This window comes from Agromyces sp. Y558, from assembly GCF_059445415.1.
Genome location: NZ_JCAIUH010000001.1, coordinates 1996507 through 2053201, shown reverse-complemented (window position 1 = coordinate 2053201; position 56695 = coordinate 1996507). Strand labels below are relative to the sequence as shown.

Below are 56695 nucleotides of genomic sequence, written 5' to 3'. Positions count from 1 at the left end.
ACGGGACCGGGCGTGCGAACACGGTCGGGGGTGCCGCATGAGCCTCTCCACGATTCCCGAGGTACTCGACGCGCTTCGCGCCGGCAAGCCCGTGATCGTCGCCGATGACGAAGCGCGTGAGAACGAGGGTGACGCGATCATGGCGGCCGAGTTCGCGACGCAGGAGTGGATCGCCTGGATGGTGCGCCACACGAGCGGCTACCTCTGCGCGCCGATGCCCAACGAACTCGCCGACCGGCTCGCGTTGCCGCTCATGACCGAGCGAAGCGAAGACGCGCGTGCGACCGCGTACACGATCACCGTCGACGCCGCCGACCGCTCCTCGACCGGTATCTCCGCCTCCGACCGGGCGCACACGCTGCGCGTGCTCGCCGACCCCGCAGCCACGCCCGACCGGCTGATCCGACCGGGGCACGTCATCCCGCTGCGTGCGGTCGACGGCGGTGTGCGCGAGCGCGCCGGTCACACCGAGGCGGCCGTCGACCTCATGCGTCTCGCCGGCCTCTCCCCCGTCGGGGTCATCGGCGAGGTCGTCGCCGATGACGGCGAGATGATGCGCCTCCCGGGGCTCATCGACCTCGGCGAGCGTGAAGGATTGCCGGTGACCACCGTCGCGGCGCTCGTCGGCTGGCTCGAGCAGCACCACCCCGGCTACGACCTCGCGGCGACGCCGCCCCCGGTATCCGTGCCCGAATCCTCCTCGGTCGACTTCGAGGTCGAGACCGCCCTGCCGACGGAGCATGGGGAGTTCCGCGTTCGTGCCTATCGCGACCGCGCCACCGGCGCAGACCACGTGGCGATCATCGCAGGCGACCCGGCAACCGTGCCGGGCGGTGCCATCGTTCGGGTGCACTCGGAGTGCCTCACGGGCGAGGCGTTCGGTTCGCTCAAATGCGAGTGCGGGCCGCAACTCGACGCGGCGCTCGAGACGATCCAACAGGACGGCGGCGTGGTCATCTACCTGCGCGGTCACGAAGGACGGGGTATCGGCCTCATCAACAAGCTGCGCGCCTATCGGCTGCAGGAGGACGGACTCGACACGCTCGACGCCAACCTCGCCCTCGGCCTGCCGATCGACTCGCGCGACTACAGTGCCGCGACCGCGATCCTCACCGACCTCGGACTCAGCCGGGTGCGCCTGCTCACCAACAACCCCGAGAAGGTGCGACAGCTCGAGGCGCACGGCATCACCGTGACCGAGCGACTCCCGCTCGTCGTCGGCGTCGGCGTCGGCAACACCGGATACCTCGACACGAAGCGCCACCGCATGGGGCACACGATCGATGACCAACAGCTGGCGGACAGCGCAGCTGAGACCCTCCTGGAAGGACACCCGTCATGAGCGGAGCAGGATCCCCCACTGGCACCGATGCATTGGCGAATGTCGATGGCCGTGGCCTCACCCTCGTCATCGTCGCCGGCAGCTGGCACGACGAGATCACGAACGGCCTGATCGCCGGGGCGACCCGCACTCTCGAGGCATCCGGAGCGAAATTCTCGCTCGTTCGCGTGCCCGGCAGCTTCGAGCTGCCCGTCGTCGCGAAGGCGGCGCTCGAAGCAGGCGCCGACGCGGTCGTCGCCCTCGGAGTGATCATCCGCGGCGGCACGCCGCACTTCGAGTACGTCTCGGCTGCGGCGACCGACGGGCTGACCCGGGTCGCCCTCGACACCGGCAAGCCCGTCGGGTTCGGCCTGCTGACCCTCGACGACGAGCGGCAGGGGCTCGACCGAGCAGGCCTGCCGCACTCGAAGGAGGACAAGGGGCGCGAGGCGGCCGAGGCCGCCATCGCGACGGTGCGCGCGCTGCGCTCCCTCGGCGACTCTGCCGGTTGATCAGGTCGGCATCTGCAGGTTGAGCCTGTCGAAACCACGCCATACAGGGGTTTCGACAGGCTCAACCTGCAGAAGTGCGCGCTACGGCTTCCAGACCATGAGCACGACGACCGCGAGGAGCAGCAGCGACGCGATGCCGCTGCCCGCGGCGATCGCGGGGTAGCCGGCCTTCGGCGCGGCACCTTCGCCGGCCGCGCTCGCTCCGAGCGCCTCGGCGGCCTTCTTCATCGACGGCACGACGACGAAGAGCGTCAGGGCGAACGCGATGACGTAGAGAATGATCGACCAGAGGATCCAGGGCGTCGTGATCGAGAGGCCGAACTCCTCGGGTGCCATGCTCATCGCACCGAACCCGAACACGAAGACGAGGAGCGAGAGCCACGAGAAGATCGTCGTGGACTTCGCGAGCACCGCGACCTGCGCCCCGTTGCCGGCGCGGACCGCCCGCATCGCGGTCATGGGAAGGATCGCCATCGGGCCGACGATGAAGACGGCGCCGGCGACGTGCAGAATGTTGATCAGGGTATCCATGCGGCCAGCCTAACGAGCAGCGGATGCCGCGGCATCCGTCGTTCGATCCAATCGCTTCAGCATGTCAGCGCCGCTCGCCGCTCGCCGCTCGCCGCTCGCCGCTCGCCGTTCGCCGTTCGCCCCTCGGCGCACCGGGGGCATGCTGGGGGATCCTCAACGAACGAGGCGTAGGCTAGTGCGGTTGCCACAAGCGACGGTTCCACTCACCGACTCCGCCCGATGCCAGACCGACACGCCCGGAGACCGGCGCTACGCCCACCTCCTTGGAGTCCTCGCCAGCGATGCCTACATCCGCCGCGGCCACTGCCGCACCCGCAACACCTGAAACCACTGCAACCCCCGCGAATCCGCGCAGTCGAGTCGTGCTCGCGAGCCTCATCGGCACGACGATCGAGTTCTACGACTTCTACGTCTACGCGACAGCCGCGGTGCTCGTCTTTCCGCACCTCTTCTTCCCGACCGGCGATGCCACGACGGCGCTACTCGCGTCGTTCGCCGTCTTCGGCGCCGCGATGGTCGCCCGCCCGCTCGGTGCGGTCATCTTCGGCCACCTCGGCGACAAGCACGGCCGTAAGGCGACCCTCGTCGGCGCGCTCCTCACCATGGGCGTCGCGACCTTCCTCATCGGCCTGCTGCCGACGTACGCGATGGTGGGCTGGCTCGCGCCGCTCCTGCTCGTGATCCTCCGAATCGCCCAGGGCTTCGCGCTCGGCGGCGAATGGTCGGGCGCCGCGCTCGTGGCGACCGAGAACGCACCGAAGGGCAAGCGCGCCTGGTACGGCACCTTCCCGCAGCTCGGCGCGCCGATCGGCTTCATCATCGCGAACGGCCTGTTCCTCGTCATCGCGGCGGTGCTGCCGTCGGATGACCCGACGATGCCCTCGCAGGCCTTCCTCGACTGGGGTTGGCGCATCCCGTTCCTGTTCTCGGTCGTGATGGTCATCGTCGGCCTCTGGGTGCGGCTGCGGCTCGTCGAGTCCACGGCGTTCTCGAAGGCCTCGAAGGCCGGCAAGCTCAAGAAGCTCCCCCTTGCGACCGTCTTCAAGGACCACTGGCGCCAGCTCATTCTCGGAACGTTCTTCATGTTGGCGACGTACGTGCTCTTCTATCTGATGACCACGTTCTCACTGAGCTACGGCCGCGCAGCGGTCGAACCGGACGATGGCGCACTGCCCGGCCTCGGCTACTCGTACAACACCTTCGTACTGATGCTCATCGGCGGTGTGCTGTTCTTCGGTGTCTTCACGCTGCTCTCAGGGCCGTGGGCCGACAAGTGGGGCCGTCGCAAGACGCTCATCTGGGTCACGCTCGGCATCATCGTGTTCGGCCTCCTGTGGGTTCCGCTCCTCGGCGCGGGGTTCTGGGGCGTCATGGCCTGGCTCGTCGTGGGCTTCTCGCTCATGGGCATGACCTTCGGACCGATGGGGGCGCTCCTGCCCGAACTGTTCCCGACGAACGTGCGCTACACCGGTTCCGGTATCTCGTACAACGTGTCGTCCATCCTCGGCGCGGCGGTCGCCCCGTTCATCGCGGTCGCCCTGTGGCAGGCCGGCGGCGGCAGCCCGTTCTGGGTCGGCATCTACCTCTCGGTGATGGCCGTGCTCACGCTCATCGCCCTCATTGTCTCGAAAGAGACGAAAGACGTCGACATCGACGCCTGAGCACACGCGATTCGAAGGGCGGATGCTGCGGCATCCGCCCCTCGCTCGTTCGCGCCCTCGTTCCGCGCCTTTCCCTGGCTCCCGCCGCTCGACTCCTCGCCCGTCGGGCCGGCTCATCGAGAGGGCGCTTCGTGTCGTCCTCGGGCGTCGAGAGCGACACGAAGCGCCCTCTCGATGGGCGACGCATCCGTTCACGAGATCGTCACACGCGACCCTTCTCGACCCACGACGCCCGGCGTAGCATGGCGTGCAACAGGGGCGCCGAGTCATCCGCCGGCACCGTCGACGCTCGACCGCCCAGGACGGCGGGTCGTGCAGATGAACATGACGATGGACATGATGAAAGGCGCCATGTCGTCGTCGGAGATGCCGATGGACGGCATGGATCCGGCGGTGATGCAGGAGTGTATCGAGGCCCTCTCCGCGTGCATGCAGGCGTGCGTGATGTGCGCCGACGCCGACGCGAGCGAGGGCATGGGCCGCTGCGCGAGCCTTTGCGCGAACTGCGCCGACATGTGCGACACGATGATGCGAATGTTGCTGCGCATGCACGGCTGGGAGATGCCGGTCATGATGTCGATGATGCAATCGACGATGATGATGGCCCGAGCCTGCTCGGCCGAGTGCATGATGCACGCCGAGATGAGCGAGCACTGCCGCATGTGCGCGGTGGCGTGCGATCAGGCCGTCATGGCGATGGACAAGATGATGGACTCGATGAGCGAGGCGATGCCGATGGCGTGAGGTTGTGCCGCACGAATCCCGTCGGTCGAGTCGCGAGCCGAGTCCGTCGGTCGAGTCGCGAGCGGAGCGAACGTATCGAGACGCGCCCGCCGACACCCCGGCCGTCGCTACCCGTCAGGCGAACGCGACGCTGTACCGCTGCCCGCCGCTGGCCAGCACACCGTAGATGCTGTGCACGGCGACCGGGTCGCCGGTCACGAGCGCGCCCTCGAACGCTTCGTGGTGCCAGACACGGCGCAGCGATTCGTCAGCCACGTCGGCGACCGTCACGACCCCGTCGGCGCCGACCCCGACCACGATCGCGTCGAGCCACTTGCTCGCCGTCGTCGTCGCGAGGCGCGCCTGCATCGCGTGCAGTCGGTGGCCCGGCCGGTCGCTCCGGCACCCCGCCGCGCTCTCGCACCCGCGCATGCCCATGACCGTGCCGACGTGCGGCTCGGTGGCGGTGTGCGGTTCGCGGTGCGACATGAAGGCTCCTCGGTGTTCGATGCCGCCACGATACGCGCGAGGTGAGCGGATGTCGCGGGCCGGTGTAACCCGCCGCAACACTCACCGCCGGCCACCAACCCTCACTGTCGACCCCAGGCGCGCACACCGTCAGTCGAGGAAGAGCACCCGCAGCCGCTTCGTGGTGAACACGAGGCCGATCGCGATCATCACGGCGTAGTAGAGCACGTGCCAGAGCAGGCCCCAGCTCACGTCGCCCGTCGTGAGCCCGCGCACGAGCTCGACGCCATGCCACAGCGGGAGCGCCTGGACGACGCCCTGCAGCCACTCGGGGTAGACGGTGAGCGGGTAGAACGTCGCGGAGAACAGGAACATCGGGAGCATGACGAAGTTGATCCAGTCCATCTGCTGGAAGGTCTTCATGTAGCTCGTGATGGCCATGCCGAGGCTCGCGAATCCGAAGGCGATGAGCAGCACGGCCGGCAGGGCGAGAAGCGCCCACCACGACAGGTTGAGGCCGAGCACCTGCATGACGAACTGGAACCCGACGGCATAGAGGGCACCTCGCAGGAGCGCGAGAAGAATCTCGCCGAGCGCGACGTCGAGCGGCCCGAGCGAGGTCGACAGCATGCCCTCGTAGAGCTTTGCGAACTGCATCTTGAAGAAGACGTTCCAGGTGGAATCGTAGATGGCGCCGTTCATCGCCGCGACCGCGAGGAGCGCCGGCGCGATGAACGCGGGATACGCGACCTCTTGGCCGCTCGCGGTCGTGACGGTGCCGACCAGGGCGCCCAGGCCGATGCCCATCGCAAGCAGGTAGAAGATCGGCTCGAAGAAGCCGCTCACGACGACGAGCCAGTTGGTGCTGCGGGTCGCGCGCCAGCCGCGGAGCATGACCGCACGTGCGTTGCCGGCGTAGAGCGCGCGCAGCGGTCGCAACCGGATGCTCGCAGGGGCGAGGTCGCGCTCGGTCGTGTCGGTCATCGCCCGAGCCTCCGTACTGCGATTCGGCGGGCCCAGATCCAGCCGATGACGATAAGCACGACGAGGTAGACGACATGCACGACGGTGAGCCAGATCGGCTCGGCATACCCGTACGAGAACACGCGAGCGAGCTCGGCGCTGTGCCAGAGCGGGGAGATCCAGCCGATCCACTGCAGCCAGATCGGGAAGGTCGACAGGGGGAAGAACGTGCCGGAGAAGAGCGTCATCGGCAGTACGACGAAGCGCATGACCATGGCGAGCTGACCGGTGTCCTCCTCGAGCGTCGAGGTGTAGCCCATGAGCAATGCGCCGAACGCGAGCCCGCCGAGCAGACCCGCGAAGACCATGAGGAAGGCGATCGGTGCAGGCGCCGCCCCGAACACGAGGATGAGCGCGAAGAACAGCACGAGATTCACGAGCATCCGGATCGCGACGGAGATGACGACGCCGTCGACGATCTGAGTGGGTCGGAGCGGTGAAGCGCTCATGCCGGTGAACGTGGGATTCCACTTGTAGCCGAGCATGACCGGGTACGTGAACTCCTCGCTCGCGACCGTGATGGCCGCACTCGCGAGCAGGGCCGGCGCGACGAAGACCAGGTAGCTCACGCCCTCGACCGCCTGGGCGCCGAGGTTGGCGTCGACGATCGTCGCGAGCCCGACGCCGAGCGCGTAGAGGTAGACGAGAGGGCTGCCGATGCCGGCGACGACGACGGTGCCGGTGTAGCTCTTCATCACGCGGAACCGATGCAGGGCGACATACCACGCGCCCCAGCGGCGCGGCCTTCGCCCGGCGGCGATCGCACGGCGTGCGAGCTCGGTCGTGGCATCCGTCACTCGGGTCTCGAGCCGGCTTTCGGGGCCCTCTCGACCCGCTGACGCGAGATCGGTCATTCGATGAGGCTCCGTCCGGTGAGTCGGAGGAAGACGTCTTCGAGACTCGATCGCCGCACGAGGCTCGTGATCGGGTGGAGCCCGGCATCGGTGATCTTCACGAGTTCGGCCTCGCCGTCGTTGCTGTACACGAGTATGCGGTCGGGCAGCACCTCGAGGCGGTCGCCGATGCCGGCGAGGCGATCGGCGACCTCGCTGTTGCGGTCGCTACCGAAGCGCACCTCGAGCACTTCGCGCGAGGAGTACTGGCGGATGAGCGCGGCCGGGGTGCCCTCGGCCATGATCGCACCCTCGTCGACGACCACGAGCCGGTCGCAGAGCTGCTCGGCCTCGTCCATGTAGTGGGTCGTCAGGAGCAGGGTCGTTCCCTGCTCTTTGAGGCGGAACAGGCGGTCCCACAGGATATGCCGGGCCTGCGGGTCGAGGCCCGTCGTGGGTTCGTCGAGGAGCAGAAGTCGCGGGTCGTTGATGAGGGCTCGGGCGATCGTGAGCCGCCGCTTCATTCCGCCCGAGAGCGAGTCGACCTTCGCCTTGCCCTTCTCTTCGAGCTGCGCGAACGCCAGCAGCTCGTCTGCGCGTTTCGCGACGATCTTGGCGGGCAGCCCGAAATACCGGCCGTAAACGAGGAGGTTCTCGCGCACGCGGAGCTCGGTGTCGAGATTGTCGGACTGCGGCACGACGCCGAGTTGGGAACGGATCTCGGGCCCGAAGTCGTCTGGGTCGAGGCCGAGGATGGAGAGCTCGCCCTCGGTGCGCGTCGAGACTGCTCCGACCATGCGCATCGTCGTGGACTTTCCTGCGCCGTTGGGGCCGAGCAGCCCGAACGACTCACCGGCCGCGACCTCGAAGGAGATTCCGTCGACGGCGGCGAATTCCCCGTATCGCTTGACGAGGTCGGTAGCAACGATCACTGGTGCTGGCACAAGGCTTCACGATAGTGGTCGGCGCTGACATCGCGTCACCCCTGTAGATGCGTGTCGATGCACGAGATGCGTGTCGTCGATGCGCGCACTGACGCTGAACCCCCCGCTGGCGAGTCAACCCACGTTGACAGGTGCTGTGACGTCAACTAGCGTTGACATCATGGACGATCACACCCTCCGCACCGCGATCGCGGCCGCCGACGGCGACGACCCGTACCGCGCACTCCGCGACCTCCACCACGCGCGAGTCGAACTGACCCGCGAGCTCGACCACGCAGAGGCCATCGCCGTGCGGCGGGCGCGAGCCACCGGGTCGAGCTGGCAGCTCATCGCCCTCGCGCTCGAGGTCTCCAAGCAAGCGGTGCACAAGAAGTACGGGCGCAGCTAGGCCACGTAAGCTGCAATGCGGCGACGACGCGGAACCCGAGCGGATGCGGCATCCACTCGCCGCGCCGGCCAGGAAGCGAACATGAGCGACACTGAAACCCGACGTTCCCCCTTCGGCCGACGCGAAACCCCCACGGGGCCGCGGGCGACCTTCCGGCAGCTGCTGCCGTTCATCTTCGAACACCGGCCGGTGCTCGTCGTCGTCGCGATCCTCAGCGTCATCGGGGCGCTCACGAGCCTCGCACAGCCGCTTCTCGTGAGCCAGGTCATCTCGATCGTGCAGGCCGACGAACCGCTCGGCTGGCTCGTCTGGGCGCTCGTCGTGCTCGTGATCGTGAGCGGTGTCATCTCGGGCTACCAGCACTACCTGCTGCAGCGCACTGGCGAGGGCGTCGTGCTCTCCGCCCGCAAGCGACTCGTCGCCAAGATTCTGCGCCTGCCGATCGCCGAGTTCGACACCCGCCGCACGGGAGACCTCGTTTCGCGCGTCGGCAGCGACACGACGATGCTCCGCGCGGTGCTCACTCAGGGACTCGTCGAGGCGATCGGCGGCACCGTCACCTTCGTCGGTGCGCTCATCGCGATGCTCATCATCGACCCCGTGCTGCTCGGCCTCACCGTGCTCGTCGTCGCGATCGCGATCACGACGGTGACCCTCCTCTCCCGGCGGGTGCGCGAAGCATCCCACCAGGCTCAGGAGAAGGTCGGCGACGTCGCAGCATCCGTCGAGCGCGCGATCAGCGCCGTGCGCACCATCCGCGCCGCGGGCGCCACCGACCGCGAGATCCGGGCCGTCGACGGCGATGCCGAGGGGGCATGGGAGATGGGCGTCAAGGTCGCGAAGATCTCCGCCCTCATCGTGCCGATCGCGGGCATCGCGATGCAGGTGTCGTTCCTCGTCGTTCTCGGCGTCGGCGGGTTCCGCGTCGCGACCGGCGCACTGACCGTCGCGAACCTCGTCGCATTCATCCTCTTCCTGTTCATGATGATCCTGCCGCTCGGCCAGGCGTTCGGCGCGATCACCTCGGTGAACCAGGCGCTCGGCGCCCTCGGCCGCATCCAGGAGATCCTCGACCTGCCCGATGAAGACACGCACGACCGCGAACTCGCACCCCTCGCGCTCATGGTCGGCGACGCCAACGAGGCCGTGCTCCCGGATGCCGCCGCGATCGAGTTCGACGGCGTGCACTTCGCCTACGCCGCCACTCGCTCGGACCCCGCCGATCCGGCGAACGAAAGTGCCGACGAACACTTGCCCGAGCCCGATGTCACCGATCGTCAGCCCGTGCTCCGCGGCGTCTCGTTCCAGGTGCCGCGCGGCCGGCGCATCGCGCTCGTCGGCCCATCGGGTGCCGGCAAGTCGACCATCCTCGCCCTGATCGAGCGGTTCTACGACCCCTCGATCGGCGTCGTCCGCATGGGCGGCCTCGACCTGCGCTCGCTCGATCGCGCCGAGCTGCGCGCCCAGATCGGCTACGTCGAGCAGGACGCGCCGGTGCTGGCCGGCAGCCTTCGCGACAACCTGAAGCTCGGCAGCCCCGATGCGACCGATGAGGAGTGCGAGCACGTGCTCCGCGCCGTGAACCTCGGCGGTGTGCTCGACCGCAACCCCGACGGGCTCGGCGCCGCCGTCGGCGAAGACGGCATCATGCTCTCGGGCGGCGAACGCCAGCGCCTCGCGATCGCGCGCGCGCTGCTCGCTGCTCCCCCGATCCTGTTGCTCGACGAGTCGACGTCGTCGCTCGACGGCGTGAACGAACGCATGATGCGCGAGGCGATCGACGCCGTGTCGGCCGGTCGCACGCTCATCGTCATCGCGCATCGGCTGTCGACGGTCATCGACTCCGATCGCATCGTCGTGCTCGACGAGGGCCGCGTCATCGGCGAGGGCACGCACTCCGAACTCGTGGCCGCCGTGCCCCTCTACCGGCAGCTCGCGGAGCACCAGCTGCTCGTCTGAGGCGCGGCGAACTCCATGACGGCCTCAGGGCCCACCCGAGTGCAGCTCAGTGCCCGCTCGGATGGCGCGGCAGCGGGCACTTCGTAGCGTGGACTCCCGCATACGATCTTCGGATGCCTCGAGCCCCTGCCCCACGGAGGACCACGATGACCATCGCACCCGCGTCGAGCGCGCGCGACCTCAGCCGGCTTCGGTCGACACGATCGCGGGTTCCCCATCGACGGGCGTCCCGCGCTTCTGCCACGGCCAACGCCCCGAGATCTCGAGCTCGAGCGACCAGCTGAGGAACGTGCGGATGAGCACGATGACCGCGAGCACCGCGACCGAGTCGAGCGTCGGTGTGACAGCGACGGTCTTGATGATGTCGGCCGCGACGAGCAACTCGAGGCCGAGCAGGATGGCCCGGCCGAGCACGCGACGGAAGCGCGTGTAGACCGGGCTCATGCGCCGCAGGCCTCGGAGGGCGGCATCGACGATCGCGTAGAGCACGCCGATGACGATCGCCGCGACGCCGAGCACGTCGATGACCTCGCCGACCGCTTCGATGACGCTGCCGAATTCCATTTGCCCCCCTCGCGGCACACGCTAGCGCCGCACGGCCCGTGCGGGCACGCGACGTGCCGGGAATCCTGCGACGGAATCCGGCGAAGGAGGCGGACGACGGATGCCGCGGGCGACGACGCCCCTCCCGAGCGCGAGCGTCCGCGGCATCCGTGACCCGCATGGCGATGCGCCCCGCGGATCGCGAGGCGCACTGCCGACCGGGCTACGCGCCTTGGTGCTGCAAGTGGTATCGCAGGCTTGCGAGTTCTGCCTTGAGCGCCGCGGGCACGCGGTCGCCGAACTGCGCGAAGTACTCGTCGGTAAGGTCGCACTCGGCGAGCCACGAGTCGCGGTCGACGTCGAAGAGCTGTTCGAGCGCGGCATCCGTGATATCGAGTCCGTCGAGGTCGAGCGAACCGGAAGCCGGGAGCATGCCGATCGGCGTCTCGATCGCGTCGGCCGCACCCTCGATGCGCCCGACGATCCACTCGAGCACACGCGAGTTCTCGCCGAAGCCCGGCCAGAGGAACGAGCCGTCGCCGCCCTTCCTGAACCAGTTGACCTGGAAGATCTTCGGCGCGTTCGTGCCGAGCACACGGCCCATCTTGACCCAGTGGCCCCAATAGTCGGCCATGTTGTAGCCGCAGAACGGGAGCATGGCGAAGGGATCGCGGCGAAGCTCGCCGACCGTGCCCTCTGCGGCGGCCGTCTGCTCGGACGAGATCGTCGCGCCCATGAACACGCCGTGCTTCCAGCCGCGGGCCTCGGCGACGAGCGGCACGTTCGTGGCACGGCGCCCTCCGAAGAGGATCGCGTCGATCGGCACGCCGTCGTGCGCGTCCCAGTCGTCTGAGATCTGCGGGCACTGCGCGGCCGCGACCGTGAAGCGGGAGTTGGGGTGCGCTGCGGGGCGACCGGATGCCGGCGTCCACGGCTTGCCCTCCCAATCGGTGAGCTCCGCGGGCGGCGTGTCGGTGAGGCCCTCCCACCAGACGTCACCGTCGGGCCGGAGCGCGACGTTCGTGAAGATGGTGTTGCCCCAGAGCGTCTGCACGGCGGTGGGGTTCGTGGTCTCCCCTGTGCCGGGTGCGACACCGAAGAAGCCGGCCTCGGGATTGATCGCGTAGAGGCGCCCGTCGTCGCCGGGTCGCATCCACGCGATGTCGTCGCCGATCGTCTCGACCTTCCAGCCGGGGATCGTGGGGCGCAGCATCGCGAGGTTCGTCTTGCCGCACGCCGACGGGAACGCGGCCGCCACGTGGTACGACCTGCCTTCGGGCGAAGTGATCTTGATGAGCAGCATGTGCTCGGCGAGCCAGCCCTCGTCGCGCGCCATGACGCTCGCGATGCGCAGGGCGAAGCACTTCTTCGCGAGCAGGGCGTTGCCCCCGTAGCCCGAGCCGTACGACCACACCTCGCGCGAATCGGGGAACTGAACGATGTACTTCGTCTCGTTGCACGGCCAGTCGGCCTCGGCGCGGCGGTGCCCGATGCCGTCGACAAGCGGGTAGCCGACCGAGTGCACGGTGCGCACCCACGGCTCGCCCGCCTCGATCAAGCGGTAGACCGCGTCGCCCATGCGGGTCATGATTCCCATCGAGAGCACGACGTAGGGCGAGTCGGTGATCTCGACGCCGAGCTGCGAGATCGGCCCGCCGAGGGGGCCCATCGAGAACGGCACGACGTACATCGTGCGCCCCTTCATGGAGCCGTCGAAGACGTCGGCGAGTTCTTCGCGCATCTCGCGGGGGTCGCGCCAGTTGTTCGTGGGGCCCGCGTCTTCTTCGTAGGTCGAGCAGATGAACGTGCGGTCTTCAACCCTGGCGACGTCGCCAGGATCGGTACGCGCGAGGTAGCTGTTGGGGCGCCATTCGGGGTTCAGCTTGATGAGCTTGCCCTCGGCGACGAGCTGCTTCGTCAGCAGGTCGGCTTCGTGCTGGGAACCGTCGCACCAGACGATCTCGTCGGGCTTGGTGAGACCGGCGATCTCGTCGACCCAGGCGCGCAGCGCGGGGTCGGTGGTGCCGCGTCGGGCGCCGGCGACGGCGTCGGGGGCGGTTGCGGGGGCGGAGGCTGCGGACGCCTCGGATGCCTCGGTGCCGATCGAGGCCGTGCCCGATACGAACTCGGAGATGGTCATCGTCGTCCCTTCCAGAGTGTGTGCCGACCAGTGGCCGGAAACGGTTCGTACTTCAAGAATGCGCGCGGATGCGGCATCCGTTCGGCCAAATGACCCGTTAAGAACTGCGCTTCTTTCGCTATTCTTAAGGCATGAAGGCAGGCTCCCCCGACCTCGCGACCCTCGGCCAGCGCATCCGCCACTTCCGAGGCGAGCGCGGCCTCACCCTCGACCAACTCGGTGATGCGGTGGGGCTCGCGGGCAGCCAGCTCTCGCTCATCGAGAACGGAAAGCGGGAGCCGAAGCTGTCCACCCTCGACGCCCTCGCCGCAAGCCTCCGAGTCGAGCTCGCCGACCTCCTCGCCCGCGAGGCACCGAGCAGAAGGGCCGCACTCGAGCTCGAACTCGGCCGGGCGCAAGCGAGCTCGCTCTACGCGAGCCTCGGGCTGCCGGCCATCAGGCCGGGGCGCGGCATCACCGACGAATCGCTCGAAGCGATCGTGGGCCTCCACCATGAGCTGCAGCGCCGGGCGAGCGAAGCCATCGCCACCCCTGAAGAGGCGCGACGGGCGAACACCGAGCTGCGCGAACTCATGCGCGAACGCGACAACCATCTCGCCGAGATCGAGCAGCTCGCCGAAGACCAGGTGCGGGCATCCGGCCACCGCTCGGGCGCCGTCACCCACCGCGAAGTGGGCGTCATGGCCGAGCGCCTCGGCTTCCAGCTCATCTACGTCGACGACCTGCCCGACTCGACCCGGTCGATCACCGACATCGCGAACGGCCGCATCTACCTGCCGCCGGCATCGATCCCCGGCGGACACGGACTGCGGTCGATGGCGCTCCAGGCGATGGCGCACCGGCTGCTCGGCCATGAACGGCCGGCGAGCTACGCGGAGTTCCTGTGGCAGCGGCTCGAGATCAACTACTTCGCGGCTGCGTGCCTCATGCCGCGCGAGGCATCCGTCACCTTCTTGCAGGCCGCCAAGAAAGAGAAGCGGCTCGCCATCGAAGACTTCCGCGACGCATTCGGCGTGACGCACGAGGCGGCGGCGCTGCGGTTCACGAACCTCGCGACGACGCACCTCGACATGACCCTGCACTTCCTCCGCGTCGCCGGCGACGGGGCGCTCCTGAAGGGCTACGAGAACGACGGCCTGCCGCTGCCGACCGACGTCACCGGGTCGATCGAGGGGCAGTGGGTGTGTAAGAAGTGGAGTGCGCGCAGCGCGTTCGGGCACACGAACCGCACGACGGAGAACTACCAGTACACCGACACCCCCGCCGGCACGTTCTGGTGCGCGACGCAGACGGGGCGCACGGATGCCGCGGAGTTCTCGATCTCGGTCGGGGTGCCGTTCAACCAGGCCAAGTGGTTCCGCGGGCGCGAGACCACGCAGCGCGCGGTCTCGACCTGCCCCGACGACGCCTGCTGCCGTCGGGCGCCGTCGGAGCTCGCCGAGCGCTGGGCCGGGCGGGCGTGGCCGAGCGCCCGGTTGCACGCGCACGTGCTGTCGCCGCTGCCGTCGGGCACGTTCCCGGGCGTCGACGACTCCTCGGTGTACGAGTTCCTCGAGGCGCACGCCGAGCAGTAGCCGGCAGCTGCACCTCACCTTCGCCCTCACCCCTCACCCCTCACCCCTCACCCCTCACCCCTCACCCCTCACCCCTCACCCCTCACCCCTCACCCCTGCAGCAATTCAGGAAGGGAGTGGGCGTGTCCGGACGACACGCCGTCCAGACAGCCGCGACAGGCCTCCCTTCCTGAATTGGTGCGCGGGCGACGAGGCATCCGTCGCGCTATGAAGTGTGGGTTGCAATAGTGTGTGTCACACAGTAACGTGTGAGGCATGAGCACAGATGAGACCACCGCGGGGCACCTGCAGGAACTGAGACGCGGCACCGTCGTGCTCGCCTGTCTCATCCGCCTGCGCACACCCGACTATGGCTACGCACTGCTCGAGTCGCTGAACGGGCTCGGCATCCTCGTCGATGCGAACACTCTCTACCCGCTGCTGCGGCGGCTCGAGAAGCAGGCCCTCCTCACGAGCGAGTGGAACACCGACGAGGCGCGGCCCCGAAAGTTCTACCGCACAAGCCCGACCGGCGAGGTGCTCGCCGGCGCCCTCATGACCGAATGGCAGCGCATCGACGACGCGCTCGCCGGACTCACGACTGGAGACGAACGATGACCACCCTGACCGACCGCTACGTGTGGGCCGCCGCCCGCACCCTGCCCGAAACGCAGCGCCCCGAGTTCGATCGCGAACTGCGCGAGCGTATCGGCGACGCGAGCGACGCACTGGTCGAAGCCGGCCAGCGCCCCGACGACGCCGAGCGCGCCGCCCTCACCGAGCTCGGCGACCCGGCAGTACTCGCCGCGCACTACGTCGACCGGCCGCTGCAGCTCATCGGGCCGCGCTACTTCCTGACCTGGTGGCGCATGTTGAAGCTGCTGTTCGCCGTGGTTCTGCCGTTCGCCGTCCTCGGCGTAGCGATCGCGCAGGCCGTCGCCGGGACGTCCGTCGGCGGCATCATCGGTGCCGTCATCGGCGTCACGATCTCGGCAGCGGTGCACATCGGATTCTGGACGACGCTCGTGTTCGCGATCCTGGAACGCTTACCGGCCCCGGCCGGCCGGCGCGGAATCGACCTGCCATGGACGCTCGACATGCTGCCAGCCCTGCCCGAGCCGGGCAGGGCGTCGCGCCTTGCCGAGCTCATCGCGTCGGTGGTGTTCCTCGTCGTCTTCGCTGCCGTACTCGTCGCGCAGCAGTTCGGAATCCCCTGGGTTCCCGAGCTCGCATCGGTGCCGATCCTCGACCCAGCGCTGTGGTCGTTCTGGCTGCCATACTTCATCACGCTCATCGCGCTCGAGGTGTTGTTCGCCGTCGCCGTCTACGCGTGGGGCTGGAACTGGTGGCTCGCCGGGACCAACCTCGTGTTGAATGTCGCCTTCACGGTGCCGGCGTTGTGGTTGTTCCTCACCGGCCAGCTGATCAACGAGCCGGCACTCGACGCGATGCGGTGGCCGTGGGGCGAGTCTGGGCCGATCATCGTGGCGATCATCGTCGTGGTGACGATCGGCGCCTCCATGTGGGACGTCATCGACGGTGTCATCAAGGCTGTCCGTGCCCGCTCGGCGGTGCGCACCGCTCGAGCAGCCTGAGCCGCACGGATGCCGCGGGGCGGGCGCTCGAGCTGAGCGCCCGCCCCGCGGCATCCCACCTGCATCGAGTGCCGAGTTGCACAACGATGCGCGTGACACGCCGCGAACGCACGGCGCGCCGTGCGAATCGTCGTGCAACTCGGCAACGGTCGCTCGGCGTGCTCGGCGTGCTCGGTGCTCGGTGCTCGGGCAGCTCGGCACTCGGGCTGCTCGGCCCACGCCCTACTTCGGCTGCATGCGAATGGCGCCGTCGAGGCGAATCGTCTCACCGTTCAGCATCGGGTTCGCGATGATCGAGCGCACGAGCGCTGCATACTCGGTGGGATGCCCGAGGCGTGACGGATGCGGCACCTGAGCCTCGAGCGACGCGCGCACCTCGTCGTCCATACCGGCCATCATCGGCGTCTCGAAGATGCCCGGGGCGATCGTGACGACGCGGATGAGCAGCTTCGACAGGTCGCGGGCGATCGGCAGGGTCATGCCCGCGACGGCGGCCTTCGACGCTGCGTAGGCGGCTTGGCCGATCTGCCCGTCGAAGGCGGCGACCGATGCGGTGTTGATGATGACGCCGCGCTCGGCGGTGCTCGGGCCGCCCGGCACGCTGCCGGAAACCGGCTCGTTGGCGGCCATCGCCGCCGCCGCGAGGCGGGTCACATTGAACGTGCCGATGAGGTTCACCCGGATCGTGCGTTCGAACGCATCGAGCGGCGCCGGGCCGTCACGGCCGACGGTGCGGTTCGCGGTCACGATGCCGGCGCAGTTGACCGCGATGCGCAGCGGCGCCAGGGCGGATGCCGCGTCGACGGCGGCCTGCACCTCGGCCTCGTGCGCGACATCCGCCGCGACGAAGCGCGCCCGCTCCCCGAGTTCGGCCGCGGCCTCTTCACCGCGGGGGCCCGGCAGGTCGACGAGCACGACGGATGCCCCACCGTCGACGAGTGCGCGAGCCGTCGCGCGTCCGAGGCCCGAGGCCCCGCCAGTGACGATTGCCGATGCGCCGTCGAGTTCCATCTGGTGTCCTTTCACATGGTCGTTCGCCGGGCCGGTCGAACCGGGTGTTGCTGGTCGAGGCGAGCGTTGCCGGTCGAACCGGGTGTTGCCGGTCGAGGCGAGCGTTGCGGGTCGGCTCGCTTCGACAGGCTCAGCGAGCTGTGGTGGGTCAGATGCGTTCGATGATGGTGGCGTTGGCCATGCCGCCGCCCTCGCACATCGTCTGCAGGCCGTAGCGGCCACCGGTCGCCTCGAGTTGATTGACGAGCGTCGTGAGCAAGCGCGTGCCCGAGGAGCCGAGAGCGTGCCCGAGGGCGATGGCGCCGCCCCGGGGGTTCAGCTTCGCGGCATCCGCCCCCGTGTCATGCAGCCACGCGAGCGGCACCGACGCGAACGCCTCGTTGACCTCGTAGGCGTCGATGTCGTCATGGCCGAGTCCGGCGCGCTCGAGCACCTTGGCTGTCGCCGGGACAACACCCGTGAGCATGTAGAGCGGGTCGCTGCCCACAACCGAGAACGAGCGGAACCGCGCACGCGGCGTGAGGCCGAGTTGCTCGGCCCGCTCGGCGCTCATGATGAGGGCGGCGGATGCGCCGTCGGTGAGTGGCGAGGAGTTGCCCGGAGTGATCCGCCAGTCGAGCTCGGGGAACCGCTCGGCGAGTTCGTCGGTGCGGAACGCGGCGTTCAGCCCTGAGAGCGATTCGACGGATGTCGCGGGGCGCACGGTCTCGTCGGTCAGCGAGTCGACACCGGGCACCGGCACGACCTCGCTCGCGAACGCGCCAGACTCCTGTGCGGCCGCGGCGAGCTCGTGGGATCGCGCGGCGAAGGCGTCGAGCTCGTCACGTGCGAAACCCCACTTCGCGGCGATCAGCTCAGCCGAGACGCCCTGGTTCACGAGCCCATCGGGGTACCGCGTTCTGATGCGCGATCCGTAGGGATCGGCGCCCGCCGTGCTCGAGCCGAGCCGCACGCGGCTCATCGACTCGACGCCGCACGCGATGACGATGTCGGCCTGCCCGGCGAGCACGGCCTGGGCCGCGAACGTCGCCGCCTGCTGACTCGAGCCGCACTGCCGGTCGATTGTCGTGCCCGGCACACTCTCGGGGAAGCCTGCCGCGAGCACCGCGTTGCGGGTGATGTTGTAGCTCTGCTCGCCGATCTGGCTGACGCACCCGCCGATGACGTCGTCGATCAGACCGGGGTCGAGGTCGTTGCGGTTCACGATGGTGTCGAGCACGCCCGCGAGGAGGTCGACGGGGTGGATGCCCGACAGGATGCCTCCGGGCTTGCCGCGCCCGACGGGCGTGCGCACAACGTCGACGATGACGGCTTCTCTGCTCATGCAGACAGCCTAGATCGGCTGGGGTCCCGAAGCGAAGCCCTTCAGCAGCCGAGCCGGTCGAGCACCGCGGACGCCACCGCGACGGGAGGCGAGTTCGACCCATCGTCGCTGCCGGTCGCGCTGCGCCATACCTCTTCGATTCCGACGATGCGAGCGCGGAGCACCGCGACATCGGGTTCAGCTCCGTTCTCGGCGGCCTCGGCGGCCTCGGCGAGCCACTCGGTCCACGCCTCCCAGCGAGGCAGGTAGAGATCGCGGATCAACCCGGACCAGTGCCGCCCCGAATAGTCGTGCAGGCCGCTCGACTGATGCCCCCAGACCGACACCAGGCTGCGCGCGTCCCGTTCCATCACCGCTGCCTCAGCCGGAGTGTCGGCCCAGCCGCGGGCGGCGTCGATCCAGGTCGATACCCGTGATTCGGGTCGGGTGGCCGCTAATGCGTCGAGGTCACGCAGGTCGTTGGCCAGTTTTGCAGCGCGGTCCCGGATGCCGGTGGCGTTGCGGTGCTCGAAGGCGGCGAGGATGCCGCGGATGTGCTCGCGCGTGCGCTGGGCGAGCACGTGGCCGGTCAGTTCGACGAGATCGTGCTCGAGGGCATCGGGCGACGGCGAGACATCCGCCAGCTCGATGAGGAGCCGAGCCGCGCGAGCGATGCGCGGCAGGTCGCCGAGCACGGCCGGGTCGTTCTCGGCGTCGATGTTGGCCGACATGCGTGAGGGCCCCGTCGACAGCGCCTCTCCCGCCAGCCGCTGCGTGGCGAACGGTGCGGTCGCATTCCAGGGGCGCGCGAACACCGGCGACGGAATCGAACGCGTACGCCCCGGCGCGTACAGGGTCTCGGCCAGCAGGTGCCAGGCCTGCCGGGCGCGCTCGTCGTCGACGCCGTACCGCTGCACCGCAAAGACATCGAGCCAGTGCTCGACGACGCCCCCGCCCCAGACGAGGTCGCCGGCCAGCTCGTAGAAGACGGTGTTGTTCTCGATCGCCTCGGGGGCGAGTCCGATGCCCTCGAGTCGCTCCGGCCGTTCCCGTTCGAGCTCCGTGATGTCCCGCGCAAGTCCGGCGAGGTCGCCGAACAGTGCGAACCTCCCGCCGAAGTTGTGTATCGCGGTCCAGATCCACCGCCGTCCGTGCATGCCGTCGCGCCACATCGGCGCGTGCTCACCCCAGAGGTCGATGAGCAGGAGGCTCTCGTGCGGCACCCCAGAGAGGTAGGCGGCGACCCGCTCGGGCGTCCAGAAATCTCGGTGGTAGTGGAACGGCCAGCCCTGCAGGAGCCAGGTCGCATCGGGGTAGACACCGGAGACGGCCCGATGGATGCCTCGGCCCGCTGCCGCGAGCGCGGCCTCGTCGCCCGACGGCGGCAGGGATTCGATGTACGGGTCCACCGCGATGACGGGCCGCGGGCCGGGATCTCCGAGGAGTTCGCGTTGCACCTCGAGGAAGGTGCGCACGAGATCCGCATACTCGGCTGACGACGGCTCGAGCATCGGCGTGCTCCAGCCCTGCCACTCGATCTCCGCCGCGCCGGCACCGGCGAGGAAACGTGGCACATGCCCGCCCGTCACCGGCAGTACGGGTGTCATGCCGAGTTCGCGAGCACGACCGAGGATCCGGCGCGCGAGCTCGACACGACGCTCCGACCAGCGTTCGGGCAGCGGCCCGCCGAAGTCGTGCATCCCGCCCACCGACATCCACGGCGTGTGCGCGGCGCTGCCCACCCACGACCGCGCTTCTGCGCGCGGGACTCCGGACCTCGTCAGGGTCTCCTCGAGCACGACCTCGTACGCGGTGAGCACGAACGGATGCGTAACCCCGTGCAGCGCCACCCAGTCGAGTTCGCGCTCCCATCGGTCCCAGTCCCAGAAGGGCGTCGAGTAGGCGTGCGTGACCATGTTCAAGTGGTAGCGAATGGCGAACGGTGTGCGGATCGACGTCGGCGGGGAATCCGGCCAAGCCTCGAACGCCGGGTCGAGTCGCGGCGACTCCCAGGTGATGCGGCGGCCGTTGCGCTGGAGGTACCGAGACAGCGCGCTCAACGCCGCCACCGGATCGGTACCCCGCAGGGTGAGGACGCCGCCCTCCGCGGCATACTCGCCGACGGCGGCGTGCTCGCCGACCGCCGCGTCGTCCGATGTGTCGACGATCCGCTCGATCCGCACGCGATCCGCGTCGCCCCCGATCCGGGCGACGACGCCGCGCACGGCCTCGGAGAACCCGTCGGAACCGGTCATCGCACCCACCTCACGCTGCCTCGTCGGGCGCGATGCCGAGCTCGCTCACCCAGTCCGCGAACTCGATGCGCGACCCGCTCAGCCGCGACTCCTCCGCCGCGAACGCCATCAGATGGCTGTCGAGCGCCGTGCTGAACGAGAGCTCACCGGAACCCACCGTCCCCCGCCCGAGAGCGGCGACGAACTCGGCCATCAGCCCGGCATCGCCGCCGGCGTGGCCGGCGTGGTCGCCGAGATCGGCGTTCGGCATCGTGACGGTCACCGTGTGTCGCGAGTGCCCCATCGGCTTCATCGGGGTCACCTCGTGCCGGGCGATCGGGAGCCCGTCGGGCAGCGCGGCGCCAGGTGAGAACAGGTCGACGACGAGTTCGCCGCGTTCCATGTGACCCGTCAACTGGCCGCCCGACCCGGTGATCGCGACGACTCGCGTGTTCTCGGCCGTGAATGCCGACGCCGTCAACGTCGCAGTCAACCCGTCGGGGAACTGCATGGTCGTCTGCTGGTGATCGGCCACGTCGTTGTCGCTGTGGAACACGCATCGGCCGTAGTCACCGGAGCGCAACGCCTCGAGCCGCCCGGCGATCGACGTGTCGTCGCCGAGGAGATGGACCGGATGGCCGTCCACATCGGCGAGCGCCTCGACGTAGTACCTCGGCGCGAAGAACGGGCACGTCTCGGCGACGGGGCATCCGTCGACGCAGAACGCGGGCGCACCCGCCGGTGCGTTCTCCGGGCGGAACCACGAGAGCCCCCCGATGCTGTACAGCGTCTCTGGGGCATCGCCCGCGATCCATCGGATGAGGTCGAGATCGTGGGAGGTCTTGGCGAGCACCATCGCGCTCGACGTGGCGGTGTTGCGCCAGTTGCCGCGCACGTACGAATGCGCGAAGTGCCAGAACCCGATGTTCTCGCGGACCTCGATCGTCATGAGCCTGCCGATGGTGCCCGAGTCGACGATCTGCTTGATCGTGCGCCAGAACGGAGTGAACCGCAGCACGTGCCCGATCGCCAGTCGCGCCGAGACCCTGCCCGCGTGGATCGCGAGACGTTCCAGTTCGGCGAGGGTGGGAGCCGCCGGCTTCTCGAGCAGGAACGGCACCCCGGCATCCGCCACTGCGATCGCGACGTCGACGTGCATCGCGTCGGGAACCGCGATGATGACACCGTCGGCGGCGAGCGCGCCGAGATCGGCGACGACCTCCCGCCAGTCGCCGTACTCCGCCGCTCCGCCCGCGTCAGTCGCCAGTGTCGTGCGCCGAGCCTCGTCGATGTCGGCGACCGCGACGATGCGCGCCAGGTCGGGGTGTTCGATCGCCCAGCGGCCGTACGCATCGCGACCACGACCGCCCGCACCGATGATGACGATCTGCTGAGGTGTCGAACTCATTTCTCCGCTCCAGAGGTCAAGCCGTCGACGAGGTAGCGCTGCGCGACGAAGAACAGGATCACGACGGGCACGGTGACGGCGATGGACCCCGCCAGCAGTACCGGAACGGGCACGTTGAAGTCGGCGAGCTGCGAGATGCCGAGCGGTGCCGTCCACAGCGATTGGTCCTGCACGAGGAACAGCAGCGCGTAGAAGTACTCATTCCAGGCGATCATGAAGACGTAGATCGCCGTGGCCACGACGCCGGGGAGCGCGATCGGCAGCACGACGCTCCGCAGCATCTGGGGCAGTGAAGCTCCGTCGATGGTCGCAGCTTCCTCGATGCTCTCGGGCAAGGCGAGGAAGTAGTTGCGCATCATGTAGATCGAGACGGGGACCGTCGTGGCGACGTAGACGAAGAACAGGCCGACGAGTGATCCCGTCAGCCCTGCCTTGGCCAGCAGTACGAACAGCGGCACGGACAGCACGATGCCCGGGAACAGGTAGATGCCGAGGATGATCGCGTTGACCGTCTTGCGTCCGCGGTAGCGCAGGCGGGCGGCAGCGTACGCCCCGAGGATCGACACGATGATCGAGAGCACAACGGTGAAGCACGCGACGATGAGCGAGTTCAGCACGAACCGGCCGAGGCCGAATCCGCCCTGCGACTGATCGAGCATCGCCGTCGAGTAGGCGGAGAAGTCGAGTTCGCTGAACGCGGGGATGAGGTCGAGCGGCGCCTGGACGATCGCCGAGTACGGCCGGAGCGAGAGTAGGAACCCGTAGACGACGGGCCCGATCGAGATCACGAGCGCGATGACGATGATGATGACCCGGCCCGCGTTGGCCGCCGGACTCGGCGCGATCGGGGAGCGTTTGCGGCTCATTCGAGGTCCACTTTCCTGCGTGAGAACACGACATACACCGCCAGCAGGGCGATCAGCACCACAGACATGAGCAGGCCGTACGCGGCCGCGCTTCCGATGTCGGCACGCGTGACGAGTTCGGTGTAGACCTTGAGGGCCATGACCTGGGTGCCGCCGGCCCCCTCGGTGAGCAGGTAGATCTCGCTGAAGCTCTGGAACGTCCAGATGAAGCGCAGCAGGCACAGCAGCAGGATCACGCCCTTCAGTTGCGGCATGACGATGCGGGTGATGATCTGGAAGCCGTTCGCACCGTCGAGCGCTGCGGCCTCCTCGATGCCGGGGGCGACGCCCTGCAGGCGGGCGGTGATGAAGAGGAACGAGAGCGGCGCCGACGTCCAGATCTCGAAGAGGACGACCACGAGCAGCGCCAGCGGGACCTCGACGCCGAGGACCTCGTACCGAGAGGTGTTGAGGAACCCGATCGCGGTCTCCCACCCGAGGAACTCGCGGCCGAAGGAGTTGACGAGCCCGTACTGCGGATTGAGCATGGTCTGCCAGATCGTCGCGGCCGCGATGAGCGGCAGCACGTAGGGCACGAGCAGCAGTGCCCGGACGATGCCGCGTCCGCGGAACGGCCGGCGCAGCGCGAGGGCGAGCGCGAGTCCGACGCCGACTGATCCGATCATGGTGAGCGTCGAGTAGAGCAGTGTCGTGCCGAGCGCGTTCCAGAACGACGGGTTGCGCAGGGCTCGGGTGAAGTTGTCGAGCGTCCAGTCGATCGGCTGGGTGCCGAGGAGGGGGATGTCGACGAGGCGGATCTCGCTGAAGGCGAAGACCACGACGAGGATCATGGGAAGGATCGACGCCAACAGTACGACGACGAGCGTCGGCGCCGTGAGGATCAGTCCGTTGCGGTTCTCCCGCCGGGGGCGACTGAGCTGCCGCCCCCGGTCGGTCCGAGCTGGTGCAGTGCGGGTCACAGGCCTGCCTGGACCTCCTCGACGGCCGTCCGCATCGCGGCCGTCACGTCGGCGGCGGAGGTGCCGGTGTAGAGCTGGTCGATCTGCCCGGCGAGCACGCCTTGGCTCGCGACGAGGCCGGCCAGGGTCGCGTCGTCCGTGCCCATCCCCCACTGGTAGACGGCATTGATGCCGCTCTGGATGCCGGCGACGAACTCCTCGCCGTAGAGGTCGACGGAGGTCTTCTCCTGTCCGGGGCCGATGCCGAGTTCACCCCACGCCGAGATGAACTCGGTCGGGTCCTCGGCGGTGCCGTTCCGCAGCGGGATGCGACCCTCGGTCGCGACTGCGAGCGTGTCGACGTATCCGGTGCTCATCACGTACTCGATGTACTGTTGCGCAGCCTCGACGTTCGCGCCGGTCGGAATGCCGTAGCTGAGGATCGCGCCGTACTGTGCAGGGTGCTCCTCGTCGACCACCGTGATGAACTGCGTGTTGTCCGCGAGGAACGTCGGCGTCTTGGCACACTCCGCGCACGTGGCCGGGGTGGCCTCGTCGAGTCCCGCGAGCTCATCGAGGATGTGCGTCGAGAAGAGCAGCATCGCGGCGTCGCCGTTCATGTACGCAGCGCGTGCGCTCGTCACGTCGAAGTCGCCCGCAACTGAGGAGTTGCGGAGCGTGAGGAACTGTTCGGCGGCCTCTGTGCACTCCTTCGAGTCGATCGCGACCTCACCGTCGACGACGAGGTCGCAGCCTGCGCTCTGGAAGATCGACTGGATTCCCTCGGTCGCCGACGCCGTGCCGGCCTGGGTGCCGAAGGCGAGGCCCGTGATGCCGAGCTCGTCCTTGACCGTCGTCGCTGCGTCCGCGAGCTCCGCGACACTCGTGGGCACGTCGACCCCGGCCTGCTCGAGCAGGTCGGTGCGGTAGGCGATCACATGCGTCCAGCCGTCGCTCGGCACGGCCGAGATCTGGTCGTCGAGCGTGATCGCCTCGATGGCGTGCTCATTGAACGTCTCCTGCCCGAGCGTGTCGACAACCGCTGTTGCTGCTTCGGTGTCGAGGAGGCCCTGCGACGTCCACGCGCCGGTCTGCGTCGAAGCGTGGAGGATCACGTCCGGCACGTCTCCCGATGCGGCGCCGGTGACGAGCGCCTGATCCTGATCGGCACCGGCCATGGGCACGACTTCGACCTCGATGCCGGTCTCCTCGGTGAATGCGGCAGCGATCGCCTCCTGCGCGGCGAGACGCTCGGGTGTGGTCTGCGGCGTCCAGAACGTCACGGACTGGTCGGCGACCGGTTCGTTGTCGCCGGAACAGCCCGCGAGCAGGGCGAGTGCGGCCACGGCCGCGATGGATGCCGCGATGCGCGGCTTGAACTTGGGGGTCATGTGCGTCACTCCTCGTGTCGTGGCGCGAAGCGCCGTTGCTGTCGTGCGGGGCGGGCCTGCCGCCACCGCGCGGGTACGCCGATCCTCTCTGCGATTGAGGGTCATCGACGACATTTGCGAGTAGGTTGCAAGAAAGCAACCTCATCGACCCTACTCATGAATCGAAGGTGCATCCGTTGGATGATCTCGACCGTCGCATCGTCGGCGCCTTGATGGCCAATCCGCGCGCGAGCAATGCGCAGATCAGCGAAGTGGTGTTCACCTCCGAGGCGACCGTCTCCCGTCGCGCATCGCGTCTGCTCCACGACGGCACCGTGCGGGTCGTCGGAGTGCTCGACGGGGAGGCGACGAGGCGCACGCGCTCGTTGTTCGTCCGGCTGCGGTGCCGTCCGGGCGAGGCCCTTCGTTCGGCCGAACGACTGGCCGCCTGGCCGGAGTCAGGGTCGGTCAAGCTGCTGACCGGCAGCGTCGACTGCATCGCCGAGATCAGCTACACGACGAACGAGCACCTCCTGGCAATCACGCTCGAGCAGCTCCCCGCCCTCGATGGGGTACTCGCCGTTTGGAGCAACCAGGTGATCCGCCGCTTCGCGACGCCGCACAGCTGGCTTCCCGACCTGCTCGCCGGCGATTTGGTCGAGCAGCTGCGCAGCCAGCGACTGGATCCGTGGCACGAGCCACTGCCGGGTCAGCCTGCCGCGACCGACGCGCTCGATGAGCGGATCGCAGCATCGCTCGCACTCGACGGCCGGCTCGGCTGGCAGCGGCTCGCCGAGCTCTGCGGCGCCAACCCGGTCACGGTTCGTCGCCGCACCGAGGCGATGATGGCGTCGGGCGCACTGCGCATGCGCACGGTCGTCGAGCCCGAGCGCATCGGGCTGCCGGTGAACGCCTTCGTATCGCTCAACGTGAATCCGACCCAGCTCGGGCGCGCCGGGGAGTTGCTCGCCGAACACCCGTCGGTACTGATGATCGCGGCGACGACGGGCGACCGGAACCTGTGCGGTGAGATCGCACTCGCCTCCGACGCTGCGCTCTACGGCTTCATCTCCGACACGATCGGCGGCCTTCCCGGACTGCAGCACGCCGACGTCGCGGTCGCGCTGCAGTCGCTCAAGCGCGCCGGCCTCACCGGTCCACCCGTTCCGGCCGAGCTCGCGATCAGACGGTGAGGCCTCTGAGCACGCCGTCCTGCGCGCCGACGATCAGCTGCCGTCCGACGACGACCGGGGTGGAGAAGGTGTTGGCCGTGAAGAGCTGACGATCCACCGTCACCGCACCGCTCGCCGTGTCGATCGCGACCAGTAGTCCGCCCGTGCCGACGAGCCAGACCGTGCCGCTCCGCTCATCGCGCACCGGGCCGGCGTTGACGACGCGCGGCACGGCCTGCGTGCTCCACCGTCTCACCCCCGTGGCAGGGTCGATCGCGTCGGCGATGCCCCACTCCGTCGTCAGCAGCAGGCTCCCATCGTCGAGCATCACGCCGGGCGCGAAGATGTAGCTTCCGTCGATCCGCCACAGCTCCGCGCCCGTGCGCGGGTCCACTGCGATGGCGTTGGCGACGGTGCTGAAGAGCACGGCGCCCGTCGGGAGGATCTCGACCCAGTCGTCCCATGGCCCGTAGATCAATTGCCGGTACGTGTCGGGTCTGGTGTTCGTCAGCACCGACCACAGGCGCGCGCCGGTCGCCACGTCGTACGCGTATCCGCGCCCATCGCCCGCGCCGACGTAGACGCGCTGGCCGTCGAAGCCCGCTCGCCCAGCCGAGAGCCGCGGCACCTCCGATTCCCACACGATCGCTCCCGAGCTGTCGAGGCAGAAGAGCCGGTCGCCCGCCGCAACGATGACCCGGTCGACTCCTCCGACGTCGAACACCGCCGGTGTCGACATCACGGGGCGCCCGAGATCCGCGGCCCAACGGGTTCGACCGCTCGCAGCGTCGAGCGCCGTGAGTGTGTGATCGGCTCCGGGCACCATGACGATCGAGCCGTCGCTCGAGAAGGCCACGCCACGGTGCACCGGGCCGAGGTCGCGCTCCCACAGGCGGTGGTGCGCGGCACCCGTGATGCGCAGCGCCGCGACTCGGCCTGTTGTCGATGCAGCGACGACCGTCGACCCGGATGCCGCGAGCGCACCCTGGATCTGTCCGCCGAGCTGCTGCTCCCACTTCGGCTTCGACAGCGATTCGCCGCGACGCTCGACCGTGACCGTCTCGTGCCAGAGCGCACCGGCCCCGTCGACCGCTTGGAGACGGACTCGGTGCACGCCGGGTGGGAGCGCGGCCGCGTCGAGAGATCCGCTCCATGTGCCACCGGCAGGGTCGAGCGGCACCCAGACGCCGTCGGCCGCAGTGCCGAACAGCTCTTGCGGGTACAGCTGGGCCGACACGCCCACGGCGGCCGATCCGGCGGTGGCGCTGACTTCGATGCGTTCATCGTCGATGCGTGCGCCGCCCCGAACCGGACCGGCCGCTTGACCCGGCCCCGCATCGAGCGGCATCTCCGTGAGGAGGTCGATCGTCGGCGGGTCGGTGTCGGCCGCGCCGAGGGTGACCTGTTCGACCACGAGCACCCGCCCTGCCTCGTCATCGCGTTCGGTGACACGGAGGTAGAAGGGCCCGCTGCGCGTGGCGACGGCCGCGACCTGCGTGAGTCCGTTGAACCGATCGACCTCGTTGCGGTGGATGTGCCCCGCGAAGATCCCCCGCACGGGGAACGGCTCGATGGTGCGCAGCAGCGCATCGGCGTCGTTGACGTAGTGATTGCGTCCCGCGAGGGGGAAGTGCAGGAACATCACGCTCGGCGTCGTGCCCGCGGCATCCAGATCGCGGTGGATCGTGTCGAGGTCGTCGCCGAACAGTCCGGGTTCCTGCAGCGCCTGGGTCGGATCGAGCGCGATGAAGTGCACGCCGCCGGCGTCGAAGCTGTAGCTCGTGGGCCCGAACCAGTTCTGGAACCGCTCTCGCGCCGTGACATCCCACCTGATCTCATGATTGCCGGGCACGTGGCGGATCCGCTCCCACAGCGCCGCGGGAATGGTCGAACGGTAGGCCTCGAATCCCGAGTCGTCGCCGTAGTCGCTGATGTCACCGCAGTGCAGCACGAACTCCGGGTCCTCGGCTTCGACGGCGGCGAAGACCCTCGACAGGTTCTCGAGACGAGCGGTCTCCTCGTCGTTGCCGTGGGTATCGGTGAGCACGACGAAGCGCATCGGGGCCACGGATCCGGCGGCGCGCGCCGCGCCCACCGCGGCTCCGGGCCACGGCCCCCAGTCCGTCGCGGCCATGCCCAACCCGACTCCGACCGCCGACAGGCCGAGGAATCCCCGTCGGCTCACCCTCGGTCGGTTGCCTGTCTCGATCGCCCGGTCCACCATCGTCGCGCTCCACTTCGTCGTCGGTCTGCTCTTCCCTGCACCCAACCGACCGCCGCATGCCGACGGCCAGCGCGCCGCGATGGTTTGCGAGGGATCGACATGTGTCCGAGCATCGGCGCAAGAAACCGGCATCCGAGCGGGCGGATGTCGCTGAGGTGACGGATTCCCGTCAACCTCCCCCGCACGGTTCCCGGTTCCTTGCACGCACCGTGTCCGTGGTTGACCGACCCTCGACGCGCGCGCCAGCGTCGAAGCATCCGGGAACCCCGGTTTCCATTCGTCAGAACACTCAGGAGTCACATCGATGCGTACCCGATCCCGTTCCCTCGTCGCGTTCGCCGTGACGGCCCTCACCGCCGCCGCCATCGCGGGTGCCTCCGCGACGGCTGCGAGCGCGGTGCCGCCGCCCCCGGCAGAGCATGTCGTACTCATCGCCCTCGACGGGTTCGACGCCCGGTACCTCGACGACGCCCCGATGCCGAACCTCCGCCATCTCGCCAAGCGGGGCAGTCTCACGACCTCGACCGGGGTGATGACCTCGATCACGAACCCGTCGTGGTCGTCGATCGCGACCGGCGCCTGGCCCGAGACGCATCTGAACACGGCGTACTGGTTCGACGCCGAGACCGGCAACGCCCGCAGCCAGCAGCGGGACCTCGCAGTGCCGACCGTCGCAGAGGCGATCCGCGATCAGGGCGGCACGGTGATGTCATCGCAGTGGTTCATCCTGCAGAACCACGGCGTCGCCTACGGCGATCCCGACGGGCTCTACACACAACCCGGCGGCACCTGCGACCGCCGGGCCGACGACGCCATCGCCGTACTGAACGGCGAACCCGTCGACAGCGGCGGGCAGCTGACCACCGCAAACGGCATCCCCGACCTGATCGCGGTGTACTGCGACACGCTCGACGTGCTCGGCCATGCCGACGGCTCCGCCGCGGCTGGCATGCCCGCAGCGCTCGCCGAGGTCGACGAGCAGATCGGGCGTCTCGTCCAGGCGACGAAGGACGCCGGCATCTATGGACGCACGGCCTTCGTCGTGACCGGCGACCACGGCATGAGCACCTTCACGCAGGGCATGCAGTCGCCGTTGCTCGCAGCGATCGACGCCCTCGGCTACGACGCCGAGATTCTCGCCGCGGGGCACGCCCCGCAGCCCGCGACCGAGGTCGTGATCGTCGTCGGCGGGGTCGGGTCGCTGCACCTGATCGGCGATGCCGCCGGTGACTCCACGGCCGCTGCCCGTATCGAGGAGGCGGTCGCGGCGCTTCCGCACGTCTCCGCGGTGTACGACAAGACCGATCAGCAGGCCATGCACATGTCGCCGAAGTACGGCGAGCTCGTCCTCGAGCCCGCAGAGGGCTGGTCGCTCGGCGCGACCCCGGCCGATGCCGCCGGGGTGCACGGCACGAGCCGGAACCTCGAGGTGCCGCTCGTGCTCTCGGGCGCCGGCGTACGTCCGAACGGTGCGCCGGCCGACCCGCGGCACATCGACGTGGCTCCGACGATCGCCGCGCTCCTCGGGTACGACGCACCTGCCGGCGCCGATGGCCGCGTGCTCACCGAGGCCATCCGCACTCGATGACAGCGACGAGGCGGGTCCGTCGAGCACGCGCCGTCGATCAGACCGCCGCGACGACCTCGTCCCCCAGCGCGACCGGCTGACGCTCGGGCAGCACCACGGGGTGGGTGCCGGCCATCGCCTCGATGACCCGCACGACCTGGCACGAGTATCCGTACTCGTTGTCGTACCAGACGTAGACGATCGCGTCGGTGCCGTCGGCGATCGTCGCGAGCCCGTCGACGATGCCCGCCCGGTTCGAGCCGACGAAGTCGGTGGAGACCACCTCGGGCGACTCGATGTAGTCGATCTGCTGGCGCAGCGGTGAGGTGAGCGAGACCTGGCGGAGATAGCGGTTCAGCTGCATCTTCGACGCCGGCCGCTCGAGCTGCAGGTTCAGGATCGCGAGCGAGACGTCGGGCGTCGGCACGCGGATCGCACTGCCGGTGAGCTTGCCGGCGAACGAGGGCAGCGCCTTCGCGACTGCCTTCGCGGCTCCGGTCTCGGTGATGACCATGTTGAGCGCCGCCGATCGACCTCGCCGGTCGCCCGAGTGGAAGTTGTCGATCAGGTTCTGGTCGTTCGTGAACGAGTGCACGGTCTCGACGTGCCCGCGCACGACCCCGTACGCATCGTCCACCGCCTTCAGCACGGGCGTGATCGCGTTGGTCGTGCACGACGCGGCCGAGAGGATCGTGTCGGCCTCGGTGATGTCGTCGTGGTTGATGCCGTGCACGATGTTCTTGATCGCGCCTTTGCCGGGCGCGGTGAGCAGCACCCGGGCTGCCCCGGTCGACTGCAGGTGCTGCGAGAGCCCAGCCTCGTCGCGCCAACGGCCGGTGTTGTCGACCACGATCGCGTCGTGGATGCCGTAGGCGGTGTAGTCGATCGACGCGGGGTCGTTCGAGTAGATCACCTGGATCAGCGTGCCGTTCGCGAGGATCGTGTTCGCCTCTTCGTCGACCTCGATCGTGCCGGCGAAGGGGCCGTGCACCGAGTCTCGGCGCAAGAGGCTCGCGCGCTTGACGAGGTCGTTGTCGGAGCCCTTGCGCACGACGATCGCGCGCAGGCGCAGCCCCTTGCCGTTGCCGGCGTGCGCGATGAGGATGCGCGCGAGCAGGCGCCCGATGCGGCCGAAGCCGTAGAGCACGACATCGGTGCCGGTGCGCCCTGAGCCCGCCGAAGGGGCCTCCGGCTCTCCCTCGGCCGCGATCACGGACGTCAGCTCGTCGCGCACGAAGTCGGCGAGCTCGCGAGCATCGCCTTCGCCGACGGCGTCGGCGTAGCGATCGACGAGGCGGGCCACGTCGATCGACGCAGGGCCCGGGGCGATCTCGCGCAGTACTTCGAGCACGCGCATCGTGTCGGCGAGGTCGAGTTCGACCTCACCCGCCTGCCGGGCGAAACGATGCGCCTTCAGCAGGGCGATCGCTGAGCGATTGATGAGCCGCCGGCCGTGAATGGAAGTCACCACCCCGTGGTCTCGATAGAGGCCGCCGATGAGCGGGATCATCCGCTCGGCGAGTTCCTCTTTGGCGATCCATTCGGTACGGCGGGCGTCGAACTCGTGGCTCACGGGCATCCTTCTCGGCCGAGCGTGCAGGTGGGCAGCGTCGACCACGTCAGTTTCCAGGGGGTGCTCTGGATTCTACGGGCGCCGTGCTTCACGACTCCTGTACACGACGGCGTGAGCGGATGCCCCGGTGCGCCGACGTGTCGTTCGATGCATTCGTCGGCGGCTCGAGCGTCCGAAGTCCCGAAGAGGCTTCAGCCTGCCAGGGGCTCGTCGTCGATGAACTTGATGTCGTAGCCGGCGACTCGCTGCGGCACTCCGTCGAAGACCGCGGTGCGTTCAGGCGAGGCCATGTACGTCTCTTCGAGCCGCGCGAAGTCGTCGCGATCGCCGGGCGCGCTCACGGCCCACACGAATTCGTTCGATTCGCGGAGGCCGTAGGCGAACTCGATCGCGAACCCGGCCCCCGGCCGCACAATCGGCATGGAGCCCTGCCACCACTCGACGAAAGCGTCGTATTCTCCGTCGACGAGCGTGTACCGGCGCAGCTGAATCGTCTTCACCCCACCATTCTGCCGGGTGCGCAGCGCGTGTGACACGAGATCGCCTTGACCCCCGCGGCGGCCGCGACGGAGAATCGGCCATGCGCCTGCCCCGCCCGGTCCGAATCTTCACCGCCGCCACGATCGTCTTCGCGGCATCGGTGCTCGCCGGTTGTTCGCCGCCGGCCGGCGCCCGCTCGCCCGGCATCGACGTCGAGGAACTCGACGGCCCGTTCCAGCCGCTCGCACTGCAACTCACCGGGCTCGAGCCGGGAACCGAGGTCGTGCTCGTCGCCGAAACGCACATCGACTGGATCGCGCACCGCTCGGAGGCGACATTCCTCGCCGACGATGAGGGCGCCGTCGACCTCGCCCGCCAGGCGCCGGTCCACGGCGACTGGTCTGCCGCAGACTCGATGGCGCCGTTCTGGTCGCTCGCGCAGACCGGCAGCCGATTCCCGAGCTTCGCCGCATACGCCGAGGAACACGAGGTGGATCTCACCCTCGTCGACGCATACGGCACCGAGCTCGCGAGCACGAGCGTGCTCCGAGGCACGATTCCCGAGTCCGTCGTGCTCGAATCCATCACCGACGACGGACTCGTGGCGGCATTCGCCCGGCCCGAGGCATCCGTCGAGCCCGGAGGCGAACCGCGCGCTGCGGCCCTCGTGTTCTCCGGCAGCGAGGGCGGGATTCAGAACGCGAGGGTCATCGCGAGCCATCTCGCCGCAGCCGGCTACCCCGCCCTCGCCGTGAGCTACTTCGGCTCGGCGGGCCAACCTTCCGAGCTCGCCGATGTGCCGCTCGAGATCTTCCTCGGCGCGCTCGACTGGTTGCGAGCACGCCCCGAGGTCGATCCCGATCGTATCACCCCCGTCGGCGTCTCACGCGGCGGCGAGGTCGCCCTCTGGCTCGCGGCCGAGTACCCCGAGCTCGTCCGTGGCGCAATCGCGCCCGTCGGGGCGGGCGAATTCTGGTGCGGGTACCGGACTGGTCTCGCCCGGCGTGGACGCTCGTCGGCGCGCCGGTGCCGTGCACGAGCGATCTCGGCTCGGCGCCTCCGGGTTCGGTCATCGACCTCTCCCGCATCGACGGGCCGATCGTCCTCGCCTGCGGCTCGGCCGACATGGTCTGGGACTCCTGCGAGCTGATGGACCGGACTCGGCAACGTGCCGAGGAACTCGGACTCGACGTGACGGCGCTCGAGGCCGACGGGGCGTCGCATTTCATCCCACTCGATCCCTATATGCCGGCCATGCCCGACACCGATGGTGCAGCGGATTCCGCGGCTCGCGCCGCGTTCTGGCGCGCGGCCTTCGACGCACTCGGGCCGCCCGACCGGCTGCCGCCGCGGAGCCGGTAGGCAGTGCAGGAGAGTGCGGATGCCGCGGCATCCGCATTCGCCGCAGTTCAGCTCCATCGTCGACCGGGCCGGAGGTGAGCGCCTCGCGTAGACTCGCCGTCGTCCGGCGATTATCGCCGGTGCTCGCAAAAGGGGCACGCAGCCAGCCGGCACGGTTCGCGAGACACATACGGAATCGTTCATCCGTCTGTCTCGTCAGGAGCCTCCATGCCCTCGGTCTCAGCACTCGTCGCACGCACCCTCGCCGCCCACATCGACCATGTCTTCGGGGTCATGGGCAACGGCAACGCACTCTTCCTCGACGCACTCGATCGCACGAGCGCGAGCTATACCGCGCTGCGCCACGAAGCGGGTGCCGTGGTGGCCGCCGACGCACACTACCGGGCATCGGGGCGCCTCGCCGCCGCGACCGCGACTTACGGGGCCGGATTCACGAACACCCTCTCCCCGCTCGCCGAGGCGGTTCAGGCGCGCATCCCCCTGGTGCTCGTCGTCGGCGATGAGCCGACGACCGGACCTCGGTTGTGGGACGTCGACCAGATCGCGCTTGCGGCCGGCGTGGGCGCCCGCACCTTCACGGTCGGTCGAACGGATGTCGCGGCCACCGCCGTGCTCGCGATCGAGCATGCCCTGGCCAACCGCACCGCTGCCGTGCTCGCCATCCCCTACGACGTCGGTGGTCTCGAGGTCGACGCCGACGCCGACGCCGAAGATGCATCGGCCCCTGCGCTGCGCCTGCCTGCTCCGCTCGCGCCGAAGGGCGAGTTCGCGACGCGCGCGATCGCCGAACTCGCCGGGATGCTCGCCGCCGCACGTCGGCCGTTCCTGCTCGCCGGCCGCGGCGCCTGGCTCGCCGGTGCGGGCGGGGCCCTCGGCGCGATCGCCGAGGCGACCGGTGCGCTCACCGCGTCGAGCGCACTCGGTCGCGGCGTCTTCCCCGACGCCCGCTACGATCTCGGCGTCACCGGCGGATTCGGCGCGACCGGTGCGATGGAACTCGTGCGCGAGGCCGACGTCGCGGTCGTCTTCGGCGCTTCGCTGGGCCAGTTCACGATGCGGTTCGGCGAGCTCTTCGCACCCGGCACCCGCGTTGTGCAGGTCGACGTCGCCGCCACGGCCACCCACCCGAACGTCTCGGGGTTCGTCCGCGCCGACGCCGCCGTCGTGGCGCGCGCCCTCGTGCACGAGCTCGAGGCCATCGGCGCCGCGTCGTCGGGATGGCGCGAGAGTGTCGACGTCGCCGCTGCGCGAGCCTACGAGGCCGGCGATCCCGTGGCATCCGATGGCCGGCTCGACCCTCGCAGCGTCGCAGCTCGCATCGGCGAACTGCTGCCCGAGAACCGCGTGGTCGTCTCCGACGGCGGGCACTTCATCGGCTGGGCGAACATGTACTGGCCGGTCGCCTCGCCCGACCGCATGGTGATGGTCGGCACGGCGTTCCAGTCGATCGGGTTCGGGCTGGCGAGCGTGCCCGGCGCGGCGGTCGCACGCCCCGATGCGACGATCGTGCTGACGACCGGCGACGGCGGTGGCCTGATGGCGCTGGCCGACCTCGAGAGCGCCGTGCGCACCGCCGGCGGGCGCGGTATCGCAGTCGTCTGGAACGACGCCGCATACGGCGCCGAGGTGCACCTCTACGGCCTGAAGGGCCTCGCCGAAGCGCCCATGCTCATCCCCGAGACCGATTTCGCCGGCCTCGCCTCCGCCGTCGGTGCGGAGGGCATCATCGTTCGTGAACTCGCCGACCTCGATCGGCTCGCCGCCTGGACGGCCGAGCCCGTCGGCTCCCGTCGCTTCCTGCTGCTCGACTGCCGCGTCTCGAGCACCGTGGTCGCGCCGTATCAGGAGGAGATCATCCGCGTGAACTCCTGACCGCGGATGCGGGACCGCGACTGCGGGACCGCGGCATCGTATACGATTCGTGCAAGAGTCCTCGACAACGAAGTGGAGCTTCCGTGATTGACCCCTCGCAGATCGCAGCGATCGCCGACGAGCTCATCGCCGCCGATCGCGATCGCTCGATCGTGCCACTCCTCAGAACGCGGCATCCCGAGATGACCGTCGACGACGCATACGCGGTGCAGGCACTCTGGGCGAAGCGGCGCGTGGCCGAGGGCCACCGCATCGTGGGTCGCAAGATCGGCCTCACCTCGAAGGTCATGCAGGTCGCCACGGGCATCACGGAGCCCGACTACGGGGTCGTCTTTGACGACATGGTCATCGAGTCCGGGGCATCCGTCGAATACGACCGATTCTCGAACGTGCGCATCGAGGTCGAACTCGCCTTCGTGCTCGCGAAGCCGCTGCGGGGCCCGGATGCCACGATCTTCGACGTGCTCGACGCCACAGCCTACGTCGTGCCCGCGCTCGAGATCCTGAACTCGCACATCGAGATGGCGGGCCGCACGATCGTGGACACGATCAGCGACAACGCCGCGATGGGCGCGATGGTCATCGGCGGCCGACCGGTGAAGGTCGACGAGGTCGACCTCCGCTGGGTCTCGGCGCTGCTCTACCGCAACCAGACCATCGAGGAGTCGGGCGTCGCCGCCGCGGTGCTCGGTCACCCCGCGATGGGCGTGGCCTGGCTCGCGAACAAGCTCGCCCAGCACGGTCAATCGCTCGAGACGGGCGAGATCATCCTGGCTGGGTCGTTCACCCGGCCCATGTGGGTCGAACGCGGCGACACCGTGCACGCCGACTACGGGCAGCTTGGAGCCATCACGTGCCGATTCGAGTGACCCTTCCCGACACCCTCACGACCCGCATCGAGGAGGCCGATCGCCCGCTCGTCGGAATGTGGGTGTGCTCTGGCAGCCCGATCATGGCCGAGCTCGCTGCGGGCAGCGGCCTCGACTGGGTGCTCATCGACGCCGAGCACTCCCCCAACGGTCTCGAGTCGATCCTCGCGCAGCTCTATGCGGTCTCGGCGTACCCGGTCGCTCCCGTCGTGCGTCCGCCGATCGGCGACGCCGTCGTGATCAAGCAGTACCTCGACCTCGGCGTGCAGAACCTGCTCGTGCCCATGGTCGACTCCGCCGCGCAGGCGGCCGAGCTCGCTCGGGCGGTTCGCTACCCGACCGACGGGGTGCGGGGCGTCGGCGCCTCCCTTGCGCGCTCGTCGCGCTGGAACCGCGTCGAGCGGTACCTTCCGGATGCCTCGTCGACGATCAGCCTCACGGTGCAGATCGAATCCGGGGCCGCCGTGGCCGTGGTCGACGAGATCGCGGCGGTCGACGGAGTCGACGCCCTCTTCGTCGGACCGGCCGATCTCGCCGCCTCGATGGGGCTGCTCGGCCAGCAGTCGCACCCCGAAGTCGTCGAAGGCGTGCTGCGCTCGATCCGGGCTGGCGCCGCGGCCGGCAAGCCCGTCGGCGTGAATGCGTTCGTGGCCGAGGACGCCGAGCGGTACCTCGCCGCCGGTGCCTCCTTCGTGGCCGTCGGCGCCGACGTCGCGATCGTCGCGCGCGCATCGGAGGCGCTCGCTGATCGGTTCATCCGGTCGGATGCCGCGGTGTCGGCGCCTCCCGCAGTGGCCGAGCCGCCCCGCGCGGGCTACTGACGCACGCGACGAGGGCGGTCACGCCCGCTCCGCAGCGCGCTCGACACCGCTCGCCACCGCTCGACAGATCGTATATGATTTCAGATATTGAGAGACGAGGGCGTCAATGACCGACGAAATCACCACCCCGGGCAAGATCATCGCCGTGCACCTCAACTACCGCTCGAGAGCGGAGCAGCGCGGCCGCACCCCGGCGCAACCGAGCTACTTCCTGAAGCCGGCCTCCTCGGTCGCGCCGACCGGCGGCACGATCGAACGCCCGGCCGGCACCGAGCTGCTCGCCTTCGAGGGTGAGATCGCGCTCGTCATCGGCCTGCCCGCTCGCCGCGTCTCCCCCGACGACGGCTGGCTGCACGTCGCATCCGTCACCGCGGCGAACGATTTCGGCCTCTACGACCTGCGCGCCGCCGACAAGGGTTCGAACGTGCGCTCGAAGGGCGGCGACGGCTTCACGCCGCTCGGCCCGGCGATGATCCCCGCGTCCGCCGTTTCGCCCGACGGGCTGCGCGTGCGCACGTGGGTCAACGGCGAACTCGTGCAAGACGACTCGAGCGGCGGGCTGCTCTTCCCGTTCGGCCGGCTCATCGCCGACCTCTCGCAGCACATGACCCTCGAGACCGGCGACATCATCCTCACCGGAACACCCGCGGGCTCTTCCGTCGTCGTGCCGGGCGATGTGGTCGAGGTCGAGGTCGACGCACCGGATGCCCCCGGCGCACCGAGCACCGGCCGACTCGTGACCACCGTGACCGCGGGCGACGCACCGTTCGGCGACTTCGGCGCGAAGCCCACCGTCGATGACCTCCAGCGGGTCGAGGCCTGGGGCTCCGAGGCAGATCTCGCGGCGGCAGTCGCTGCTGGGCGAGCGCGTCCAAAGCTCGCTGACCCGGTCGAAGCGGGCGTTCCCGAGCGGCTCCCTTCGACAAGCTCGGGGAGCGAACAGTTCGAGCTGACCGACGAGCTGAAGGCCGCGATCGCCGGCGTCGCCGTCGCGACCCTCTCGGTCGCCCTGCGCAAGCGCGGCTACCACGACATCTTCATCGAGGGCGTCTCCGCGAACCATCCCGGCGCCCGCATCGTCGGCCGCGCGAAGACGCTGCGATTCATCCCGTTCCGCCCCGACCTCTTCGCGAGCCACGGCGGCGGGTTCAACGCGCAGAAGCTCGCCTTCGACACCGTCGCCCCGGGCGAAGTCCTCGTCGTCGAGGCCCGCGGCGAGCGCGGCACCGGCACGGTCGGCGACGTGCTCGCACTCCGTGCGCAGGTGCGTGGTGCCGCGGGCATCGTCACCGACGGCGGCGTGCGCGACTTCGACGCCGTCGCCGGGTTCGAGATCCCCGTGTTCTCACAGGGCCCGCACCCGAGCGTGCTCGGCCGCAAGCACGTGCCGTGGGAGGCCGACGTCACGATCGCGTGCGGCGGCGCCGCCGTGCAGCCGGGCGACGTCATCGTCGGCGACGGCGACGGCGTCATCGTGATCCCGCCGCAGCTCGTCGAGGAGGTCGTCGCCGAGGCGGTCGAACAGGAACGGCAGGAGGCGTGGGTCGCCGAGCAGGTCGCCGGCGGGGCATCCGTCGACGGACTCTTCCCCATGAACGCCGAATGGCGCGCCCAGTACGAAGCCGAGATCACCCTTCGACAGGCTCAGGACGCAGAAGTCACTCAGGGCGCAGAGGTGGCTCAGGGCGCAGAAGTCGCTCAGGGCGCAGAGGTCGCCGATCGATGAGCGCCGAGAGCAAATCTCAACTCGCCTATCGATTCCTGCGCGAGCGCATCGACGACGGGCGCTACGTGCCCGGCTTCCGGCTCGTACTCGGCCAGATCGCCGCTGAACTCGACGTGAGCGTCGTGCCGGTGCGCGAAGCGATCCGACGCCTCGAAGCTGAGGGGCTCGTCACCTTCGAGCGCAACGTCGGCGCGCAGGTCGCGCTCATCAAGGAGACCGAGTACCTGCACACCATGCAGACGCTCGCCCTCGTCGAGGGGGCAGCCACCTCGCTGTCGGCGCCTCACCTCACGGCCGAGCACCTGCGGCGAGCGCGCGAGATCAACGAACGGATGCGGCGCACGCTCGACGACTTCGACCCGCACCGCTTCACCGAACTCAACCTCGAATTCCACGCAGTGCTCTTCGAGGAGTGCACGAACCCGCACATCCTTGAACTCGTGCACCGTGGGTGGAACCGCATGAAGGTGCTGCGCGACTCCTCGTTCAGCTTCGTGCCGGGCCGGGCCCACGAGTCCGTCGAAGAACACGAACACATCATCGCGCTCATCGAGACGGGAGCCGACCCGCTCGAGATCGAGCTCACGGCCCGCCGCCATCGCACCGCGACGCTCGACGCCGTGCTCGCCCACCAGTCGAAGCACAAGGCTGCAGGCTCGACGGATGCCGCTGCATCCGCTGTCCCAACCGACTCCACCGCCTCCGAAGCCCGCGCGGTCGACGCGACCGTCTGAGGCTCGAACACGAAGGAATCACGATGACCCACCACATCCCCGAGGGCCTGCCCGACCGCATCCGCCACTACATCGACGGCGAGTTCGTCGACTCGGTCGGCGGCGAGACGTTCGACGTACTCGACCCGGTCTCGAACGAGACCTACGTGCAGGCGGCGGCCGGCCAGCAGGCCGACATCGACCTCGCCGTCGCCGCCGCGAGGCGCGCATTCACCGACGGCCCGTGGCCGCGGATGCTGCCTCGCCAGCGCTCCCGTGTGCTGCACAAGGTCGCCGACCTCGTCGAGGCGAGCGACCGCCGCCTCGCCGAACTCGAGACCTTCGACACGGGCCTGCCGATCACGCAAGCGCTCGGCCAGGCGCAGCGCGCCGCCGAGAACTTCCGCTTCTTCGCCGACCTGATCGTCGCCCAGCGCGACGACACCTACAAGGTGCCCGGCCGCCAGGTGAACTACGTCAACCGCAAGCCGATCGGCGTCGCGGGCCTCATCACCCCGTGGAACACGCCCTTCATGCTCGAGTCGTGGAAGCTCGCCCCGGCCCTCGCGACCGGCAACACGGTCGTGCTGAAGCCTGCCGAGTTCACGCCGTTGTCGGCATCGCTCTGGGCCGAGATCTTCCGCGAGGCCGGCGTGCCCGACGGCGTCTTCAACCTCGTCAACGGGCTCGGCGAGGAGGCGGGCGACGCGCTCGTGAAGCATCCGGATGTGCCGCTCATCTCCTTCACCGGCGAGAGCCGCACCGGCCAGATCATCTTCGGCAACGCCGCGCCGTTCCTGAAGGGGCTCTCGATGGAGCTCGGCGGCAAGTCGCCCGCCGTCGTGTTCGCCGACGCCGATCTCGACGACGCGCTCGATGCCACCGTGTTCGGGGTGTTCTCCCTCAACGGCGAGCGCTGCACGGCGGGCTCGCGGGTGCTCGTCGAGCGACCGATCTACGACGACTTCGTCGCGCGCTATGCCGAACGCGCTCGCAACATCGTGGTCGGCGACCCGCACGACCCGAAGACCGAGGTGGGCGCGCTCGTGCACCCCGAGCACTACGAGAAGGTCATGTCGTACGTCGAGATCGGCAAGGGCGAGGGGCGGCTCGTCGCGGGCGGCGGCCGGCCGGAAGGGCTGCCGACCGGCAACTATGTCGCACCGACGGTGTTCGCGGATGTCGCACCTGACGCCCGCATCTTCCAGGAGGAGATCTTCGGGCCCGTCGTCGCGATCACCCCGTTCGACACCGATGAGGAGGCGCTCGCGCTCGCGAACGACACCCGCTACGGCCTTGCCGCCTATATCTGGACGAACAACCTGAAGCGCGCCCACAACTTCGCCCAGTCGGTCGAGGCGGGAATGGTGTGGCTGAACTCGAACAACGTGCGGGACCTCCGCACCCCGTTCGGCGGCGTCAAGGCGTCGGGTCTCGGGCACGAGGGCGGCTACCGCTCGATCGACTTCTACACCGACCAGCAGGCCGTGCACATCACCCTGAACCAGGCGCACTCGCCGCGCTTCGGCCGCGGCTGACCCCTCTCCCGTTCCCTGACCCCTCTCCCGTTCCCTGAGCCTGTCGAAGGGAACACCACCGCACCCCCTTCGACAGGCTCAGGGGGCGCACTCGAGCAAGGACGCTGACATGCAACTCCCCGAACCCGTCGTGACGACCACCGACCCGATCCCCGCCCCGGCGAACCGCATCCCCACCCCGCACGCGACCCCGCCCGACATCGTGCGCTGCGCGTACATGGAACTCGTCGTCACCGACCTCGAGGCCTCGCGCCGCTTCTACGTCGACGTGCTCGACCTCGTCGTCACCGAGGAGGACGAGAACACCGTCTACCTGCGCTCTTACGAGGAGTTCATCCACCACAACCTCGTGCTGCGCAAGGGCCCGGTCGCCGCGGTCGCCGCTTTCAGCTACCGTGTGCGCACGCCTGAAGACCTCGACCGCGCGGTCGACTTCTACGAGGAGCTCGGCTGCCGCGTCGAGCGCCGCCCCGAGGGATACACCAAGGGCATCGGCGACTCAGTGCGCGTCGAAGACCCGCTCGGCTTCCCGTACGAGTTCTTCTACGACGTCGAGCACGTCGAGCGGCTCTCGTGGCGCTACGACCTCTACACGCCGGGCGCCCTCGTGCGGCTCGACCACTTCAACCAGGTCACTCCCGACGTGCCCAGGGCCGTGAAGTACATGGAAGACCTTGGCTTCCGAGTCACCGAAGACATCCAAGACGAACACGGCACGACGTACGCGGCCTGGCTGCGCCGGAAGCCCACGGTGCACGACACCGCCATGACCGGTGGCGACGGCCCCCGTATGCACCACGTCGCGTTCGCGACCCACGAGAAGCACAACATCATCGCGATCTGCGACAAGCTCGGCGCACTGCGCATGAGCGACGTCATCGAACGCGGCCCCGGCCGACACGGCGTCTCGAACGCGTTCTACCTGTACGTGCGCGACCCCGACGGCCACCGCGTCGAGATCTACACGCAGGACTACTACACAGGCGACCCCGACAACCCCGTCGTCACCTGGGATGTGCACGACAACCAGCGACGCGACTGGTGGGGCAACCCCGTCGTGCCGAGCTGGTACACGGATGCCTCGCTGGTGCTCGACCTCGACGGCAACCCGAAGTCCGTGGTCGCCCGCACCGACGAGTCCGAGATGGAGGTCACGATCGGCGCCGACGGCTTCTCGTACACCCGCAAAGACGACGAGGCGCAGGGCTTCAAGCTCGGTCACACCCTGTAGCGCCCTGCTGCTGTGCAGAACTCCGGATCGGCCGCAGGACACGCGGTTCCTCGCGCGCATCATGCGGCGTGTCACCCGCCGAATCCGGAGTTGCGCACAGCACCCGCCGCGAGATGCACTCCACGCACCATCAGCAGTCGGATCGCGGTCTCGACCGACTCCCACTCGCGGAGCACCTGCCGGTGGCTGAACGAGATGTGCGTATAGCCGATCGCCTTCAGCCATGCCCAACGACTTCGGTCGCGGTCGAACGCGCCGGGCTGAGAGTGCGGCCCCTCCCCGTCGACCTCGAAGATCAGCCGTTCGCCGATGAGGAAGTCCGCCCAGAATCCGCCGGGCAGTGCGACCTGCGGCGTCGCCGGGATCCCGGCGACGCGGAATCTCTCGCGCGCGACAGTCTCAGCGACTGCCTGGCTGCTCGGACTCGAGCGATGCGCGATCCGTTGCAGCGAGCCAGGCAGCCGCTCGAGGAGCCGAGCGAAACCGAGGTCGTCGAGGAGCTGCGGTCGCTCCGCCCTCCACTCGACCAGCTCCCGAGCGGAGTCGAGCGCGCACAGCGCATCCAGCTCGGGCACGCAGGCGAGCATCTCGGCAAGGCACTCCTCGAGAGACACGATGACGCCGTTCGCCGGCCGGTGCTGCTCCCAGTGCAACCGCACGCGCCCGCCCGCCTCGGCCACACGAACCGGCGTCGACCGATCATCGGGATCGCGCAGGCGTGTTGCATGAGGTCCGACGTGCACGTGCAGTTCGGAGGCATCGGTGAGCACCCGCAGCCCATGAAGACGTGCGGCAGAGATGCAGGCGAGTCGGCCGCCCACCCGCACTGCACGCTTGGCGGGTGCGGGCAGGGCCGGCTCCACGAACACGCCGCGACGGGCGCGCTCGATCTCACGGCGTTCGAGCGCTGCCGTGATCGCGCGACGACTCAGCCCGGCCGCGAGCAGATCGGCCGCCGTGCAGACTCCGCCGAACGCACGCACGACAGCTCGAGCATCGACCATGGCCCGAGCATGACGGCTTCCGCCGATGCATCCGCCGCCAGCCGCGCCCCGGTGCCGGCCCCTGACAGATCCGCCCCTGTGGAGGCCGAGTGGTGGGACGGCCCCGTGCACAACTCCGGAGCAGAACCGTGACACGCCGGATCAACATCCCGAGACACGGCGAGTCGTAGCTCCGATCCGGAGTTCGGGTCGGCTTCACCGTCTTCTCGTTCATCTGCTCGTCTCCTCCGAGACATCCGCGATGCCTAGCGTCGTTCGCGGCGCGCCCTCAGCGCCCGCCGCCGACGACAGGAGATTCGACAGATGCCAGAGAAGTTGCCCATCAGCCGCCGAACGATCCTCACCGCGGGGGGTCTCGGCATGCTCGGCGCCGCCCTGCCGACCGTGGCCCACGCCGAGACCATCGACGAGCTGCAGACGACCTCGGGTCGACCTCGGCCGAAGGCGCCGAAGCTGCGGTTCCACGACGACGGCACCTTCAAGGTCGTGCAGTTCAACGACACTCAAGACGACGAGCTGACCGACCGGCGCACAGTCGAACTCATCGAGAAGACCCTCGACGCCGAGCAGCCCGACTTCGTGCTCATCAACGGCGATGTCATCACCGGCGGGTGCGAGACGCGGCTCGCGGTGAAGCAGGCGATCAACAATGTCGTGTGGCCGACGGAGAGCCGCGGCATCCCGTGGGCGGTCACCTATGGCAACCACGACGAGGACTCGCTGCCGCAGTCAGGTGTGAACGAGGCGATGATGCTCGACTTCTACCGCAGCTACGACTTCAACATGAACGCCGAGAACATCGCCGGTGTCACGGGCACCGGCAACACGATCGTGCCGATCCGCACGGCCGGCCGCGGCAACGAGACGGCCTTCAGCCTGTGGCTCCTCGACTCGGGGCGCTACGCGCCGGGCGACATCGACGGCCAGAACTTCGACGGCTACCCCACCTGGGACTGGCTGCGCATGGACCAGGTGTCGTGGTACCGCTCGGAGTCGCAGCGGCTCGAGAAGAAGTTCAAGCGCAAGGTTCCGGGCCTGATGTTCATCCACATCGCACTCTGGGAACACCGCTTCATGTGGTGGGGCGGCGTCGACACCCGTACCGAAGCGGATGCCGCGCGCGGCCTCGCCCGGCACGGCATCGTGGGCGAACGCAACGAAGACGAGTGCCCCGGACCCTTCAACTCGGGCATGTACAACGCGATCCTCGAGCGTGGCGACGTCAAGGGCGTGTTCGTCGGCCACGACCACGTCAACGACTACGTCGGCAACTACTACGGCGTGCTGCTCGGCTATGCGCCGGGCACCGGCTTCGGCGCCTACGGGCTGTCGGGGACGGAGCGTAACCGCATGCGCGGCGGGCGCGTCTTCGAGCTCACGCAAGCAGGCGCCGACGTCAGCATCGACACCCGGGTCGTCTACGCGCGCGACCTCGGCATCGACCTGACCGCGAACGACCAGCCGATGGAGCCGACGCCCCTCGCGCCGAAGCAGGCCGCGATCTGACGTTTCACCCGGTCACCGATGCGGGGCGGGGTCGGCGGTTCCGCCCCGCATCAGGCTTCGGCGAGGAAGCCGATCGCGGCCTTCTTGAAGGCCCGCGCAGTGAGCGTTGAAACGTGGTCGCGGCCGGGGATCGACACGAAGTCGGCACCCCAGTCGAGAGCGAGCTCCCGCGCCCCTACGGGCACAGGGTCGTTTTCACCGGCGATGAAGAGCACGGGGATGCCTCCCGGAATCGAAAGCGGCGCACCCGACACGCCCTCGATGACGGCGAGGAGCGCCTCACGGTCGGCGCCGGCCGTGATCGCAGGCCGGAGCACCTGCTCGATGAGCGGGTTCCCCGGCGGCTCGTCGCGCAGCAGCACGGCTCGCACCTCGTCGAGGTCCCATGAGGCGAAGAGTTCGCTCGGCCCTGCGCCACCGATCACGACTCGGCGTACGCGCTCGGGCGCACTCGCGGCGAATGCCGAGACGACCCGGTTGCCCATGGAGTACCCGATGACGTCGACCTCGTCGACACCGGCGGAGTCGAGCACGGCGATCAGGTCCGCTCCGAGCCGCTCAGGCGCATACGAATCTGCGTCGACCGGCTTGTCGCTCTCGCCGTGTCCGCGGAGGTCGAGGGTGATCGTCGCTCGTCCGGCATCTTCGAGCGCCCGGATCCAGCCCGTGCCCTCCCACGTGACTGCGGCGTCGGAGGCGAAGCCGTGCACGAGCAGCACCGGCGGCAACCCGGCGCCCGCGCCCGCGCCGCGATCGCCGCCGTCGCCGTCGCCGTCGCCGCCGCCGTCGCCGCCGTCGCGTACGCGGTAGCCGATGAGCACCCCATCGGGGGACTCGGCGTAGAGTGTCGGCGCTTGGGCAGGTTCGACCTGCCTCACGAGGCGTCCTCGCCGAGCACCGACGACTCGGCGATGACGGCGCCGGCGTGGCCGAGCTCGGCGAGTGCGGCCTCCGACGACTCGGGTGCGACACCAGCCACGAGATCGGTGAAGATCCGTACGCGCTGGCCGTGCTCGACAGCATCGAGTGCACTGGCCCGCACGCAGTAGTCAGTGGCGATGCCGACGATGTCGATCTCGGTGATGCCACGGGCGACGAGCACTTCACTCACGGTCGCCCCCGCATCATCCGTGCCCTCGAAGATCGAGTATGCGGGCGCACCCTGGCCCTTGCGGATGTGCACGTGGACGCCCGAGGTGTCGAAGTCGGGGTGATACTCGGCCCCGGGTGTGTCGGCGACGCAGTGCGTCGGCCAGGTGTCGACGAAGTCGGGTTCGTCGTCGCCTGCGAAGTGGCCTCCGTTGTCGGAATCCCCCGAATGCCAGTCTCGGGATGCCGCGACGAGGTCGTACTCGCCCTGATGCTGTGTGAGCAGGCGGGTGATGCCGGCGGCAACGGCAGCCCCGCCGTCGACACCGAGCGCTCCGCCCTCTGTGAAATCGTTCTGCACGTCGATGATGAACAGGGCCCTGGTCATGGCTCGCTCCTTCGCACGTCGGTCACGGCTCGATTCGGCCGCCGAGACCATTCTTCCAGTGTCGCGCCCGTGCTGCCCGATGTTCAGCGTTGAGCGAAGCCGGCGATCACTGATTGGAGAGGTTGTCGCCGCAGAGGAAGAACCCGGTCGTGAGCGTGTCGATCGCCTGCTTCGCGTCGTCGGAGACGTCGCCGAGGGCGTAGATCGCGAAGGTCAGCGTGGAGCCGTCTTGCGCCCGTACGACCCCTGCGAGCGTGTAGCCGGTGTCGATCCATCCAGTCTTGGCCGACACCGCGCCGTCGGCGACCGAGTTGTCGCCCGAGAACCGGTCGTCGTAACTCAGGGACCCGCGCTCGCCGGAGACGGGCAAACCGTCCATGAGCACGCCGAGGTTGCCCTCGCGCGCGTTGATCTTCACGAACAGCTGGGTGAGGTACGACGGAGGCACTGCGTTGTTGTCAGAGAGGCCCGAGCCGTCGACCACGACTATGCCGGTCGTGTCGATCCCATACGTCGCAAGGCCCTGGAGCACACCCGCGTTGATGGCGCCGAAGGTATTGCCCGAGCCGGTCTCGATCGCGACGAGCCGGGCGAGCATCTCGGCCGCGGTGTTGTCGGAGACGACGAGTGCCTTGTCGACGATCTGCGCGACGGTCGGCGACTGCACCTGCCCGAGCTGCTGTGCGCCTGCGGGAGCGGTGCCCCGTTCGATCGCGCCGATGCCGCCGAGCGCGCTCGCGAAGGCGTCACCGGCACGGCTCACGGGGTCGGCGCTGCGCCATGAGGTGTTCGCACCGGGGTCATCGCGGTCGCCGTCGACCATGAGTGCGGCGACGTTCGCCATGTAGCCGTCCTCGCGCTCCTTGATCGCCCAGCTCGGCTCCCACTCGTCGCCGCTGAAGTAGCTCGCGTCGAGGATGAGCTTCGTGAGCGGCGGGTTGGCGGGCTCGGCCGCCCACGCGGCCTTCACCTGTGCCGCGAGCTCGTCGAGGTGCGCCGCGCCCGGGTACACGGTCTCGGTGCCGCTCGAAGTGCGGGAGAGGGTGGCGTCGCCGCCACCGACGAGTACGACCGAGCCGGGCTCGCTCCCCTTCACGACGGTCGTCGCCGTGCGGTAGTCGGGCCCCAGCACCGACAGCGCCGCGGCCGAGGTCAGCACCTTCATGACGCTCGCGATGCGGGATGCGGTCGTGCCGCCGCGGTCGTAGAGCACCTCACCGGTCGACGCGTTCATCACTTGCGCCTGGAAGTTCGCGAGCCGCCCATCGGCCGCGCGATCGGCGACCGAACAGGTGCGGAGCCGGGTCGCCGCGGCCGGTGCGGCGGGTACCGGCCGCGCCGGATCGACCGTCGGCGTCGGGGTGGGCGTCTCGATGAGCGCAACGGATGCCTCGCCGCCGCCGTTGCTCGCCGCTCCGACCGCAACCGCGCCGGCCCCGATCAGGCCGAACGCGAGCACGCCGCCCGTGATCATCAACGGCAGGCGGTGCTTGCGGGCGAACGTCGCGATGGTGGTCAGTACGCCGTTCTTCGACGGAGCGTCGGCAGACTGGGTTTCAGCGGCGGGAGTCGTGTCGACGGGAGTTGCGGGATCCGGATGCTCGGCGGACAGGAGCTCGGTCGCCGCGAGCTCGGTATCGAGGATCTCGGTCGGGAGGATCTCGCTCGCCGCGAGATCGACGTCGAATATCTCGGTACCCGCAGTTTCGATCGCCGAGGTCTCGGTCGCCGACGTCTCGGTCGCCCACGTCTCGGTTACCGAAGACTCGGTTACCGAAGGCTCGGTTACCGAAGGCTCGATCGCCGAAGACTCGGTCGCCGACGTCTCGGTCGCCGAAGAGTCGGGTACCGAAGGCTCGATCGCCGAAGACTCGGTCGCCGAAGACTCGGTCGCCGAAGACTCGCCGGGAGACGCGGCGCCGCCGTTCGACGGGTCGCCCGCGTCAGGGGTCTCCCCTGCGGCATCCGTCTCGTCGATCACCCGGGAATCCTACGCGAGCCTTCCTCAAGAGAACCTGATCATGCGCCGGAATCACGTGCCGACGGTGTCATTCTCCCGGGTAGACGAGCCCGATCTGCCGGCGGATCTCGTCGAGCGACGCCATGATCGCGACGGTCTCATCGATCGGCAGGAGGTCTCCTGAGAGTGTGCCCGCGGCGACGAGACGCTCGACCGCTTCAGCCTGATACTGCATGCCGCGCCCGGTGACCTCGGAGCGGTACTCCTCGATGACGGTGCCGTCGGCGGCGACGACGCGGAACGTCGTCGGGGTGTACCAGACGTGGTCGATCTCGATGCGGGCGGCGGTGCCGAGCACGACAGCCGTGTTCGGGCCCTTCGTGTCACTCGCCGAGAACGTGACCGCCGTGCGCCCGCCCTCGTAGCCGAAGACTGCTGCGATGTGCGCGTCGGCGCCCGTCGTCTTGAAGGTGGCCGAAGCCTGGATGGTGCTGGGCTCACCGAAGATGTCCCACGCGAACGAGATCGGGTAGATGCCGAGGTCGAGCAGGGCTCCGCCGCCGAGCTCGAGCGCGTTGATGCGGTGTGCGGGATCGTCGGAGAGCAGCTGGGTGTGGTCGGCGATGAGCGAGCGCACCTCGCCGAGCGTGCCCTCGGCGATGATCTCGCGGATGCGCGCCATGTGCGGCAGGTACCGCGTCCACATCGCCTCGAGCGCGAGCAGGCCCTTCGCGGCGGCGAGTTCGGCGACCGCGCGCGCCTCATCGGCGTTGACGGTGAACGCCTTCTCGACGAGCACGTGCTTGCCTGCCTCGAGGGCGAGGGTCGCGTTCGCGGCGTGCATCGGATGGGGCGTGGAGACGTAGATCACGTCGACCTCTGGGTCGGCCACGAGCGCCTCGTAGCTGCCGTGCGCATTCGGGATGCCGAACTCCGCGGCGAACGCGTCGGCGCCCTCCTGCGAGCGCGAGCCCACCGCTTGCACGGTGAATCCGTTGAGCTTCAGGTCATTGGTGAAGGCATGGGCGATGCCGCCGGTCGCAAGGATTCCCCATCGCAGTCGTTCCGTCATACGCGACAGCCTATTCGGCGATCGCCTCGCCACCGGCCCGCCCCTGTTCTGGGAACTGCGGTAGTCACGAGGTCGACGCACCGTGAGTCGTGACGCGCGCAAGTTTCTCCAGGGCGAGACACGAACGGCCCGGAGAACCCGGGCCGTTCGTGTGCGGTGACACCAGCGGAACTGGAGCCGCCTGTGGGAATCGAACCCACGACCTTCTCATTACGAGTGAGTGCGGCTGAGGTGGTTGCGTTAGGCGGCGGCGGCGCACGTCGGCCCAGTACGGGCGAGAACGCTGAGTCTCCGCCCGTGCGCGCGCCCGGCGTAAACCGGCGCGGGCCGGCGCAACTCGGCATGCTCGGACGGGTTATGTGACGGGCCAAAGTGCCCAGACCGATGCGCCTGTGCTCATCAGGGCTCCGATCCCAGCCCATATCAAGTTGCTTCGAACCGACGTGAAAGCGTCTCGCATCACCTCGATCACCACGGTCTGTCCCGACAAGTCGACAGACCCCAAGTTGCCGGGATGGATTCCTTCAGCTTCACGAATCTGCGCGTACTTGCTATTCACCTGATTCTGGTGATCGCTCCACTCCTTGGTGGACACATACTCGCCAATCTCACCCACCTCAGCATGTGCATTAGCCGCAAGTCCAGATGTCGCGCGTACTTGAGCTCCCTTGTACGCAGACTCCGAGAAGTCTTGATGAACGCTGACCACAGACCGGCCACGGTCACGACAAAGCCGACGATGAGCAGGATGGCGATCGTTACGCGAAAGTCCATGGTCAGACCGTACCGGCTCGCCCATCACCGTGACGGCGTAGACATCGTGCCCATCTCATGACAGAACGGGGCGGCAAGAAGTTCCGCGAGGTTGCAGAGGCGTCTACGACGGCGAGCGCTTCTCGACTGAAGCCGAAGACCGCAGGACAGAACGAACTCGCCTACAGGTTGCACATCGACCCGACCTTCGGCGCGCGCCGGATCAATTCGACCGCTTCGATGCGCATCGAGGCTTGGATCGTGGACATGCAAACGAAGGTGTCGGCGCAGACCGGGCGCACTCTCGCTTTGGCCTCCGTGCTGGGCGCATACGTCGCGCTGTCGAAGGCATTCGGCTACGCCGTGAAGCACCGCATGATCGCGGTGAACCCCCGCGCCGTCGTCGACCGGTGTTCCTCTCCCCCGAGCAGGTCGCCGCTGTTGCCGCAGAACTCGATGCCCACGCGCCCTACGGGTTGGCGGTCCGCTCCACGGCGTACACGGGTCTACGAGTTGGTGAACTGGCGGCGCTCAGGATTCGAGACGTGAACTTCCTCCGTTGCCACATGTCCCTGCGGCGCACCGTGCAACGGGTGAAGGTGGTTGGTTATCGGTCGGCACGCCCATGGCCCCGTAGCACCCGCGACGTGCCGTTGAGCCGCGACCGGCTGACTGCGCTTGCGGCCTACCTCGAACCGCACTCGCACAAGCTCGACAGCGACGCAGCGCTATGGCCCGGGTCGCGTGCCTAGAGGGCACGGAGACGAATGTGCTCCGCTGGACTACGACGGGCAGTTCGACGTGGCAGCGTGTACCGGCACTACTTCAAGCCTGCGTTACGTCGGCTCAGCCTGCCCGACGTTCGATGGCACGACGTTCGACACTTCTACGCGAGCACTTGCGCAGCAGCGGATTTCGAGATTCGCAAAGTGAGCCGGTGGATGGGGCTCGCGAACATCAACACCCCGAAGGCCATCTCCACACCTGTTCAACGGCAGCCACGACGCCAGCATGGGCGCCCTCGATGCAGTCTCCGCTCGCAACCGCGACGTCCGACCGGTGGCCCGCCTGGCTAGCGGCGAGGCCGAGGCGGCAATGGATAACGCCACACCTCGCGCTCCTCGCCATCCGGCTCATTCGACCATTCAACGGTGATCGTGGAGTCAGTTGTTCCCATACTACGAGCCAATACGAAGGTCACAGCTTCATGCGGGAAAACGCTCTCTGGAGCGGGCAGCGCCCCCGGAACGTGCATCGTCTCGTGGGCGCGGATCACTACCTTGTAGGCGGGCGCATCGCCCTCGTTCTCCAGCTTGTAGGCATCATTCTGAAAGTGTGTCAACTCCCACACAACGCGTGCGGGTGGAGCCTCGGCGAGAATCGTCGGGGCGCCGAAGCCCTTGGCAGCGATGTTGTCTAGCGCATCAGCCATCCGCGCCATTGTGTCGATGGTCAGTGCGGCAGCGTTCTCGGCTCGTTCTGCGCTTGCGGCCCCAGCTGCCTCTGCTCGCACGGCGCGCTCTGCCTCCGCGGTGGCAAGGACCAGATCTTGCTTCTGCCCACGACGCGCAAAGTAGAACGACACCCCAACACCCATTAGTGCCCCGATCGTGGCGATCGTCTCGATCAACGACCCGACGTCGAAGGCAGGCTCGGCGGGCACCTATGTCTCTACTGGCTCGGTTGCTTCCGCTGCCGCAGTCTCTGCCTCAAGTTCGGCAAGCTCTCCGGGAACCTCGAATAAGTTGCGAAGCACCTGCGTAGTGAATCGTAGAGACCGCTCGACCTCCGGCCCGGTGAGCCGCGTGTCAGTGAAATGCGCGCCGATGTTACCGATCTTGCGAATATGTTCGAGCAATCCCGCGAAGTCCTGAGTGATGTAGTTGCCTTCGAGAAGCTTCTTCACTGCTGTGTAGAGATTTCGCTCGTCCACGCCCTTCTTTGCAGCGGCAGCTTCGAGGGTCTTGCGGAGCTGCACGGCGGAAGCATCCGGCAAGCCAGCGATGAGTGCACGTTGAGCATCGTCGAAGAATCCAGCTACATCGTCCGGCAGGTGCTTAACCGAGATGCCAAAGTCGTCGGCATTCGGCAACACTCGAGCAGCCGACACCTCTGACTCGTGCGCAATGGATGCATCACCGGTGTTGTAGTCGTTGTGCATGTGCATTTCGACTAGCGTCACGTTTCCGCATCGCGGACATGCGTATGCAGCCCAATAGTGCTTCTCGCCCTGTGCATCTTTGATATGGCGGTCCGACCAGCGCTCGTCCAATGCAACGCTAACCGTGCGGCAGTAACCACAATCCCGATACGCCAGTTCAGCGAACTTCATGCCCTGAACCTAGCAGCGGTCCTCCGTCACACGGCAGCCCCAAAGGAGGGTTCAGTGCCGATCCTGGCGGACACCGCTACCGCTGCGTTACGGCTCCCGAGCTGAACCACTGCACGAGCGGCACAGCGAGCATCACTGCGGCCTCAGCCTCCGCCTGCGTGTTCGGGGTCCAGTCGTGCTGTCCTGCATGCCGCCCCTGTCCCGCCCAAAGCATCTGCACCATCCCGAGCAACACCTTGATCGTCGAGTAATCGGAGTGCTGCTTGGCGATGTCCAAACCCCAGTCCCCCTGATCGCGCATTACCGCGAAGACCTTGCCGAGCGTGGCGGACTTGTCGGTGGGAATGACGACGGGGATCGCTGCTGCTTCCACGGCCAAGACCGCCTTGCGATAGGCGGTCTCCGGATTCGGACCCAGGCCGAACGCTGAGTGCCACGCCGCGGACAGGAGAGTTCCGGCGTGGCCCTGCGTCGCCATGGCGGTGTTAGCCGCCTGCTGCACGCCTTCGGGGACTCGCTTCTCGAGACCGGGGACGCCCGCTCGGGTGCCGACCTTCCACTCTGAGCTGCAGCGCACGAGGATGTCGTCGAGCTCGGCAAGTTTCTTGCGGCTCAGGTCGTTATCTGCGCCTGCGAGGCGCCACACGAGATAGTCGATGAACTGGACATAGGTATCTTGATCGGCGAAAAGGGTCCGCTCCAGACTGCTGAAGCCGTCGTCCTCGAACGGGTGCGACAATGGGTCGGCTCTACGGGCTCGCTGGTCGAAAGCCCGAACCAGACCAACGCGACGCCGAGTCTGGCCGAAGCTATCTTGGAATACGAGCGCGTCTTTGAGCCAAGCTGTGAGGTCCCGGCGCATCCAGGTGGGTACGCCCGCAACGAGCGTCTCGAACTGTTCAGCACCAGAGCCCATTGGGAACCACTCATCGGACATGACCACGAACCTAGCAGCGGCCTTGCGACACTCGGCATTCCCAAGGAGGGGTTCAGGAGGGGATACTCCGACAGCCCTGCACAATTACAGAAGCCCGGACACCACGCGATCTGCGTTGTTCCGGGCTTCTGGTCGGAGCCGCCTGTGGGAATCGAACCCACGACCTTCTCATTACGAGTGAGACGCTCTGCCGACTGAGCTAAGGCGGCGTGGCATCCGGGCGCTCAAAGCGCACCGGGTGGCACGAGAATCAATGTTAGCGGGTTTCGCAACCGTCGATGACCACCATCAGCACTTCGGATCGCTCGCCGGCACGGTGCCGTCGAGCAAGTACGACTCGACCACGTCGTTGATGCACGAGTTCGATTTGTTGTACGCCGTGTGGCCCTCACCCTCGTAGGTGACGAGCACTCCGCTGTCGAGTTGCTCGGCGAGGGCGACGGCCCACTCGTACGGCGTGGCCGGGTCACCCGTCGTGCCGATGACGAGGATCGGCGCGGCACCCTCAGCGTGAACCTCGGCCCGCTCGCGGTCGCCCTGATAGGGCCAATTGATGCATCCGAGGTCGCCGAACCCGAAGTACGGCCCGATGATCGGGGCGACCTCCGCAACGGCGGCGGCCTTCTCGCGCATCACCGCGACGTCGGACTGGTAGGTGTAGTCGAGGCAGTTCACCGCACTGAATGCTTCGGCCGAATTGTCGAGATAGGTGCCGTCTTCGCTCCGACCGTTGTAGCCGTCGGCGAACGAGAGCGCCATATCGGCGTCGCCGAACATCACGGCCTCGAACATGTCGTTCAGGTACGGCCACGAGTCGACGCTGTACAGCGGGTAGATGATCGCCGTGACGAGGGTGTCGGCGCCCACGAGGCGTCCGTCGGTGCCGCGCAGCGGGCTCTGGTCGACGGATGCCAGGAGCCGGCTGATCTCGTCGGCAGCTTCGTCGACCGTGCCGTCGAACGGACATTCAGTGCCCGAGAGACAGAATTCGAGGTAGGCCTTCAGGGCGTTCTCGAACCCGACGGCCTGGGCCTGGGAGACTTCGGACTCGCTCGCGGCGGGGTCGATCGCCCCGTCGAGCACGAGCCGGCCGACATTGTCGGGGTAGAGCTCGGCGTAGGTGGCTCCGAGGAAGGTGCCATAGGAGTAGCCGAGGTAGTTGAGCTTCTCGTCCCCGAGGATCGCGCGAAGCAGGTCGAGGTCACGCGCGGCGCTCTCGGTGTCGACGTTGCCGAGCAGCTCGCCGGTCTGCTCGCTGCACGCCTGACCGAAGTCGGCCTCGATGGCCTCGGCCGCGGCGATCCACTCGTCGCTGCCCCGCTCGCCGGGCGTGATGCCGTAGAGGTACTCATCCATCTCGGGTGCGTCGTAGCAGGCCACCCCTGCCGAGCGCCCGACGCCCCGGGGGTCGAACCCGACGACGTCGTACCGCTCCTGCAGGGGCTTGCCGACGGCAAAGTCGAGGGAATCCATCACGAAGTCGTAGCCCGAGCCGCCGGGTCCGCCCGGGTTCACGAGCAGCGAGCCGATCTTGTCACCGGTCGCGACGTGCCGCACGAGGGCGAGCTCGGTCTCGCCTGCCGCAGGGTCGCTCCAGTCGAGCGGCGCCTTCGCCGTGGCGCAGCCCATGTCGTCGCCGCATCGCTCCCACTTCAGCACCTGCGAGTAGAAGGGTTCGAGTTCGGCGTCGACCTCTTCGCCCGTCGGCGTCGAGACCGGCTGCTCGACGTTCAGCATCGAGGGCACGCAGCCGCTCAGCGCGAGCAGTGCCGCGAGGGCACCGACGACCGCGATCGCACGGATGCCACGAGGCATTCCTTCGGCTGGCTCGGGGCGGCGGCGTCGTCTGGCGGTGTTGTGACGCGTGTCGGTCATGCGGCCCCTCGTTCGGTGGTCGGTCGCCGGATGGCGGAGACGAGCATCGCCTCGAGTGCGAGGGCAGGCTGCACGTTGCCGTCGATGCGGGTGCGCGCCAGCTGGATGGCGTCGAGCGTCGCGAGCGTGCGTGCAGGCGTCGCGGATGCCGCTGCCCGCTGCATGCCCGCCTCGAGCTCACGGTTGACGAGCGGCACGTCAGCGGCGAGCTGGATGAGCAGGATGTCGCGGTAGAGCGACGCGAGGTCGACGAGGATGCGGTCGATGCCGTCGCGGAGGCTGCGGGTCGCTCTGCGCTTCTGATCGTCTTCGAGGGCCTTCAGTTGCGGGCGCAGCGCGTTGGGCACCGCCTGCCCCGGAGCGACGCCGAGTGAGTGCAGGGCGTGTGCCCGCTCTTCGGCATCGCGCAGCTCGCTGATCGCCTTGGCGTCTTCGCCGGCGATCTCGATGAACCGTGCCGCCGTCGCCACGGCTCCGGAGGTCGAACGCACCGCGAGCGCGAGCTCGAGGGTCTCGGACCTGCGACGCCTCGCCTCATCGTTGGTCGCGAGCCGATGCGCCATGCCGATGTGGCTCTGCGCCTCGCGTGCTGCACGTTCGGCGAGCACGGGATCGACGCCGTCGCGGCGCTCGAGGAGGGCCGCGACATCCGCGACGCTCGGCACTTGGAGTCGAACTGAGCGCACGCGCGACCGGATCGTGGGGATGAGGTCGGCTTCGCTCGGTGCGCAGAGGATCCACACGGTGCGGTCGGGCGGCTCTTCGAGTTCTTTGAGCAGGAAGTTCGAGGTCTGCTCGGTCATGCGGTCGGCGTCTTCGACGATGATGACCCGGTGCCGCCCGATCGATGGTGCGTAGTGCGAGCGGCGCACGATATCGCGCACGTCATCGCGCTTGATGATGACGCCCTCGGTCGCGAGCACGTGCAGATCGGGGTGACTGCGCGCATCGACCTGCGCCTGAGTGCGCTCGTCGCCGTCGGGGTCGCCAGAGATGAGCGCCGTCGCGAACGCATACGCGAGGTTCGAGCGACCGGAGCCGGGCGGGCCCGTCACCAGCCAGGAGTGCGTCATCTGCTGTGCACCCGCGCCCGTCGCGCGCGCGCCTGTCGTCGGCCCGTCGTTGCCGGCTGCGTCGTTGCCGGCTGCAGCGGCGTCACCGTCGAGCGGCGGCGCACCGCGAGTGGGTGCACCGGCGGACTCTGCGGCCGCTCGGAACAGCGCGATCGCGGCATCCTGCCCGGTCAGCTCACTCCACACACTCACGCGTCAACGCTACCGTCAGCCGCTGTCACGCGGGCCCGTCCG

General features: G+C 68.6%; 50 protein-coding genes and 2 tRNA genes. 22 read left to right on the top strand and 30 right to left on the bottom strand.

Annotated elements, in window-relative coordinates; translation table 11 throughout:
- Window positions 1-37: 37 nt before the first annotated feature.
- Both ribA and ribH read left to right on the top strand, forming a co-directional pair.
- The gene (gene ribA / locus AC1C2T_RS09660) at window positions 38-1342 is read left to right on the top strand and encodes a GTP cyclohydrolase II (RefSeq protein ID WP_495362340.1); all 1305 of its coding nucleotides are present in this window, start codon (window positions 38-40) and stop codon (window positions 1340-1342) included.
- Entirely contained in the window at window positions 1339-1833 is a 495-nt protein-coding gene (gene ribH, locus AC1C2T_RS09655; RefSeq protein WP_495385138.1) for a 6,7-dimethyl-8-ribityllumazine synthase, read from the top strand. Before ribA ends, ribH begins: the two co-directional genes overlap by 4 nt.
- 81 nt (window positions 1834-1914) lie before the next feature.
- On the opposite strand, the gene AC1C2T_RS09650 is transcribed toward ribH, so the two are convergent.
- Both AC1C2T_RS09650 and AC1C2T_RS09645 read right to left on the bottom strand, forming a co-directional pair.
- Window positions 1915-2364 carry a DUF2269 family protein gene (locus AC1C2T_RS09650; protein ID WP_495362338.1) on the bottom strand — a complete coding sequence of 150 codons (450 nt, stop codon included), beginning with the start codon at window positions 2362-2364 and terminating at the stop codon, window positions 1915-1917.
- Between the two features lie 9 nt (window positions 2365-2373).
- On the bottom strand, window positions 2374-2505 hold the full coding sequence (locus AC1C2T_RS09645) for a hypothetical protein (protein WP_495385137.1): 132 nt from the start codon (window positions 2503-2505) through the stop codon (window positions 2374-2376).
- A gap of 140 nt (window positions 2506-2645) precedes the next feature.
- On the opposite strand from AC1C2T_RS09645, the gene AC1C2T_RS09640 reads away from it, so the two are divergent.
- Entirely contained in the window at window positions 2646-4025 is a 1380-nt protein-coding gene (locus AC1C2T_RS09640; protein ID WP_495362337.1) for an MFS transporter, read from the top strand.
- A gap of 318 nt (window positions 4026-4343) precedes the next feature.
- Window positions 4344-4769, top strand: coding sequence for a four-helix bundle copper-binding protein (locus AC1C2T_RS09635; protein ID WP_495385413.1), 426 nt, complete (start codon window positions 4344-4346; stop codon window positions 4767-4769).
- A gap of 114 nt (window positions 4770-4883) precedes the next feature.
- Here the strand turns inward: AC1C2T_RS09635 and AC1C2T_RS09630 are convergent, their stop codons facing one another.
- The 4 genes from AC1C2T_RS09630 to AC1C2T_RS09615 form a co-directional block, all read right to left on the bottom strand.
- Window positions 4884-5237: a hypothetical protein gene (locus AC1C2T_RS09630; RefSeq protein ID WP_495385136.1), complete on the bottom strand. Its 354-nt coding sequence runs from the start codon at window positions 5235-5237 to the stop codon at window positions 4884-4886.
- 129 nt (window positions 5238-5366) lie between these two features.
- Window positions 5367-6200, bottom strand: a complete 834-nt coding sequence (locus AC1C2T_RS09625; protein ID WP_495362334.1) for an ABC transporter permease — start codon at window positions 6198-6200, stop codon at window positions 5367-5369.
- Window positions 6197-7093 carry an ABC transporter permease gene (locus AC1C2T_RS09620; protein WP_495385135.1) on the bottom strand — a complete coding sequence of 299 codons (897 nt, stop codon included), beginning with the start codon at window positions 7091-7093 and terminating at the stop codon, window positions 6197-6199. Before AC1C2T_RS09620 ends, AC1C2T_RS09625 begins: the two co-directional genes overlap by 4 nt.
- The gene (locus tag AC1C2T_RS09615; protein ID WP_495362332.1) at window positions 7090-8016 is read right to left on the bottom strand and encodes an ABC transporter ATP-binding protein; all 927 of its coding nucleotides are present in this window, start codon (window positions 8014-8016) and stop codon (window positions 7090-7092) included. Before AC1C2T_RS09615 ends, AC1C2T_RS09620 begins: the two co-directional genes overlap by 4 nt.
- A gap of 160 nt (window positions 8017-8176) precedes the next feature.
- On the opposite strand from AC1C2T_RS09615, the gene AC1C2T_RS09610 reads away from it, so the two are divergent.
- Window positions 8177-8404, top strand: coding sequence for a hypothetical protein (locus tag AC1C2T_RS09610; protein WP_495385134.1), 228 nt, complete (start codon window positions 8177-8179; stop codon window positions 8402-8404).
- Window positions 8405-8485: 81 nt separating this feature from the next.
- On the top strand, window positions 8486-10363 hold the full coding sequence (locus AC1C2T_RS09605) for an ABC transporter ATP-binding protein (RefSeq protein WP_495385133.1): 1878 nt from the start codon (window positions 8486-8488) through the stop codon (window positions 10361-10363).
- A gap of 180 nt (window positions 10364-10543) precedes the next feature.
- Here the strand turns inward: AC1C2T_RS09605 and AC1C2T_RS09600 are convergent, their stop codons facing one another.
- Both AC1C2T_RS09600 and AC1C2T_RS09595 read right to left on the bottom strand, forming a co-directional pair.
- Complete coding sequence (locus tag AC1C2T_RS09600) at window positions 10544-10927, bottom strand: DUF1622 domain-containing protein (RefSeq protein ID WP_495385132.1); 384 nt, start codon at window positions 10925-10927, stop codon at window positions 10544-10546.
- A gap of 202 nt (window positions 10928-11129) precedes the next feature.
- Window positions 11130-13046, bottom strand: a complete 1917-nt coding sequence (locus AC1C2T_RS09595) for a phosphoenolpyruvate carboxykinase (GTP) (protein WP_495385131.1) — start codon at window positions 13044-13046, stop codon at window positions 11130-11132.
- 131 nt (window positions 13047-13177) lie between these two features.
- On the opposite strand from AC1C2T_RS09595, the gene AC1C2T_RS09590 reads away from it, so the two are divergent.
- The 3 genes from AC1C2T_RS09590 to AC1C2T_RS09580 all read left to right on the top strand — a co-directional run bounded on the left by AC1C2T_RS09590 (window position 13178) and on the right by AC1C2T_RS09580 (window position 16194).
- Window positions 13178-14620, top strand: coding sequence for a helix-turn-helix domain-containing protein (locus AC1C2T_RS09590; RefSeq protein WP_495385130.1), 1443 nt, complete (start codon window positions 13178-13180; stop codon window positions 14618-14620).
- A gap of 255 nt (window positions 14621-14875) precedes the next feature.
- Window positions 14876-15217, top strand: coding sequence for a PadR family transcriptional regulator (locus AC1C2T_RS09585; RefSeq protein WP_495350896.1), 342 nt, complete (start codon window positions 14876-14878; stop codon window positions 15215-15217).
- A complete protein-coding gene (locus AC1C2T_RS09580) occupies window positions 15214-16194 on the top strand; it encodes a permease prefix domain 1-containing protein (protein ID WP_495385129.1) in 981 nt (326 codons plus the stop codon). Before AC1C2T_RS09585 ends, AC1C2T_RS09580 begins: the two co-directional genes overlap by 4 nt.
- A 222-nt stretch (window positions 16195-16416) precedes the next feature.
- On the opposite strand, the gene AC1C2T_RS09575 is transcribed toward AC1C2T_RS09580, so the two are convergent.
- From AC1C2T_RS09575 to AC1C2T_RS09545, 7 genes are all read right to left on the bottom strand, one after another.
- A complete protein-coding gene (locus AC1C2T_RS09575) occupies window positions 16417-17205 on the bottom strand; it encodes an SDR family NAD(P)-dependent oxidoreductase (protein WP_495362325.1) in 789 nt (262 codons plus the stop codon).
- 148 nt (window positions 17206-17353) lie between these two features.
- Window positions 17354-18529 carry a thiolase family protein gene (locus tag AC1C2T_RS09570; RefSeq protein WP_495385128.1) on the bottom strand — a complete coding sequence of 392 codons (1176 nt, stop codon included), beginning with the start codon at window positions 18527-18529 and terminating at the stop codon, window positions 17354-17356.
- Window positions 18530-18570: 41 nt separating this feature from the next.
- A complete protein-coding gene (locus AC1C2T_RS09565) occupies window positions 18571-20763 on the bottom strand; it encodes an alpha-N-acetylglucosaminidase (protein ID WP_495385127.1) in 2193 nt (730 codons plus the stop codon).
- Window positions 20764-20773: 10 nt separating this feature from the next.
- The gene (locus AC1C2T_RS09560) at window positions 20774-22150 is read right to left on the bottom strand and encodes a Gfo/Idh/MocA family protein (protein ID WP_495385126.1); all 1377 of its coding nucleotides are present in this window, start codon (window positions 22148-22150) and stop codon (window positions 20774-20776) included.
- The gene (locus tag AC1C2T_RS09555) at window positions 22147-23016 is read right to left on the bottom strand and encodes a carbohydrate ABC transporter permease (protein ID WP_495385125.1); all 870 of its coding nucleotides are present in this window, start codon (window positions 23014-23016) and stop codon (window positions 22147-22149) included. Before AC1C2T_RS09555 ends, AC1C2T_RS09560 begins: the two co-directional genes overlap by 4 nt.
- Complete coding sequence (locus AC1C2T_RS09550) at window positions 23013-23975, bottom strand: carbohydrate ABC transporter permease (protein WP_495385124.1); 963 nt, start codon at window positions 23973-23975, stop codon at window positions 23013-23015. Before AC1C2T_RS09550 ends, AC1C2T_RS09555 begins: the two co-directional genes overlap by 4 nt.
- Window positions 23972-25345: an ABC transporter substrate-binding protein gene (locus AC1C2T_RS09545; RefSeq protein ID WP_495385123.1), complete on the bottom strand. Its 1374-nt coding sequence runs from the start codon at window positions 25343-25345 to the stop codon at window positions 23972-23974. Before AC1C2T_RS09545 ends, AC1C2T_RS09550 begins: the two co-directional genes overlap by 4 nt.
- Window positions 25346-25521: 176 nt before the next feature.
- Between AC1C2T_RS09545 and AC1C2T_RS09540 the strand changes: the two genes are divergently transcribed.
- The gene (locus AC1C2T_RS09540) at window positions 25522-26517 is read left to right on the top strand and encodes an Lrp/AsnC family transcriptional regulator (protein WP_495385122.1); all 996 of its coding nucleotides are present in this window, start codon (window positions 25522-25524) and stop codon (window positions 26515-26517) included.
- Here AC1C2T_RS09540 and AC1C2T_RS09535 read toward each other — a convergent pair.
- Window positions 26507-28681, bottom strand: a complete 2175-nt coding sequence (locus AC1C2T_RS09535) for an outer membrane protein assembly factor BamB family protein (protein WP_495385121.1) — start codon at window positions 28679-28681, stop codon at window positions 26507-26509. The genes AC1C2T_RS09540 and AC1C2T_RS09535 overlap by 11 nt on opposite strands.
- Window positions 28682-29024: 343 nt before the next feature.
- On the opposite strand from AC1C2T_RS09535, the gene AC1C2T_RS09530 reads away from it, so the two are divergent.
- Window positions 29025-30308 (top strand): alkaline phosphatase family protein, encoded by a 1284-nt coding sequence (locus AC1C2T_RS09530; protein WP_495385120.1) that lies wholly within the window; start codon window positions 29025-29027, stop codon window positions 30306-30308.
- A 37-nt stretch (window positions 30309-30345) separates the two neighbouring features.
- Here AC1C2T_RS09530 and AC1C2T_RS09525 read toward each other — a convergent pair whose 3' ends face one another.
- Together AC1C2T_RS09525 and AC1C2T_RS09520 are read right to left on the bottom strand one after the other, a co-directional pair.
- Complete coding sequence (locus AC1C2T_RS09525) at window positions 30346-31860, bottom strand: glyceraldehyde-3-phosphate dehydrogenase (protein WP_495385119.1); 1515 nt, start codon at window positions 31858-31860, stop codon at window positions 30346-30348.
- Window positions 31861-32051: 191 nt separating this feature from the next.
- Window positions 32052-32360, bottom strand: a complete 309-nt coding sequence (locus tag AC1C2T_RS09520) for a hypothetical protein (protein WP_495385118.1) — start codon at window positions 32358-32360, stop codon at window positions 32052-32054.
- An 80-nt stretch (window positions 32361-32440) separates the two neighbouring features.
- Between AC1C2T_RS09520 and AC1C2T_RS09515 the strand changes: the two genes are divergently transcribed.
- From AC1C2T_RS09515 to hpaD, 9 genes are all read left to right on the top strand, one after another.
- A complete protein-coding gene (locus tag AC1C2T_RS09515) occupies window positions 32441-33490 on the top strand; it encodes an acyl-CoA thioesterase/BAAT N-terminal domain-containing protein (protein WP_495385117.1) in 1050 nt (349 codons plus the stop codon).
- Entirely contained in the window at window positions 33466-33702 is a 237-nt protein-coding gene (locus AC1C2T_RS09510) for a hypothetical protein (RefSeq protein ID WP_495385116.1), read from the top strand. Before AC1C2T_RS09515 ends, AC1C2T_RS09510 begins: the two co-directional genes overlap by 25 nt.
- Before the next feature lie 207 nt (window positions 33703-33909).
- Window positions 33910-35574 carry a thiamine pyrophosphate-binding protein gene (locus tag AC1C2T_RS09505; protein WP_495385115.1) on the top strand — a complete coding sequence of 555 codons (1665 nt, stop codon included), beginning with the start codon at window positions 33910-33912 and terminating at the stop codon, window positions 35572-35574.
- A gap of 83 nt (window positions 35575-35657) precedes the next feature.
- Window positions 35658-36443, top strand: coding sequence for a 2-oxo-hept-4-ene-1,7-dioate hydratase (hpaH, locus tag AC1C2T_RS09500; protein WP_495385114.1), 786 nt, complete (start codon window positions 35658-35660; stop codon window positions 36441-36443).
- On the top strand, window positions 36428-37264 hold the full coding sequence (locus tag AC1C2T_RS09495; RefSeq protein ID WP_495385113.1) for an HpcH/HpaI aldolase family protein: 837 nt from the start codon (window positions 36428-36430) through the stop codon (window positions 37262-37264). Before hpaH ends, AC1C2T_RS09495 begins: the two co-directional genes overlap by 16 nt.
- 106 nt (window positions 37265-37370) lie before the next feature.
- Complete coding sequence (locus AC1C2T_RS09490) at window positions 37371-38990, top strand: fumarylacetoacetate hydrolase family protein (RefSeq protein ID WP_495385112.1); 1620 nt, start codon at window positions 37371-37373, stop codon at window positions 38988-38990.
- Window positions 38987-39724 (top strand): GntR family transcriptional regulator, encoded by a 738-nt coding sequence (locus AC1C2T_RS09485; RefSeq protein ID WP_495385111.1) that lies wholly within the window; start codon window positions 38987-38989, stop codon window positions 39722-39724. The genes AC1C2T_RS09490 and AC1C2T_RS09485 overlap by 4 nt, the downstream gene beginning before the upstream one ends.
- 23 nt (window positions 39725-39747) lie before the next feature.
- Complete coding sequence (gene hpaE / locus AC1C2T_RS09480) at window positions 39748-41241, top strand: 5-carboxymethyl-2-hydroxymuconate semialdehyde dehydrogenase (RefSeq protein WP_495385110.1); 1494 nt, start codon at window positions 39748-39750, stop codon at window positions 41239-41241.
- A gap of 109 nt (window positions 41242-41350) precedes the next feature.
- Window positions 41351-42472: a 3,4-dihydroxyphenylacetate 2,3-dioxygenase gene (hpaD, locus tag AC1C2T_RS09475; protein WP_495385109.1), complete on the top strand. Its 1122-nt coding sequence runs from the start codon at window positions 41351-41353 to the stop codon at window positions 42470-42472.
- A gap of 71 nt (window positions 42473-42543) precedes the next feature.
- Here hpaD and AC1C2T_RS09470 read toward each other — a convergent pair whose 3' ends face one another.
- A complete protein-coding gene (locus AC1C2T_RS09470) occupies window positions 42544-43476 on the bottom strand; it encodes an endonuclease domain-containing protein (RefSeq protein ID WP_495385108.1) in 933 nt (310 codons plus the stop codon).
- A 303-nt stretch (window positions 43477-43779) separates the two neighbouring features.
- On the opposite strand from AC1C2T_RS09470, the gene AC1C2T_RS09465 reads away from it, so the two are divergent.
- A complete protein-coding gene (locus AC1C2T_RS09465; RefSeq protein WP_495385107.1) occupies window positions 43780-44982 on the top strand; it encodes a metallophosphoesterase family protein in 1203 nt (400 codons plus the stop codon).
- Window positions 44983-45032: 50 nt separating this feature from the next.
- Here AC1C2T_RS09465 and AC1C2T_RS09460 read toward each other — a convergent pair whose 3' ends face one another.
- The 5 genes from AC1C2T_RS09460 to AC1C2T_RS09440 all read right to left on the bottom strand — a co-directional run bounded on the left by AC1C2T_RS09460 (window position 45033) and on the right by AC1C2T_RS09440 (window position 49740).
- The gene (locus tag AC1C2T_RS09460) at window positions 45033-45860 is read right to left on the bottom strand and encodes an alpha/beta fold hydrolase (RefSeq protein WP_495385106.1); all 828 of its coding nucleotides are present in this window, start codon (window positions 45858-45860) and stop codon (window positions 45033-45035) included.
- The gene (locus AC1C2T_RS09455; protein WP_495362310.1) at window positions 45857-46459 is read right to left on the bottom strand and encodes an isochorismatase family protein; all 603 of its coding nucleotides are present in this window, start codon (window positions 46457-46459) and stop codon (window positions 45857-45859) included. The genes AC1C2T_RS09460 and AC1C2T_RS09455 overlap by 4 nt, the downstream gene beginning before the upstream one ends.
- 106 nt (window positions 46460-46565) lie before the next feature.
- A complete protein-coding gene (locus tag AC1C2T_RS09450) occupies window positions 46566-48440 on the bottom strand; it encodes a D-alanyl-D-alanine carboxypeptidase (protein ID WP_495385105.1) in 1875 nt (624 codons plus the stop codon).
- 67 nt (window positions 48441-48507) lie between these two features.
- The gene (locus AC1C2T_RS09445) at window positions 48508-49491 is read right to left on the bottom strand and encodes a Gfo/Idh/MocA family protein (protein ID WP_495362308.1); all 984 of its coding nucleotides are present in this window, start codon (window positions 49489-49491) and stop codon (window positions 48508-48510) included.
- A 172-nt stretch (window positions 49492-49663) separates the two neighbouring features.
- Window positions 49664-49740: transfer RNA gene (locus tag AC1C2T_RS09440), tRNA-Thr, on the bottom strand.
- 582 nt (window positions 49741-50322) lie between these two features.
- Here AC1C2T_RS09440 and AC1C2T_RS09435 point away from each other — a divergent pair.
- Window positions 50323-50793: a hypothetical protein gene (locus AC1C2T_RS09435; RefSeq protein WP_495385104.1), complete on the top strand. Its 471-nt coding sequence runs from the start codon at window positions 50323-50325 to the stop codon at window positions 50791-50793.
- 523 nt (window positions 50794-51316) lie between these two features.
- Here AC1C2T_RS09435 and AC1C2T_RS09430 read toward each other — a convergent pair.
- From AC1C2T_RS09430 to AC1C2T_RS09405, 6 genes are all read right to left on the bottom strand, one after another.
- Window positions 51317-51907 carry a hypothetical protein gene (locus AC1C2T_RS09430; RefSeq protein WP_495385103.1) on the bottom strand — a complete coding sequence of 197 codons (591 nt, stop codon included), beginning with the start codon at window positions 51905-51907 and terminating at the stop codon, window positions 51317-51319.
- The gene (locus tag AC1C2T_RS09425; protein WP_495385102.1) at window positions 51908-52576 is read right to left on the bottom strand and encodes a DUF4145 domain-containing protein; all 669 of its coding nucleotides are present in this window, start codon (window positions 52574-52576) and stop codon (window positions 51908-51910) included.
- Window positions 52577-52652: 76 nt separating this feature from the next.
- Window positions 52653-53513 (bottom strand): hypothetical protein, encoded by an 861-nt coding sequence (locus tag AC1C2T_RS09420; RefSeq protein WP_495385101.1) that lies wholly within the window; start codon window positions 53511-53513, stop codon window positions 52653-52655.
- 136 nt (window positions 53514-53649) lie between these two features.
- A tRNA-Thr gene (locus AC1C2T_RS09415) sits at window positions 53650-53722 on the bottom strand.
- Window positions 53723-53801: 79 nt separating this feature from the next.
- Window positions 53802-55388 (bottom strand): alpha/beta hydrolase, encoded by a 1587-nt coding sequence (locus AC1C2T_RS09410; RefSeq protein ID WP_495385100.1) that lies wholly within the window; start codon window positions 55386-55388, stop codon window positions 53802-53804.
- A complete protein-coding gene (locus AC1C2T_RS09405; protein WP_495385099.1) occupies window positions 55385-56653 on the bottom strand; it encodes a DNA polymerase III subunit delta' in 1269 nt (422 codons plus the stop codon). The genes AC1C2T_RS09410 and AC1C2T_RS09405 overlap by 4 nt, the downstream gene beginning before the upstream one ends.
- Window positions 56654-56695: the final 42 nt, after the last annotated feature.

Excerpts from the sequence above, each read along its gene's own strand:
- ribA (WP_495362340.1), top strand. The coding sequence starts at position 38 with ATGAGCCTCTCCACGATTCCCGAGGTACTCGACGCGCTTCGCGCCGGC.
- ribH (WP_495385138.1), top strand. The coding sequence starts at position 1,339 with ATGAGCGGAGCAGGATCCCCCACTGGCACCGATGCATTGGCGAATGTC.
- AC1C2T_RS09650 (WP_495362338.1), bottom strand. The coding sequence starts at position 2,364 with ATGGATACCCTGATCAACATTCTGCACGTCGCCGGCGCCGTCTTCATC.
- AC1C2T_RS09645 (WP_495385137.1), bottom strand. The coding sequence starts at position 2,505 with ATGCCCCCGGTGCGCCGAGGGGCGAACGGCGAACGGCGAGCGGCGAGC.
- AC1C2T_RS09640 (WP_495362337.1), top strand. The coding sequence starts at position 2,646 with ATGCCTACATCCGCCGCGGCCACTGCCGCACCCGCAACACCTGAAACC.
- AC1C2T_RS09635 (WP_495385413.1), top strand. The coding sequence starts at position 4,344 with ATGAACATGACGATGGACATGATGAAAGGCGCCATGTCGTCGTCGGAG.
- AC1C2T_RS09630 (WP_495385136.1), bottom strand. The coding sequence starts at position 5,237 with ATGTCGCACCGCGAACCGCACACCGCCACCGAGCCGCACGTCGGCACG.
- AC1C2T_RS09625 (WP_495362334.1), bottom strand. The coding sequence starts at position 6,200 with ATGACCGACACGACCGAGCGCGACCTCGCCCCTGCGAGCATCCGGTTG.
- AC1C2T_RS09620 (WP_495385135.1), bottom strand. The coding sequence starts at position 7,093 with ATGACCGATCTCGCGTCAGCGGGTCGAGAGGGCCCCGAAAGCCGGCTC.
- AC1C2T_RS09610 (WP_495385134.1), top strand. The coding sequence starts at position 8,177 with ATGGACGATCACACCCTCCGCACCGCGATCGCGGCCGCCGACGGCGAC.
- AC1C2T_RS09605 (WP_495385133.1), top strand. The coding sequence starts at position 8,486 with ATGAGCGACACTGAAACCCGACGTTCCCCCTTCGGCCGACGCGAAACC.
- AC1C2T_RS09600 (WP_495385132.1), bottom strand. The coding sequence starts at position 10,927 with ATGGAATTCGGCAGCGTCATCGAAGCGGTCGGCGAGGTCATCGACGTG.
- AC1C2T_RS09595 (WP_495385131.1), bottom strand. The coding sequence starts at position 13,046 with ATGACCATCTCCGAGTTCGTATCGGGCACGGCCTCGATCGGCACCGAG.
- AC1C2T_RS09590 (WP_495385130.1), top strand. The coding sequence starts at position 13,178 with ATGAAGGCAGGCTCCCCCGACCTCGCGACCCTCGGCCAGCGCATCCGC.
- AC1C2T_RS09585 (WP_495350896.1), top strand. The coding sequence starts at position 14,876 with ATGAGCACAGATGAGACCACCGCGGGGCACCTGCAGGAACTGAGACGC.
- AC1C2T_RS09580 (WP_495385129.1), top strand. The coding sequence starts at position 15,214 with ATGACCACCCTGACCGACCGCTACGTGTGGGCCGCCGCCCGCACCCTG.
- AC1C2T_RS09575 (WP_495362325.1), bottom strand. The coding sequence starts at position 17,205 with ATGGAACTCGACGGCGCATCGGCAATCGTCACTGGCGGGGCCTCGGGC.
- AC1C2T_RS09570 (WP_495385128.1), bottom strand. The coding sequence starts at position 18,529 with ATGAGCAGAGAAGCCGTCATCGTCGACGTTGTGCGCACGCCCGTCGGG.
- AC1C2T_RS09565 (WP_495385127.1), bottom strand. The coding sequence starts at position 20,763 with ATGACCGGTTCCGACGGGTTCTCCGAGGCCGTGCGCGGCGTCGTCGCC.
- AC1C2T_RS09560 (WP_495385126.1), bottom strand. The coding sequence starts at position 22,150 with ATGAGTTCGACACCTCAGCAGATCGTCATCATCGGTGCGGGCGGTCGT.
- AC1C2T_RS09555 (WP_495385125.1), bottom strand. The coding sequence starts at position 23,016 with ATGAGCCGCAAACGCTCCCCGATCGCGCCGAGTCCGGCGGCCAACGCG.
- AC1C2T_RS09545 (WP_495385123.1), bottom strand. The coding sequence starts at position 25,345 with ATGACCCCCAAGTTCAAGCCGCGCATCGCGGCATCCATCGCGGCCGTG.
- AC1C2T_RS09530 (WP_495385120.1), top strand. The coding sequence starts at position 29,025 with ATGCGTACCCGATCCCGTTCCCTCGTCGCGTTCGCCGTGACGGCCCTC.
- AC1C2T_RS09515 (WP_495385117.1), top strand. The coding sequence starts at position 32,441 with ATGCGCCTGCCCCGCCCGGTCCGAATCTTCACCGCCGCCACGATCGTC.
- AC1C2T_RS09510 (WP_495385116.1), top strand. The coding sequence starts at position 33,466 with ATGGTCTGGGACTCCTGCGAGCTGATGGACCGGACTCGGCAACGTGCC.
- AC1C2T_RS09505 (WP_495385115.1), top strand. The coding sequence starts at position 33,910 with ATGCCCTCGGTCTCAGCACTCGTCGCACGCACCCTCGCCGCCCACATC.
- AC1C2T_RS09490 (WP_495385112.1), top strand. The coding sequence starts at position 37,371 with ATGACCGACGAAATCACCACCCCGGGCAAGATCATCGCCGTGCACCTC.
- AC1C2T_RS09485 (WP_495385111.1), top strand. The coding sequence starts at position 38,987 with ATGAGCGCCGAGAGCAAATCTCAACTCGCCTATCGATTCCTGCGCGAG.
- hpaE (WP_495385110.1), top strand. The coding sequence starts at position 39,748 with ATGACCCACCACATCCCCGAGGGCCTGCCCGACCGCATCCGCCACTAC.
- hpaD (WP_495385109.1), top strand. The coding sequence starts at position 41,351 with ATGCAACTCCCCGAACCCGTCGTGACGACCACCGACCCGATCCCCGCC.
- AC1C2T_RS09470 (WP_495385108.1), bottom strand. The coding sequence starts at position 43,476 with ATGGTCGATGCTCGAGCTGTCGTGCGTGCGTTCGGCGGAGTCTGCACG.
- AC1C2T_RS09465 (WP_495385107.1), top strand. The coding sequence starts at position 43,780 with ATGCCAGAGAAGTTGCCCATCAGCCGCCGAACGATCCTCACCGCGGGG.
- AC1C2T_RS09455 (WP_495362310.1), bottom strand. The coding sequence starts at position 46,459 with ATGACCAGGGCCCTGTTCATCATCGACGTGCAGAACGATTTCACAGAG.
- AC1C2T_RS09445 (WP_495362308.1), bottom strand. The coding sequence starts at position 49,491 with ATGACGGAACGACTGCGATGGGGAATCCTTGCGACCGGCGGCATCGCC.
- AC1C2T_RS09435 (WP_495385104.1), top strand. The coding sequence starts at position 50,323 with ATGACAGAACGGGGCGGCAAGAAGTTCCGCGAGGTTGCAGAGGCGTCT.
- AC1C2T_RS09425 (WP_495385102.1), bottom strand. The coding sequence starts at position 52,576 with ATGAAGTTCGCTGAACTGGCGTATCGGGATTGTGGTTACTGCCGCACG.
- AC1C2T_RS09420 (WP_495385101.1), bottom strand. The coding sequence starts at position 53,513 with ATGTCCGATGAGTGGTTCCCAATGGGCTCTGGTGCTGAACAGTTCGAG.
- AC1C2T_RS09410 (WP_495385100.1), bottom strand. The coding sequence starts at position 55,388 with ATGACCGACACGCGTCACAACACCGCCAGACGACGCCGCCGCCCCGAG.